Genomic DNA, 57,671 nt, shown 5'->3' on the forward strand with positions numbered 1-57,671 from the left:
ATCCTAACCCCTGACTGAAAAGTTGGGGGTTTTAGGTATGGCGATATTATGATAAAAGCAGAATCTGGATTTACGTTCATTCAATTAATCGTTGTCCTATTGATTGTTTCTGTGTTACTATTTTTTGCTTACCCTATGATTCCCGCTCTGTTTGAGCGTATGGAATCACATACAACAAGGAAACACCTTCATGAAGCAATTCGCTTGGCAAAGATAGAGAGTTATTCAAGAGGTAAGGATGTTATCATTTGTGCTATGAATAGCGAGAATGAATGCAGTAGGAGTGCTCAAGAAAGATTTGTTGTCTTCGTAGATAATGATAGAGACAATAGATTAGGCGCCAAAGATTATATAATTAGCAGCGAATCTTTGTATTTAAAACATGGTATAATTAAAATGAATGCCTCATTATCACGCAATTATATGAAATTCATGGGTGATACGGGTAAGCCGCGTGGGAATTATGGCAATATCAAATATTGTACCTTATCCAAGAATAACAACAATAATTTTCAAATTGTCATCAATACACATGGTGTTGTGACTGAGAGACAAGGTCACTTATATCGTATAGAATGTTAGAAAGGGGATGGTATGGCGGTAGATTTTTCTCAGACTTTAATTGTGGCGATTTCGGCGACAGCCTTATTTGATTTGTCCGAAGCGGAAGCCAAACTGATTGAATTAACAAAAAAGGACGAAGAGACGGCTGCCAAGAAATTCCGTGAATATATGCATTTGCGCGAGAATGAATCTTTAAATCAAGGAACAGGCTATCCGCTTATTAAGGCGCTTTTGAATTTAAATCGGTATCAGGACGATAAGGAATATCATGATGAATCACCCTTTGTTGAGGTGGTGATCGTTTCCAAATCTACGCCAGACATGGGTATACAGGTGCTTAATGCCATTCGCACACATGAGCTAGGCATCACTCGATCTGCTTTTATCTCTGGCGCTTCGGTGGCGGATTATATTAAGGATTTTGATGTTGACTTATTCTTAACGACCAATCGCGAAGACGCCCAGAAAGTGGCGGATGCGAACATTTGCGCTTGTGCGATTCTTGATGCGACTCCGATCGATACGTCAGAGCTTGACACTGAGCAGCTTCGCATCGCCTTTGATGGGGATGCTGTGTTATTTGATGAGGCGGGTGAGCTGGTATTTAAGCAGCAAGGATTGCAGGCATTTCACCATCATGAGGATGAGATGGCTGACTTGCCGATGGAGAAAGGCCCTTATGCGGATTTTCTTATTAAGCTCTCTAAGCTACAAAATAAATTACCCAATGAGACCGAAGATGCGGTGCATAATCCGATCCGTATTGCCTTGGTTACTGCCAGAAATGCACCTGCTGACATGCGAGCGATTAAGACGCTGCGTGAATGGGGTGTGAGTGTTGACGTGGCTTTTTTCTTGGGTGGTCTAAATAAGACGAAGGTACTGCAAACCTTTGCACCGCATATCTTCTTTGATGACTCAATTAAGCACATCGACGCTGCGCGTAATGTTGTGCCGTCCGCACTGGTGCCATATCATTCGACTTCATTGTTGAATGATATGCCGCAGCATTTGGATGAGCAGGTATTTAAGCCCATTAAAAAACGCAAGAAACCATGAAGAAATCAACATTGTTCAAACTGGCTCTCGCTGCAGCTTTATTGATACTGCCGAGACGCAGCAGCTCAAAAAAGCCGCAACATGACGATTAGACTTATTGATACGCATACGCATTTTGACGTGCCTGAGTATGATGAACATCGCAGGTTGATGACTGAACGTGCTCATGAACAGGGCATTAGGCATCTGGTGTTGATTGGTTTTTTGGCGAAATATTTTCATCAGATGGTAAAAGTCAAATCCCAAATGGCGGATTTTGCCAAGAGCAGCCATCAAGGCATTCAGGCTCATTTGGCGTTCGGACTTCATCCTTTGTACATCATGGAGCAGTCGGATTCTGACCTGATGTTGCTTGATGATTTTATTAGGAAGTACAGCAGTATCGCCATTGCTGAGATTGGTCTAGATACTTATCCAAAAACCTTGGCGCAGTCAGATATTTTTGAAAAGCAAAAGCGGTTTTTTATTGAGCAAATTCATCTTGCCAAACACCATGATTTGCCGATTTTATTACATATTCGCAAAGCGCACGCTCAAGTCCTGCAGATTTTAAAAGATCATAAATACCGCGCCAGCGTTCAGGGTGGTATCGCTCATAGTTTTAGTGGCGGCGAACAAGAGGCTTTAGCTTTTGTGAAGATGGGATTTAAGCTTGGTATTACGGGGCAAATCACCAACCCCAATGCTAAGAAATTACGCAATTCTGTGATGAATGTGTTTAAGCGATATGGCGCTGAGGCATTCGTGATTGAGACGGACTGCCCCGACATGATGCCGGTGCCTTGCCAGCACTTGGGCACGTTCAATGAACCTGCTAATTTGGTGTATGTGCTTGATGAGTTGGCGACGATGTTTGATATGGATAAAGAGAATTTGGCTAGGCAGCTATGGCAGAACAGCAATGAGGCGCTGCACCAAAATTGGGTATATGAATGATGAATGACATGTTAACCGCTCGACGATTCACTGGTACGCGAACGCTTTATGGCGATGGATTTGAGAAATTTATCAATGCTCACGTTTATGTGATTGGTGTTGGTGGCGTGGGCTCTTGGGCAGCAGAAGGTCTGGCAAGAACAGGGGTGGGGCAGATTACGTTGGTCGATCTGGATGTATTGGTTGAGAGTAACATCAACCGCCAGCTGCCTGCCTTAGATGGTACGCTTGGAGAGTCGAAGATTGAGGTAATGGCGGCACGACTTAGGCAAATCAATCCTAATCTTGAGCTGAATCTGGTTGATGATTTTTTGACCGTAGATAACGTTCAGCAGATTCTACCCAATAAAGAAGAGGCAGTAGCCCTGGCTGCTCAAGGTAAAAATGTAATCGTGTTAGACTGTGTCGATGACATGAATGCCAAGCTTGCTTTGGCGCTGCATTGCCGATTTAATAAAATTAAGCTCATCGTCTCTGGTGGGGCGGGTGGTAAAATTAACCCAACGCAAATCAAAGTTGACGATCTCACAGACGTAACCCAAGATCCATTATTGGCAAAATTAAGAAACAAACTCAAAGAAAAAAATATTAGCCAATCAAAAGGCAAATTCGGTATCAAATGCGTCTATTTAGCCGAACAATTAAAAATGGCAACAGCGTGTGAAAGCGGTCTGAATTGTGGTGGTTACGGCTCAGCAGTCGCAGTTACGTCTGTGGTGGGCATGGTGATGGTGTCAGAATGCCTAAGATTGATTGCTAAGCAATAGCACTAAGCAAAAAAAATCCCCAATGAAGTATTGGGGATTTTTTATGGGTGTGCATCATATATTACACGCGTGATAGGTATTCGCCAGTACGAGTATCGACTTTTACGATTTCGTCTTGTTGTACGAATAGTGGTACACGCACCACCGCGCCAGTCTCTAGACGTGCAGGTTTGCCGCCGCCACCAGAGGTGTCGCCACGCAGACCTGGATCGGTTTCTACGATTTGTAGCTCAACGAAGTTTGGTGGGGTAACGCTTAGCGGTGCGCCATTGAATAGAGTGATGGTGCAAAGTGCGTTTGAGTTCTCTTTTAGCCATTGTGCTGCATCGCCCATGGCGTTCTTGTCAGCTTGCATTTGCTCGAAAGTCTCAGGGTGCATGAAGTGCCAGAACTCACCATCGTTGTATAGATAGTTCATTTCGGTATCTAGTACGTCAGCACCTTCTAGGCTGTCGCCAGATTTGAAGGTCTGTTCTAAAACTTTACCTGTCTTTAGGTTGCGAAGTTTAACACGGTTAAAGGCCTGACCTTTACCAGGTTTAACGTATTCGTTCTCGATGATTGAGCATGGGTTGCCGTCAAGCATGACTTTTAGGCCAGCTTTAAAATCATTGGTAGAATAACTTGCCATGATGATTACCTTTAAAAAAGAAAAATAAATTTTGGCGAAAGTGCGATATAATACCCAGCATTTCGCAAATGTCGCTAAACAGCACATTATATATAGTTTTGTTGAATATTGTCAAAAGATAATGAATGATTTTTCAAAAATATTGACCATTGATGTTGATTCTGCTTACGGTGATTGGCAAAGTGAATTGGCTGACGGTGTTTCGGATGTGGCTGAATTGTGTGATTTGCTTGAGATAGAGTGTCCAGATGCGCCTTATCAGCCTAAGGGTTTTGGGCTAAGAGTGCCGCGAGCCTTTATTCAAAAGATGACAAAAGGTGATCCAAGTGATCCGCTGCTACTGCAGGTTCTGCCAGACATCAAAGAAACTGTGGTAAGCGCTGGCTATACTGCCGATCCCTTACAAGAGAATGAGCAAAATCCAATTAAGGGTCTGCTGCATAAATACAAAAACCGTGTGCTGATTACCACAACGGGGGCGTGTGCGGTGCATTGTCGTTATTGTTTCCGTCAGCATTTTGACTATCATGCGAACATGCCAAGCATTCAAGAGATCGCTCGTATTGCCGACTATGTGGCAAGCTGCCCAGATGTTGATGAGATGATCTTTAGTGGTGGCGATCCGCTGAATTTAAATCATAGACGCCTAACAGCTTGGTTCGATGCCATAAACGCCATCCCAAACGTCAAGACCATCCGCATTCATACACGTCTGCCTGTGGTGCTACCCAATCGTGTGGATGATGAACTGCTAAGCCTGCTAAAAGCTTCACCAAAAAGCATCGTCATGGTGTTGCATATTAATCATGCCAACGAGATTGATGGATCTCTTAAGCAAAAATGCCGCGCACTCAGAGAATCCGGCGTTGTCTTATTAAATCAGACGGTTCTGCTAAAGGGTGTGAATGATCACGCTCAGACGTTGATTGAGCTTAGTCATGCGTTATTTGATGCAGGGATTTTACCTTATTATTTGCACGTGTTGGATAAAGTTCAGGGGGCGGCGCATTTTGATTTGCTGATTGAGCGTGCGATTGAGATTTATTGGCAGATGCTCGAGAGTCTGTCGGGTTATCTGGTGCCCAAACTGGTGCAAGAGCTGCCCAATAGACCGTATAAGACACCGATTAATATACATGCTTTGGATTGAACTTAAAAAAATACTTGCAAAATTTCAAAACTTTGTTAAAATAGCAACACTTTAGGCGTATAGCTCAGTTGGTTAGAGCACCACCTTGACATGGTGGGGGTCGATGGTTCGAGTCCGTTTACGCCTACCAAACAACAATCCAGGGCTATCCACAATCGTGCGATAGCCCTTTATTTTTCAAGGTTTAAAGCCTTTTTGTTGTCTTTTGTAGTCTATGGCTATCTATTGAAATCTATGTTTTTTGTTGGTATATTTGTTGGTATAAAAATCCTTATACCAACAAACAAGGCAAATCATGCTAACAGATACCGCCATAAAACGGTTAAAGCCGTCCACTGATTGCACCCCAAATAAGCCTGATAAGTATTCAGACGGCAACGGCTTACAATTAATAGTAAGACCAACAGGGACAAAAGTTTGGTTGGTTGCCTATCGCTATCATGGCAGACAAACTAATATCACATTGGGGCGTTATCCTACAATTAGCCTACAACAAGCACGCCTACAAGCCTTGGAGATAAAACAGAAGCTAGCACAAGGTATAGACCCTAAGACCGCTAAGCCTAATACGGTGCTATTTGGCGATATAGCGAACGAATACCACACCCAAAGAGACCGTAACAACCCAATCAATAAGGGCAAATACACCGTATCAAAAGTTACGCACAAAAAGGATTTGAGCCAATATAATAATGACATTGCCCCACATATCGCCCATTTGGACATAAACGCTGTTACGCCTGTAATGATACTAGATATTGCCAAACGCATTGAAAAGCGTGGAGCATATGACATGGCAAAACGAGCCATTAGGCAAATAGGGGCAATATTCCGCCATGCTAGGGATAAGGGGCTATATGACCGCCTACCGCCAACAGACGGGCTGGAAAAACGCCTAACCAAACGAAAACAAGAACACTTTGCGCGCCTAGAATTTCACGAATTACCCCAATTCTTTTCCCATGTTCATCATTCCACTTGTGAACCGCTTACAAAACTTGCCTTTAAATTTATTTGCCTGACCTTTGTGCGCACCATAGAAATGCGCTTTATGCAATGGGCGGAAATTGATTGGGATAACTACCTTTGGCGAATACCGCCCGAGCGCATGAAAATGGATAAGCCCCATATCGTACCACTTGCCCCACAAGCCATAGAGATTTTACACCAAATTAAGGCAATGGGGCTAAGTGATGAATTTGTGTTTTATAACCCCAAAACCAAAAAGCCCGTTAGTGAAAATTTTCTAACACAGGCGTTAAAGCGTTTGGGCTATCAAGGACGAATGACAGGACACGGGTTTAGGGGCATTGCCAGCACCAAATTACATGAATTGCAATACAATCATGAGTGTATAGAATTACAATTAGCCCATGCCAAAGCGGATAAAGTCAGCATGGCATACAATGGGGCGGAACACTTGCCCTACCGCGTGCAGATGATGAAAGAATGGGCAAAGCTGATAGAACACGCTTGTCAATGAGCCACTAAAACAAAAAGCCCCAGTTTGGAGCTTTTTTTATATTTGAATTATTGCAATTTAGATGGTTTTAGATTGCTAAAAACTAATTAGTTTGCTATCATCTAAGACAATCTAAGACTACCTAAGCCCCCCCATGAAAGACATTTGGCATTACCCACGCACCGCCCTAGCCGAGCAGGTTTTAAGCCTTTTTAATAGCGGTTTATCCCATGCCCTAACCTTTTTTGCCCCAAGACGAAAGGGCAAGACCGAATTTTTGTTAAAAGACATTACGCCCCTTGCCAAAGAGTATGATTACAAGGTGTTTTATTTTAGCTTTTTGGATAATGGCGAGAATGTAGAAAAACGCTTTATTTATGAGCTTAACGCCTTTTGCCAAGGCAAGATAGCCAAAAGCCTAAGCCACCTATCAAGCGTGGAGATACAAGGCTTTAAAGCCGAATTACAGGCATTGGGCAATGATGACCTACTACACAGCCTAAACGCCCTAGCAGGGCAGGGCAAGCCCATATTACTGCTACTAGACGAGATACAGGCATTAGCAGGGGCGAGCCATTACCCCATCATAGCCAGTTTGCGCACCGCCTTAGACACCAATAAGGATAAAATTAAAGTCATCTTTACAGGTTCAAGCCGTGAGCAGTTACGGCTTATGTTTTCATCAAGCACCGCCCCATTTTTTTATTATGGGCAAAATTTAACTTTTCCTGATTTGGATAAGGCATTTACCGACCATTTGGCGGGCGTGTTTTATCACACCACTAAAAGGGATTTGGATAATAATGGGCTATGGAGTGCGTTTGTTGCTATGAACAAAAGCCCACAAATGGCTAGGGCATTGATTGAACGCATGGCACTAAATCCCATGCTAGACATTACAACCGCCAAAGATGAGCTGTTGGACGAGATACAGGCAAGCCAAGATTATTCGGTTATCTATCACGATTTGACCGCCATACAACAGCACCTATTAACCCACATTGCCACAGGGCAAGGCGAGCTATACAGCCAAACCACCAAAGACAAATTAACTGAGCATTTGGGCGTGGATATTGGCAATCAGCACATACAATCCGCCATACGTTCGCTATCCAAAAAAGGCTTGTTATTCAAGGTTAGTAATGGTGTGTATGAGATTGACGATATATTTTTTAAAGAGTGGTTATTAAATCACGGCTAATCAGTTTTGCAAGGCTAGGAGTAGCTACCGAAAGGCGGTTATTTTTCATACCTTAGACCGCCACGCCTTGCACTTTTATTTGTTAAGGTATGGTAAGGTGTGAAATGAAAATTTATGATTTTAAAGAGTTTTTAAATATTGATGATATAGCAGAGTATTTGACAGATAAGGGCGTAAGTAAGTTTTACCCCTTAATAACACATAGCGAGAAAAGACTTAACGGGTTATTATCCGAATGGATAAAATTAGGGAAATTACGCCCACTATATCCATTTAATAGGTTTGTTATGCAGTATAAAATGGATTATGGTTTTGAGATAAATGAAAGTAATGTGTTGGAATTTGCAGAAAATATTCTTGATGATTTTGAGAGAATGCAAAATGGCGAACCAAAAAAAAAACATAACCACAAAGCAAAGAGAATAGATATTGGTAAAAAATATATCAATGATTATTTAATTTTTAGTGATGAAATATGGAATAGCTTGTGCTTTTCTGATAATACGCCTTTAACTTCTTTAGATTGGTATAGATTTTATAATGATGAAAACAATAAATACCAATTTGATATAATATATTGTGATGATATTCCGCCAGAACACAGAGAATTTACCATTTTTAGAAATAAGGTTGTATTTTTAAAATCTGAATTAGACACTATTTTTAATCAGCCATCAAGAGCTGACCTAGAAAATAAAATTTCTATGCTTGAGCAACAGGCAAAGATGACAAACGATAATTATAAATCAATTGAATTTAGAACGGGTGGTGTAGATACTTGTATTTATATTGATGATTTGCATGACAAGATAACCGCCAAAGATGACATCATAGCAGAACAAACCAAACAGATTGCAGAGTTACAAAAACAGCTTGAACAAATGCCACAAGGTGCTAGTGTGGATAGTGACTTAAAAGGTATCGAAAAATATAACCACGACAAACAAAAAACCAAAGATTTTGCGCGTGCGATTGCTAATAGCGTCTGGCAAATGGACGTAAACCAACAAATCAGAACAAATGACATGGTGCAACATATCAAATCTATATTACTTGAAGCTAGACCTGGCGATTTACCAGAGCGTGATGAAAGTTTGGCGAATTGGTTGCAAGACATCAAGCCACCACACGCCACAAAGAGCGGGCGAACACCCAAAAACGCACCAACAGAAATACCCCTAACCTTTAAAAAATAAATACCCCCAAACGTATAAAATACCCGTTTATCCCCTTATCCTTAGTGGTTCGGGGATTTTTCTATTTTTATCCACCACCTACAATACGTCCTAAATCCACCACAGTTTAGGAGCGTATCACATGAACCAAAGCAATTCACAAACCAGCCTACCCAAAGACGGCATGAGCCGATTAGCCCAGCTATTGCCATTCTTGCCAATCGGTAAAAGCACTGTTTGGGCATGGGTAAAGGCTGGCAAATTCCCCCAGCCAATCAAACTAAGCCCGACCGTGACCGTATGGCGTAACAGCGATATTCATACATGGTTAAACAACCAACAGGGGGAAGCATGAGCCAGCGCAAAGCCATTTTTGATTATCTGATGACGGGGCAGACCCTAGACAATCAAAAAGCCTACAAGCTTTTTAATATGTTTTGCCTACCCCAGCGCGTTAGTGATTTACGGTTAATCTATGGAATACCCGTTCAAAGTTGCTTGATTAATCTACCAAATGGTAAGCGGTTTTCATCATATTGGCTAGAACGTGATTATATTGCCAAAGTTAAGGCGGGCGAGATTGAAAGCGTTTGGGGCGCAAACCTTGCCACGCCTTAAAATCCAAGCAAGGCATTTAACTGGCGCAATGAGAAACCACCCCATGACGGTAATTTTGCGAGCAGTATCGGGGGAGAGTTTACCAAGTGCTAAAAACAACCCAACCACCAATAAACAGGAGAATAAACCATGTTATCAGACTATCTAAATAAACTATCTGATGATTTAACCACCAGTCAAACCGTGCTTAAACAAATCAGCCAAGCCAGCAATAACAGCCGTGTATCAAATGCGCTGGATAAAATCGCCAGTAGGCTAGAAGTTCACGCCAGCCAAATTCAAAAGCTGGCAGACCACGCCAGCACCCAAAAAAAGTAGGCATAAAAAAACGCCCCTAACCATTCACTAGGAGCGATAAAAACCAACGTTTTTTAATTCGATATTGCAGGTAAATTATATCATGAAATTAAATAATGAAATACTGGCAAACCGTGAATTTATTTCACTTGCCAAAGTAGCGGGCGTGATTGATAATACCGCTACTACTAAACACATATCGGTACAGCCAAACCGCCATACATTGGCTATTTTTACGCCTAGACATTCCACAGGTGTAAATAAACCGTCATTACAAGATATTTGCACAGTATCATCAGTTTATGGCGGGTTGATAGGGGTAAATACAAAACCGAAAGGAAATAGCCCCAGCCGTATATGTGCGGTAGTTGAGACCCGCCACCCTATTAATGGGGTGGTATCACTAACTAAACACATAGGAGCGTCAATCATGACCGCACAAAACAGCACACAAGCCCCACAGAGCCACGCCAAAACTAACCTAACCCCTTTTGACCTGCTAAACACCAAAGACGTGCTACAAGGCATGATAACCGCCTTTGATGACGTTCAAGACCTAATGCACCTAATCCAGTATGGAAACCTTAGCCCGCGAATGATAAAAAGCATCGCCCGAGCCGCCCAAAGTCATGTTAATGCATGGGCTGAAGTTGGCAATGATGAACTAGAGACATTAAAAGGTATGACGGCAAGGGGTGTAAGATGATTAGCAATGTTATCTATTTGGTGCAATGCAAAGAACTAGGCATTTTTAAAGAATTTACAGACTTTGACACTGCCCACACGTTCGCTACCCAGCTTAAACAAGATTATCCAGAAGTTAGCATTGGGCGATTTAAATACACAATGTTTACTGATGAATGGGACACCAGCACAAGCCCAATAATGCACGGTTACGCTTTGGGCGTGATAGATGGGGGGCGAGAATGAGCAATCATAATCCATTAATTTATGAGACTTTGCCAGCACCCAAAGGCGATGAGAGCCTTACCCATGACGATTTACTTCATTTGCCATTTGAGCAGGTAAGGCGTTATGACCATGATGGCGGTTTTGATTTGGTATTCCCTATGATTAACCCAGCGGGGGAAATAGATAACCTTATTTGCTATCCAAGCACCGAACAACGCCCACACATGGCAAGAGACTACCAAAATCATGCTTGCTTAATGCCCGCTAATCAAAAATCGCTTGACGGGGGAAGTTGTCTTGGCGGTTATTGGGATAGATAACGCTTATAAATTATCATTGCAAATGCTTGGCGGTAAGTCGGTTAAAGTCTTAACCTTGCCCAGCTTTGCAGGTGGTTGTTTTGCCCAAATGGTAAAAGCCCACCGCCCACAATACGCCTTGACCACCCACGACCAATCAGACTTGATAGATAGATTGGCAAGCATTGTAGGCGTGGAAGTCATCAGCACCATTGCAGACGTTAGCACAGCACTAGAAAGCCAATCACTTGATGAACTGCTATCAGATGAAACCAACACCCAACGCCATACACAAGCATGGGGCGAAGTAAAACCGCTTAGCGTGGGTGTTGAGCGGTGCAACCCTTACCCAGTGCAAGCCTTTGGGAATTTACAAAGCGTAGTTGAGAAAATCGCTTGGTATAGCCAAACACCGCACAGCATGGCAGGGCAAAGCGTATTAGGGGCGTTATCCACCATTGGGCAAATTTTTGTTAATGCCCCTATGGGTTATGAGCATAAGCCCGCAAGCTTATTTTTGCTTACCCAAGCCCCATCAGGTGCAGGTAAAACACAAGTTAACCGCTTAGCCTACAAAGCCATTTATGAGCATAGCCAGCGCATTTATGAGCAGTTTATCCAAGACGTGCAAGAATGGCAAAATGCCAAAGAAAACCTAAAGGGCAGGGAAAAAGCGGATTATCTAAATTTTCATCATGAACCAGTTAATAATTCCCCTATCATCAAAGACGCTACAACAGAGATTATCTTGGATAGGTTTATTAGTGGTACGGTAAAGAATCAATCATGGGCAACCAGTGAAGCGGGGCAATTCTTTGGGGGTTATAGCCTAAAAGCTGATACAGTGGGTAACTCATTATCAAGTTTTACCACGCTTTGGAGTGAAGGGGAAGCCAGTCGCATGAGAAAGACCAACGCCAAGAACGGCAATTATAAAACCAGTGCGTATGATTGTCGTTTAACGCTTGATTTGAGCGGACAACAAATTATTATTGCCAGCGCAATGAATGACCCATTATTAAATGAGCAAGGCATTTTAGCACGCTGTTTATTGTCTTGTGAGCCGTCATTTATCGGTAGTCGTGATTGGTGTAGTGAACAGCGAATGAACGCCAATCCTTATAATGATGAAGCAATTACATGGGCGATAGATGACAAAATTGCGACTCAGTGGTACACTATTTGCAATATAATTTGTAACATTTGGAATAAACATGGTATATGAGCGCACCCTTGCGAACGAGATAACAGCAACCGGCATCGGACTGCACAGCGGTAAACAAGTCAGTTTGACGCTTGCGCCTGCTGACGTTGGCACGGGCATCGTCTTTGAGCGTACGGATTTGGGCGGCGCGCGCATTCCCATGAGTGCCAATTTGGTGCAGGATACGATGATGTCATCGAATCTGGTGCAAGGCGATGCACGTGTTGGCACGGTAGAGCATCTGCTATCAGCGTTGGCGGCCTGTGGTCTAGATAATCTAATCATCAAGGTCGATGCGCCTGAGATTCCCATCATGGATGGCTCGGCAGCGCCTTTTTTATATCTCATCCATGAAGCAGGCATCAAAGAGCAAAATAAAGCCAAGCAATTCATCAAAATCCTAAAACCTATACGCGTTGAAGATGGTGACAAATGGGCGCAGTTTACACCTTATGATGATGGGTTTTTGATGGATTTTGAAATTGACTTTAATCACGAAGCGATCAGATCCACCGACCAAAAAACCACACTTGACTTTAATACAGCGAATTTTGCTCGTGAAGTTGGGCAGGCGCGCACCTTTGGATTCCTAAAAGATCTTGAGTATCTACGTGAGCGTAATTTGGCATTGGGTGGCAGCCTTGATAATGCTGTGGTGCTCGATGACACGTCCGTGATGAACGAAGGCGGTCTAAGATACCCTAATGAATTTGTCCGTCACAAGATGCTTGATGCGGTGGGTGATTTATTTGTGATCGGACATCCGATTTTGGCGCACTTTTCGGCGTATAAATCAGGCCATGCGGTCAATAATATGCTCATTCGTGCGGTGTTGGCTGACGAAAGTAGCTATGAAATTGTAAATTTTTGTAACAGAAAGGACGCGCCAATCGAGTATTTAGAGCCGATTATTTCTGTTTGATTTAAGCAATAAATAGCTTCTAGTACTTCACCAAGTAAGGCGCTGGCAAATCTTAAGCAAGGTTTGGCGAAGTTTTCATAAATGAGTCACTAACAATTGTTAAAATCAAAAACCCATCTGATGTTCTGAACAGATGGGTTTTATTTTCGGTGGTCAATCTTTGAGATTATCAAGCGTTACGCAGGGGTGTTAATTTTTATCAGCCGATAGGGCGGGGCGGAAGACTTAACTTGCAAATAACATTTTTTCTTATTTAACTACAAAAAATCTGCCAAAAGTTTACAAAACTTTACAATGAAATAACTATTGCGGCAATATTTGACCTACATACTACAATGAACGTATGTTTACTCAATTATCTTTGGTTAGGCGCAGCAGGGCTTGTTTTAATTGATCATCATGGATGACAGTCGAAGCAGTTTGGGTTATAATACGCTTCGTGTTTTCGCTTAAGGTTTTTTTTGAACTGGTTTGGCGAGAGTCTGATTGGATGGGTTTTGGTGTGACAATCACCCGAAACTCCTCTAAATAACAAAATTGCTCATCATAGGCGCGTAAAGCCTGAACAAAATTTGCAGTAAGATAGCGCAGATGATTAGCAGCCGTAGATGATGACAGAGCCACCGTAAGGCGATGTCGATCAGCATGAGCAACGGTACAGTCTTGTAGCATTTCTTGGGGTAGCAGTGGTTTTAGCGCTTGCTGTACTAAAGCGGTGCAAGATTGTAAATGCTCTAAATGATTCACCAGATGGGCAGGAAGTTTCATTCCAGCCGCCGCTTGTTTCTCAAGTTGGCTTGCCAGATGGTTAGGTTGGTTGTTCTTTAAGAATAAATCATCTACATGATCGAAATTTTTTAAATCAGACATATCTCACCTTAACAACGAAAAAGCCATGGACATGGTGTCCAGCAGGGCAAGTGTATCATGCCTTATGATCAGATTACCAACCAAATCATATGATTTTTAGGCGATGTGAAAGCTTTTGTTGTTGTGTGTATTGTTCGTGTTGTGTGATTTCAAGGTAATTTACTGGCGCACTAGGATGTACGTTGCTGATCACAAGCTTTTAATCAAAACCCATACAGACGCAACCAAGATAAGACAAAGGGGCAATGCCAATTTACATCTTGGAAGCGCGAGGAAAGTTTATGAAAAGAGTATTTTGGCTGATGTCCGCTGTTGGGCTGACCTTTGGACAAACAAGTGCCGCTCAATCAAACGGCATTCAAATCGCCCAAGGCAACATTGTGAATGTTGGTAGCACGCCCAATACCACAACGAATATTGATGATGTAATCAATAAGCTAATCGCATTGAACCACGCTTCTGTATCACGCATTCAACAACCTGTAAATACTGTTTCTAATACTGTATCAACCTCAAGCCCGCTTTCTAACGCGACAAATTTTAGTTCATCCCATCAAGCACCTTCTATCACCGCCCAGCTTACCAGCAGTAGCGCACCAAGCGTCGCAGCACGAGCTGCCTCACGTGCGGCACACGGTAGAAGTGTCGGCCGCTGCGCTTTATACGTTCGTAAAGCGCTACAATCAGCAGGCTACGAATTCACACCAAAGCCATCCGCGTATCAGTACGCACACGGTACTCTGGCTAGTGCTGGCTTCACCAAGATTAACAGTGACAATTACGAGCCACAAGTTGGTGATGTGGTGGTATTTAACCGTACTTCTCGCAACCCTCACGGCCACATTCAGATTTATGATGGCAGCCAATGGGTGTCTGACTACCGCCAAACTAAGTTCAGCCCATACAGCCAGCACAACGGCTATACCGTATGGCGTGATACGCGTTACACTGACGCAAGTGCCAATACTGGTACTATGCTTGCCCTTAATGGTCAGTAATTGTGTGATATCAAAAAGCCGACAATCAGTCGGCTTTTACTTTTTGTGCATTATAAATGGCATTGACAAGGCTAAATATTCTGCCAAAAAGCCTTGTCATGAAAATCAGGCGGATTGGCATGCTGTACAGCATAAAAAATCGGCGTGTCATCACGATACAAGATGGCGGTAGGATTGATTTTGCCAATCGTCATGTTGGCGATATCGTCTAGTGTAACGCTCATATGATAATATTTGACCATCTCGGTGTCGTCTAAATCTGACTGTACCACCACAAGCTTGCCATCTGCCCATACGGGCGGTAGGTGACTGGGCGTGCGATAATCGTCAAACTGATAGAGATTATAAAACTCTCCCATCGAATAATTCAGCTCAAAATAGCGTTTATCATTACCTTGTAATTCAAAAAAACACTCCAGACAATGACCCTCCCACAAGAAATCTTTGCGAGTGGGGTTGGCGCATTCGCTATTAGGTGTATTAAACCAATCACAAGAATGCACTCGATAGCTAAGCTGTAGGGCATTGCCTTTTGTGTTTACCGCCACGCAGATATTCGGGACGTTGGCGGCCGTGGGGATAAGCTCAAACAGATGTATATTAGAAGGATTGGCATTTTCCCAAAATGTTTTTTGATGATTTAGGATGATCATGAACTATGCTCATAAAAAACAAAAACCGCTCATAAGCGAACGGTTTTGGTGTTAGGATGATTTTAGCATCCAAAACGTGCCAAATTCGACAGCTTGGGATTAGGCTCTGGGTTCTTGCGTAGTAGCAGTACCATTCGTCCGATGTGATGAATCACCTCGCTATCAGTGGCCTCAGCCAATGCGTTGGCGCATTCTTTGCGCTCATCGCTTGAACCTGCTGGGATTTTGATTTTGATTAATTCGTGATCATCAAGGGCGCGCGCCACTTCCTCGATGACGGTTGGTGTTAGACCGCTGCCGCCAACGATGACGACAGGATTTAGACGATGACCGATGCCGCGCAGCTCTTTTAGGTCTTGCATCTTGGATTTTTTTGAACTCATAAATATTTCCAAAATAAAAAATTTGCTAAATTAATGACATTATAGCAGAAATTATCCCAAATTATCGCATAAAAATGGTAAACTAGGCCGTTATCCGTTTAACTTTTCAAAATAGACCAGAATTAACATCAGTTATGGCAACTCGCATCACCAATAAGAAATTTTCCAAATCAAGCCGTGCTTGGATGAAAGAGCACATCGATGATTATTATGTGCAAAAAGCCCAAAAAGACGGCTACAGAGCTCGCGCTGCTTACAAGTTATTAGAAATTAACGAAAAAACAGGACTTATCAAAAAAGGCATGACCGTCGTGGACTTAGGTTCAGCGCCGGGCAGTTGGTCTCAGGTGGCAGGTCAGCTTGTCGGTGATGATGGGATTTTAATTGCGTCGGATATTTTGCCAATGGATACACTTGAGAATGTGACTTTCATTCAGGGTGATTTTCGCGAACAAGAGGTTTTTGATCAGATCATGGTGGAAGTGAATGGCCGACGTGTTGATGTGGTGCTGTCCGATATGGCGCCCAATACCTCTGGGATGTCTGCTGTGGACATGCCGCGCATGATGTATCTGTGTGAGCTTGCGGTGGATTTTGCGCTGAAGGTGCTGCCTGAGGGCGGTGCGCTGATCATGAAAGTATTCCAAGGCGAGGGCTCAGCTGAACTGCGTGCTGACATGCAAAAAAAATTCAGCAAAATCAAAAGCATCAAGCCTGCGGCAAGTCGCCCACGATCAAAAGAGATGTTCTGGGTGGCGATTAAATAGCTGCTGCTTGGCTTGAATTTAAAGCAAGCATCCACATATAAAACAGGTAAATTAAACAATAAGGCGTTGCCCAATAGGCTTGGCGCTTGAGATAGGAAAAATTAGTGAGCGATATGGTAAAAAGCACCTTATTATGGTTGGTGATTATCGGCGTGGTGGTTGCGATTTTTAGCAATCTTGACCGCACCAATGCCGATGCTGATCAACTGAATTATTCGTCATTCGTCACCGCGGTATCCAAAGGTGAGATCAAGGAAGTGAAGATCGATGGCGAAGAGATCTCGGGTACGAAAGTAAACGGCTCAGAGTTTGAGACTGTGCGTCCTGCCATCAGCGATGATGAGTTGATGCCGTTATTGCGTGAGCATAATGTAGAGGTGCAGGGCACCATGCCTGAACGTCAAGGCCTGGGTTCTCAGCTACTCATCGCGGCTTTCCCGATTTTGCTTATTATCGGTCTGTTCTGGCTAATCATGCGTGGCATGAGTGGTGGTAATTCTGGCGGTGGCATGGGCGGTCGTAACCCGATGAGCTTTGGCAAGTCTAAAGCCAAAATGCTCTCAGAAGATCAGATAAAGGTTACCTTCGAGGATGTGGCAGGCTGTGAAGAATCTAAGCAGGAAGTTGTCGAGATTGTTGATTTTCTAAGAGATCCTGCCAAATTTACCAATCTTGGTGCGACCATCCCGCGTGGCGTATTGATGGTTGGCCCTCCTGGTACTGGTAAGACATTGCTTGCTAAGGCGATTGCAGGCGAGGCGAAGGTGCCATTTTTCTCGATCTCAGGTTCTGACTTCGTTGAGATGTTCGTGGGTGTTGGTGCCAGCCGTGTTCGTGACATGTTCGAACAAGCCAAAAAGAACGCACCTTGCATCATCTTTATTGATGAGATTGATGCGGTCGGTCGTCATCGTGGGTCAGGCATGGGCGGTGGTCATGATGAGCGTGAACAGACATTAAACCAGCTGTTGGTCGAGATGGATGGCTTTGAAGGCAACGACGGTGTCATTGTCATCGCTGCGACGAACCGTGTGGATGTATTGGATAAGGCGCTACTTCGCCCTGGTCGCTTTGACCGTCAGGTGTCGGTAGGACTGCCCGACATCAAAGGTCGTGAACAGATCCTTAATGTACACCTTAAGAAGCTACCACAGACCATCGGCGTTGATGTGAATGCACTGGCTCGCGGTACACCTGGTTTTAGCGGTGCTCAGCTTGCCAACCTAGTGAATGAAGCAGCGCTATTCGCAGCACGTCGCAATAAGTCACATGTGGACATGAATGACTTTGAAGATGCCAAAGACAAGCTGTATATGGGTCCTGAACGCAAATCAATGGTGCTGCGTGAAGAGGAGCGCCGTGCGACTGCTTATCATGAAGCAGGCCATGCGCTCGTGGCTCAGCTGTTGCCGAACACCGACCCTGTACACAAGGTGACAATCATGCCACGTGGTTGGGCGCTGGGTGTGACATGGCAGCTGCCTGAACAGGATGCGGTAAGCAACTATAAGGATAAGATGCTAAATGAGCTGTCTATCCTATTCGGTGGGCGTATCGCTGAAGAGATCTTTGTGAATCGTCAATCAACCGGAGCATCGAACGACTTTGAGCGGGCAACCAAAATGGCGCGTGCCATGGTCGCGAAATACGGCATGAGCGATAATCTGGGCATCATGGTCTATGAGGCAGAAGAGCATGGCGGCTATATCGGTGGCTCTACTCGCACCATCTCAGAAGCTACCCAACAAAAAGTTGATGATGAGATTCGTCGCATCTTAGAGCAGCAATATGACGTGGCGTACAAGCTGATTGATGAGAATCATGACAAGATGCATGCGATGGTTGATGCATTGATGAAATGGGAAACCATCGACCGTGAGCAGTTCTTACAAATCATGAATGGCGAGGAGCCGCGTGAGCCCAAGGATTATCAGCATGGTGTATCATCCATTGCTGCTGCCGCACCAGTAGCGTCACCAGTGGATGAGCTCCCACCACCGTTACCAACTTCGTAATTATGATAAAACATCGTCTAAGGGCGGTGTTTTTTTATTTTTAATAATAATTTGTGAATATTTGTTTACTAAATACTTGCAATTTGGCTAAAAGTTTTATAGCATGGTCAGTTTTAGAATACCCTAAAAACGGTAGAACAGATTATGGCAGGTTTTATTAAGACTCAACTAAATCGCGGTAAAAAAATCATCGGCATGGGTGTAACTTTGGCAGGAGGCTATCGTACCGCCAAGCGCATTGGGGCGTTCGATGCGCCGCCTAGAGATATTTTGCCAAAATACATCCAAACCTTTTGCCGTAAGATGGTAAACTCATTCGGCGTTCAGGTCGTTCAGGTTGAGCCTGTGCCACAGACGCATGGTCTGTGGGTGTCTAACCATGTGTCGTGGCTAGACATTCCTGTCGTAGGCTCGGTCGCGCCGGTGTTCTTCTTGTCTAAGGCTGAGATTGGCGAATGGTTCATCTTTGGTAAGCTTGCCAAAGCGGGTGGGACGTTATTCATCAAGCGCGGCTCAGGCGATGTCGGCGGTGTAAGCGATCAGATTTCTGATTTCTTGCGTGGCGGGTCTTCGGTTGTGTTCTTCCCTGAGGCGACCACCACAGATGGTAAACAAATCAAAAAAATCTACGGCAAGCTGCTACAATCAGCATTAGATACGGGGCTGCCGATCTGTCCTGTTGTGGTTGCTTATGTCGATAAGGACGGTAGCCTTTCAGACGATGCAGCCTATTATGGTAAGCGGACGATGGCGGACAGTCTACGCCGCGTCGCCGATAGTAAGGGCATCACAGCCTATGTGCTGCCACTTAAACCCATTCATCCAAATGATAAGACGCGCAGTGAGCTGACCGCTGAGCTTCAAAAAGCAATGGAAGATGGCTTGGCAGATCTACACAAACGAGTGCTTAAGGCATAATAAAAATCGGACAGCGCTGCGTTGTCCGATTTTGTTTGTATTTATAATCGCCACCTAAACGAACTTTAGTCCGCTCTCGCCTTTTGGCGTGACTTTGAAGATTTTTACCTTAAACAAGACATCTTGTCCTGCCAATGGATGATTAAAATCCACTTTAACCTCGTCTTCGGTCACTTCACTGATGACGCCGGCTAGGGTGTTTTGTCCTTTGTCGGCAAATTCCATCATCATGCCCACCACGGGATTTGGCTCGGATAGGCTGAATTTGGCACGCGGAAAACTTTGTACGTTCTCACCATTCCATTCGCCAAAAGCCTGATCGGGTGGTAGATGAGCGGTGCGAGTGTCACCTGCTTTTAGGTTGATGAGTACCTGCTCGAATCCTGCCAATAGGCTTTCATCGCCAATGGTTAATGTCACAGGCTCATCTCGTCCAAAAGTGGAATCGATGATGGTGCCGTTGGGCAGACTAACCTCAAAATGCAGGCTGACGGTACTGCCATCTGTGATGCGAATCTCTTCATTGGGTAAAATGTTCATGTAATTTTCCAAATACAAATAAGCGCAAAGTTTACCACAGCTGGCGACTATAGTAAAATGCGTACCGGGTTTTGGTGAAAAATAGCGCTGTCAGACGGATGTATTTAAAAAACCAAACAAGGGCGGGTAAGTGCCCTTTGTCATGATGGCAGGCTAAAATTTACGATTGATTGATAAAAAAAGCTGTGTATTTTTTGTGTCGTGGGCAAAGTGATTGCTGTCAATGCGCTCAAATCGTAAATGCAGGCTTGGATAATAACCTTTATAAGCCAGTTTTTGATGCCAAATGCGGTGTTCGGTTTGGTAGCGCAAATCATCTCTTTTGATGCCAAAGAAATCTATGTCTTGATAACTGCGTCTACCCACGCTGATTTGATGACCTGTGCCAAGACTTCCCCATAATTTATCCAGACCTGCAAATATCGTGCCTTGTTGGTGGCTTTCGCTCATGTCATTGACATCGTCTTTGATGAAATGAATGCCAAGATAATAATAAGGACTGCTGCGGTGATTGAGGCTTAGAGTTGCCATGTGGCTTGTGCCGTCTAAAAATGTTCTTGTTTTGTGTTTTTTATTGGCGATGTCGATTTCAATACCGCCTCGATGGCTAGACCCAATGAGTTTATGGGCGGATAACCTTAGCCCTTGGGTTGTTGAATAAGGGTTGTTACCAAAGTGGCGCACCTGCTGATAAATGCCAAGACCAAATTGTTCGTCAAAACTTTGATAAGATAAGCTTGGTGAAATCTCGGCAGTGACATCGTTATATGCTTTATTATCCCAATAATATTTACCATGAACAGATGCGCCCACTTCTAAGGACAGATGGTCTTTTAGGTAATGATTCTTTGAGATATTGGCGCTATAGCCTATGCCGTGGGCGGATTCTGCTTTGGGCAGTTGCCAGTCTTGGTATTGGCTGGTGCTTGGGGCGTTATTGACATTGTCATCATCCAAATAACGCATGGCAAAACGCGTCTTGGTTTGGTTTAGCTCTTTGAATTGTTGAGTTAAGCTGTTCAATACATTGCTAGGTAGGTTGTCATCTTGTTTAGCAATGCTAAATTCATCTTGGGCAAGACGAATCTGGTGGTTGGCAAGGTATGCCAAAATAAGCCGTACCCGTATGGGGGTGAGCTCTGGGTTTTGGTGTAGAATCTGTTGATAATGATGAATTGCTTGCCTGATGTCTTGTTGTTCTTGTATGACCGCTTGGGCGTATAGATACAAAATTTCATCTTTGTCGCTCACGGTTGCATAAACAGGCAGCAGAATCTGTAAGCCATTCACATCATTTCTGTCGACGGCTTGGCTAATGACTTCATTAAATAGCGTGATGTCCGCCAAAAGCTCTTTTTCGGTCAGCTGTAGCATGTCAACGGTGGCAGGTTCGTTGGCGCTGGCGCTGTGTATCAATGAGCGATGGGTAAAGGACGGTTCATCTTTTGGTGTATTGGCAAGCACAAAGCTTGGTAATAAACATACTACCAAGCTTGTGATAAATAATGGGCGATTCATGCCTTATTCAGACTTATTTTTTTGCACCGTACGCACCTGCGATGCTGCCATCAGCATTACGATAGGTGCCACCAAGCTCAGCTGCATTCGCGCCATAGAATTGACCTTTGGTGCTGATGCCTTTATTTGTGCCTGAGAAGGTGTTACCAGTAATGGCACCAGTTAGGGCGGTATCGCCGACTGTGCCAGTCAGCTTCTTATTGCCGTAGTCAACATTGAAATTGGCTCTGACATTGTTGGCGTTGCCATTGGCAAAATGAACGCCGTTACCCTTATAGGTGGCGGTGCCTGTGTTTGGCATGTTGGTGGTTGGTGTGCCTTGTGCAAATAGGAAGACTTCACCCTTGGTGTTTTCACGGACATAGCCGTAGCGAGTATAAGCAAGGTTTGAGCTACCGCCAACGCGAGCCATGTTGTTTGCATTTATATTAAGTGTGCCCACCTGAAAGCCGCGTGGGATAAAGTCTACCGCCTGACCGTTAACCACCACCTGATTCACGCTGGGGCTATTGCTAAGAGCGGTGCTGGCACCCGCCTTGTTATTGGCGATGTTCATTTTTGTGCCTTGAATGCCTGATGTACTTGGCTGTGTGGGTTTGGTTGGGGTGCTTGGCTGAGTATTTGGGATGCCGCTGGGTGCAGCTGGGGTAGATGAGCCACCATTGCTGCTGCTACAAGCAGTTAAGCCAACGGCAATTAACCCGATTAGAGGTAATAGGGGGGTACGCACACAATGCTCCTTTTGGGTGGGAATCTCGTTTGATGAGATTGGTTGACTTGCTCGTTGTGGTGGAACATTGTCGTTTTATTGACAATTTTTCGCCATTTTATTGATAATCTTACTAAAGTTGACAGATTTGTTTCGATGCTTAGATGGATTATAGCCAAACAGCAAAGACAAAAGCAAGTAATTTTTAAAGCATTGATTGTGATTATTTAAGGATGTTAATGATTTTTTTGTCGTTTTTTCTCCAAAAACAGCATATCAATAACTACCAATGCCATACCGACACAGATACCGATATCAGCAATGTTAAAGATGGGATAATGCCACACATTGGCATAATGTACATGAATAAAATCAATCACATAACCATGTAAGAAGCGATCAATCACATTGCCAATCGCGCCACCAAGTACCAAAGCCAGGCCCCATGATAGGATTTTGGCAGTTTTTGGAATTTGGCGCAGATAGCTTATGATGAATATCGACACGGCCAAACCTAGAATGGCAAAGAAATATTTCTGCCAACCGCCGGCATTCGCCAAGAAGCTAAATGCTGCGCCATAATTATAAGCAAGCGTCCAATTGAGCACAGGCGGTATTACATCCACCGTCTCGTGTAACTCAAATGTGCTGTTGAAATAATATTTGGTCAGCTGGTCGAGAATGAGCATAGCAAGCGCAATCAAGTAAAATTTCATTGCGCCTTTGCCATTGGCTTGATTAGGCATATTGACGATTCTCCCCGGCGCCATCTACGTTAGTAATGCAGCGGCCGCACAGCTCTGGATGGTCGGCATGAGTACCTACATCGTTGCGGATGTGCCAGCATCGGGTGCATTTTTGACCATCGGCAGGCGCAATCACAACGCCAAAGCCTTCGTCTTGGGTAATGGCGGCATCACTGGTGATGAATACGAAACGAGCTTCATCGCCTAGCTTGGCAAGGGCATTATAGGTTGCATCATTTGCAGTGATTGCTGCTTTGGCCGTTAGGTTGGAGCTGATGATTTTGTCGCCGCGAGCTTCTTCGATGGCTTTATTCACCAAATCTTTGGCATCTAAAATCGCCTTCCAGTCATCGGCAGTGATGTCAGTCATGGCAGGTGTTGGTAGTTCATACCATTCATCAGCAAAGACGTATTTGTGCGTGTCATCGCTGCGGATAAAGCCCCATGCTTCTTGGGCGGTAAATGGCAGAATCGGAGCGATCCAACGCACCACCGCTTGAGCGATGTGGTATAGGGCGGTCTGAGCGGAGCGTCTTGGCTTTCCGTCTGCCTTGGTGGTGTAGGTTCTGTCTTTGATGATGTCAAGGTAGAATCCGCCAAGGCTCTGCGAGCAGAACATCGATACCGCTTGGACGACTTGGTGGAAATCCATGTCGTTATAAGACTTAACGATGGTGTCTTGGGTGTCCTTGGCTAGGTGTAAGATAAATTTATCAAGGCTGACCAATTCATCTAATGTAATGCTGTCAGTCGCAGGGTTAAAATCGCTGGTGTTGGCAAGTAAGAAGCGAAGTGTGTTACGAATACGGCGATAATTATCAACCGCGCCCGCGAATACCTTCTGACCTGCGCTCATCTCATAGCGATAGTCGGCAGAAGCGATCCATAGGCGAAGCATGTCCGCACCTGTCTTGTCGATCTGTTTTTGTGGTTCGATGATGTTACCAAGAGATTTACTCATCTTGTGACCTTTTTCGTCCACGACGAAACCGTGTGTCAGCACCTGCTTAAATGGTGCGCGACCGTAGATTGCTTCACTGGTCAGTAGCGATGTCTGGAACCAGCCACGATGCTGATCTGAGCCTTCTAGGTACATATCAGCAGGGTTGGTTAGGCTGCCGTCTTGGTCAAGCACCGCAAAATGTGTCGTCCCTGAGTCGAACCAGACATCAAGTGTGTCCGTGACTTTGTTATAATCTTTGGCATCATCGCCCAGAAAGTCGCTGGCATTTGCATCAAACCATGCTTCAATGCCGTCTTGCTCGATGACTTTGGCGACTTTCTCGATTAATTCTGACGTCTGTGGATGCAGTTCGTCGGTTTCTTTATGGGTGAAGAATGCAATCGGCACACCCCAAGTGCGTTGACGGCTGATACACCAGTCAGGACGACCTTCAACCATGGCTTCGATGCGGTTTTGGCCCCATGATGGTGTCCAAGTGACGTTCTTGATGTCGTCTAGGGCTTTTTGGCGCAGTCCGCCTTTTTCCATGCTGATGAACCATTGCGGGGTCGCACGGAAGATGATTGGCGTTTTGTGTCGCCAGCAATGTGGATAGCTGTGGCGGGTTTTGCTATGCTTGAGCAGATTGCCGGTGCTTTCTAGGGTTTCGATGATTTTTGGCTGAGCTTTATAAATATGCTCGCCAACGAATACTTTGGCGTTGTCCAGATATACGCCGGTATCGCCGACGGGATTTTCAACTGGTAAGTTGTATTTGCTACCGACGACATAGTCATCCACACCGTGGGCGGGGGCAGTATGCACAAGACCTGTACCGCTGTCGGTGGTGACGTGTTCGCCTAGGATGAGCGGCACTTGACGATTGCTGATGAGCGGGTGCTGAGCAAGGCTGTGCTCCAGCGCATCGCCTTGAACGGTGGCAATCTCGCCTAGGTTATCAAGCTCAAGTTCTGTTAGTACATTCTCCACAAGTTCACTGGCTAGTAGTAGAACGCCCTTAGCGGTCTTGATGAAGCTATAATTCTCGTGCGGACTGATGGAGATGGCTTGGTTGGCAGGCAGTGTCCAAGGCGTGGTGGTCCAGATAACAGCAAATGCCGGCTCATTAAGGGCAATACCTTTGATGTCGGTCAATTCAAAACCCACAAAAATCGCATCAGACGTCTTGTCTTGATATTCTACCTCGGCTTCAGCCAGTGCAGAACCACAGTCTAGGCACCAGTTTACAGGCTTCATGCCACGCACAATGTGACCGTTATCGTAGATCTTGCCCAAAGCTCGTACGATGTTGGCTTCTTGCTTGAAATTCATGGTGAGATAAGGTTTATCCCAGTCGCCAAGCACACCTAAGCGTTTAAAATCTGCTTTTTGAAGTTCGATTTGGCTGGTGGCATATTCTCGGCACAGCTTACGAAATTCAGTGGCGTTTACCTTTTGACCGACTTTACCGACTTGTTGTTCTACTTTTTGTTCGATTGGCAGACCGTGGCAATCCCAGCCAGGTACATACACGGCATCATAGCCAGATAGGTTTTTTGATTTGGTGATGATGTCTTTTAGGACCTTATTGACCGCATGCCCTAGGTGAATCTGACCGTTGGCGTATGGAGGGCCATCATGTAGGATGTATTTGGGCAGGCCTTGCTTAGCTTGGCGAACTTGTTTATATAGTTCGTCATTTTCCCATTCGTCCAGCCATTTCGGTTCGCGTTTGGCGAGATCGGCGCGCATGGGAAAAGGGGTGTCAGCAAGGTTTAGGGTGTTTTTGTAGTCTTTTTGGTCGGTCATGGCGGTGGCTCTTGTGTCAATAAATCAAATAACAAGGTATTATAAGACAAAAGGGCAGATTTGGCAAAAGTTCACTAAAAAATGCTGGTAATTTTAATCGCTGTGGATATAATACACAAAATTACAATTCGGAAAATTTAGAAAAGGTTTTAACATGAGCTGGTTTCCAAAATGGCAGCCTTATCAAGGCGATATCAACACACAGCCTGTGGCGACAAATGAGTATTTGCCCACTTCCCAGAGCATCATGCTGGGCATTCAGCATGTGCTGGCGATGTTCGGGGCAACGGTGTTGGCGCCTTTATTGATGGGCTTTGATGCCAATCTTGCCATCATGATGAGTGGTATTTGTACGATTTTATTCTTTGTCATGACAGGCGGGCGAGTGCCTAGCTATCTGGGTTCTTCTTTTGCCTTTATCGGCGTGGTAGCGGCTGCGACGGCGCACGCGACGGGCTCTGGGGCGAACCCAAATCTTGGCGTGGCATTAGGCGGTATCATCGCCTGTGGTGTGCTGTATGCTATGATCGGGTTCATCGTGATGGGTACGGGTACTAAGTGGATTGAGAAGCTCATGCCCCCTGTGGTGACGGGTGCGGTGGTGATGATCATCGGTCTAAACCTTGCGCCTGTGACGGTGTCAAATGTCGCAGGCAAGCCGTTCGAGCTGTGGATGACGTTGGTGACCTTGCTGTGCATGGGGATGATTGCGGTGTTTAGCCGTGGCTTTATGCAGCGCCTGTTGCTGCTGCTTGGCTTGGTGCTTGCTTATATTATCTATGCCATCGTGGCGAATGGTTTTGGGCTGGGTGCGCCGATTGATTTTGGTGTGATTGGTAATGCAGCGTGGTTTGGTGTGCCGAATTTCTCTGCGCCTGTGTTTGATGTTAATGCCATGCTCATCATTGCGCCTGTGGCGTTTATCCTGGTTGCTGAGAACTTGGGTCACATTAAGGCAGTTGGTGCGATGACTGGCGAGAATCTAACACCATATCTAGGACGTGCGTTCGTGGCGGATGGCGTGGCGACAGCATTATCAGCAGGTGTGGGCGGTACTGGCATGACGACCTATGGCGAGAACATCGGGGTGATGGCGGTGACTCGTGTTTACTCTACGATCATCTTTGTGATCGCGGGTGTGTTTGCGGTATTTTTGGGGCTGTCTCCTAAATTTGGTGCGCTCATTCAGACCATCCCAAGCCCCGTTTTGACGGGTGCATCCATTGTGGTGTTTGGCTTAATTACCATTGCCGGGGCGAAGATTTGGATTGATAGCCGTGTTAATTTTGCCAACAATAAAAACCTGATGGTAGCGGCAGTGACCATCATCTTGGGCACGGGCGATTTTGGCTTGATGATTGGCAGCTTTAATCTAGGCGGTATCGGTACGGCGACGTTCGCGGCGATCTTGTTGCATTGGTTCTTAAGCTTAAAGGAGCCAAAAGATACGGTCTAACTGTATTGCTGGCATATTAAAAAATTTGCAAGCCGATTACAAAGTGTTTATAATAAATTCATACCCATTGCTAATAGATCAAGCGATTTGATGGCGACAGGCGACAATCTTTTGGATTTGTCGCCTTTTTGATGGGACTGACGATACGCAATTAAGCGTTGGAGTTTATGGAGTGAAATTATGTATGACAATCCATTTTCGTGCACGGCGCAGCCAACCTTTGTGGATGGGCTGCATTGTGCGGTAAATGTGTTTAGCGCGCCTTTGTGGGATGTGCTTTTGTGGATGCTCATTGCGGCAGGTTTGTTCTTTACTGTGGTGTCGGGATTTGCGCAGTTTAGATTGTTCGGTAAGAGCGTCAAAACCATGCTCGGCAGCCGTAAAGGTCATGATGAAAATCAAGGCATCTCGGCATTTCAGGCGTTCGTTACAGGCTTGGCAAGTCGTGTGGGCGTGGGTAACATCGCAGGCGTGGCGCTTGCCATCGGCATCGGCGGTGCGGGCGCGGTATTTTGGATGTGGCTGATCGCTTTGATTGGTATGTGCTCGGCATTGGCGGAATCTAGCTTGGCTCAGTTATTCAAAATCAAAGATGAGACAACAGGGCGTTTCCGTGGCGGTCCTGCCTACTACATCGAGCAAGGTCTTGGACAAAAATGGCTTGGATTTGTGTTCGCTCTGGCGCTGATCGTCTGCTTTGGCTTTGTGTATCAATCCATCCAATCAAATACCATCACGCTGTCGATTCAGTCAGCAATGGGCTGTGTGGGCGAGACGGATGCTTGCCAAAGTGATTGGCAGCTTTATAAGCATGGCATTGGCGCGCTTCTTGTGGTGTTGGCAGCACCGATCATCTTTGGTGGTATTAAGCGTGTTTCGATGATCGCTGAGATTATTGTACCGATCATGGCGGCGATTTATCTGCTGGTTGCGCTTTATATCATTGTGATTAATATCACCGAGATTCCAGGCATTATCGGATTGATCTTCACCAAGGCGTTCACCTTTGAGGCAGCGGGCGGCGGTCTGTTCGGTTCGATGGTGTCTATCGCCATGATGCAAGGCATCAAGCGCGGTCTGTATTCTAATGAAGCAGGTCAAGGTTCTGCACCGAATGCAGCAGCAGCAGCGAGTGTTAAGCATCCTGTCGAGCAGGGCACAATCCAGATGTTTGGTGTGTTCGTAGATACACTCATCGTGTGTTCGTGCACAGCGTTCGTGATTTTGCTTGCGACCATGCCGCAGAATGTTGCCGACCTATCAGGTGTGCAGCTTACCCAAGCCGCGCTTGAGGCGCACGTGGGTAGTTGGGGTCAGTACTTCTTGGCGATTATTTTGTTCATGTTTGCATTCTCAACCATCATCGGTAACTATGCCTATGCAGAATCGAACATGCAGTTCCTTAAAAACAACACTGTGGTATTGACCCTATTCCGTATCATTGTGCTTGGCTTTGTGTACTTTGGTGCGGTGACGAAGGTCGCTGTTGTGTGGGACATGGGCGACTTGACGATGGGCGTCATGGCTTTCATTAACTTAATTGCCATCGTTCTGCTGTCAAAATATGTCTTTATCCTGGTCAAAGATTACACCAAACAAGTTAAGGCAGGTGTCGCTGAGCCTGAGTTTAAGCTTGATGATTATCCAGAATTGAAGGCGAAAATTAAGTCTGATATCTGGTAATGATTAAGAATGACAAGGACTGATTAATAAAACACCCCAAGAGCATTTGGCTTTTGGGGTGTTTTGTTTGGTGTGGTGGCGGCTTAGCTTAGCATGCCTTCTAAGCGACTAGAACCTGACGCAGGGTAGATGGCATGGTCAAAGTAGTCATCAGACGCAGGGCGAATCTTACTTACCTGCTCTGCTAAGCATTCTACCAACAGTCCTAGTTCAAGCTGTGCTAATGGCTTACCAGGGCAGACATGGATGCCATGTCCATAGACCAGATTATTAGCTTGGCTTCGGTGTAGCTCAAAAACTGTCCGCTTGATAAAAGGCTTCGGGGGTTACGGTTGGCAGACTGCCAGTTAATCGTGATTTTGGCATCTTTGGGAATGTATATGCCATGTAGCGTGACAGGGCAGGTGGTGCGTCGTCTGTTGGTGATGAGTAGGTCGTGTAAACGCAGTATTTCTAGGACGGCATTATCAATGTCTTGGGGATTGGCTTTTAGATGAATCAAGACATCAGGATAATATGTAAAACAAACTAGCGTTATTTACAGTATTATAAGATAATACTGCCATGAACATACATAAAAATACTCGATTATTGCCATTTCAAAGACAAGCCATTTGCGATGCTTATACCAAAGATAAGCGAACCATTGTTTCTTTGGCAGAAGAGTACAAAGTTTCAAGACCTATGATTTACAAAGTCTTAAAACTGGCTCGTCATCGTCTGCTAAAACCACAATCTAGCACCAACAATCGCTTTAAACAAGCCAGATTTGGTGTTAAAAGGCTTGCCAAAGTTGAAAGATCAATACAAGACAAGCTTAAAAAGCAAGCAAAGCGTTATAACAAATCTTACCCAGGCGAGATGATGTACTTTGATACCAAGCGATTGCCTTTACTTAAAGGACAAACTACAAATGGCCTAAGAGAATATTTATTTGTTGCCATTGATGATTATTCTCGTGAGCTGTATGCAGCCATCATGCCTGATAAGACAGCATTTAGTGCTGCTAAGTTCTTAACCGAGCATGTGGTCGGACCTTGTCCTTATGTGATTGATGTGGCGTATTCAGACAATGGCACAGAGTATAAAGGCACAAAGGGTCATGAATTTGTCAAAGCCTGTTACCAAAACAACATCAATCAAAAGTTCACCAAAGTTGGTAGACCACAAACCAACGGCAAAGCTGAGCGAGTGATTAGAACCTTAATGCAAATGTGGCATGATAAAACAGAATTTAACGACAGTAATCACACAAAAACAAGAACTTGACAGATTCTTAAACTTCTACAATACTATCAAACCACACAGTGCTTTAGTCAAAAAAGATGAACAAGGTAAAACACAAACCCTTACACCCTATGAATGGCTGAAGCTTTATTTTAATCAGAGTGTAAATAACGCTTGAGGTTTTTGCAGATTATCAAATGAATCATAAGAATTTATATCTTGCTCCTGCATGTCCTTAAAAGATAATATTAAGTTTCTATCTTTTGCATTAAATTTGTCAATTTTAGCAAGATATACTTTTGAGTCATTGCTTTCATAAGTATATATGCAAGGCAATTTATAATTTCTTTATAGTTGCCATTAAATAACTCTTTAATTTCATCGGTAGTATACTCCAAGAATCTTGATATCCATAATGATATTTCATTATTTTCAATCACAAAATTCTCATTAGAACCTATAACAATAAAATTGAAATACTCATTTTCTTCATTATTCATAAACTTATGTATCTCCGTAAAATCAATAGTGGATTATAAATATATTCGTATTTAATAAGATAAAAATCAACGCTCATTTGGCTTTAAAAAATAAAGCGCCACCACCGTAAGCAAAATAAACCCACTTGCCCCCAGATACAAATCATCTTTGCCAATGCCCATATCCAAGAGCTTGCCTGCCAAAATGGGCGAGACGATAGAGCCAATCCGTCCCACGCCGATTGCCGTGCCGACCCCTGTACTTCTAACTTCAGGGGCGTACAGCGTGGGGTTAATGGTATATAGCCCCGTGATACAGCCATTGACAAGGCTACCGACCAAAATGGCAAAGACAAGGGCGAGCATCAAAGTGGGACTAAACACAAAGCCGATAATGGCAAGGGACGATAGCACGACAAACGCCATGAGCGTGGATTTTGGGGCAAATTTACTCACCAAAAAGCCAAAGATGAGCGAGCCTATCGTACCGCCAATGCTGATTGTCATGCCGACCTTTTGGCTTTGTTCTTTGGCAAGTCCTGATGATTCTAAGAGGGCAGGCGTTCACGAGCTGATAAAATAAAATGCCAACAAAAAAGCCCGCAGAAGCGAGCTTGATTGTGAATATGATCAGAATTAGCGTTCTAGGTATTGAACCTTACCTGGCACACCGTCCCATTTTTCGTGTTCTGGCAATGGGTCTTTTTTCTCGGTAATGTTCGCCCATACTTGAGACAACTCTTCGTTGATGGCGAGGTATTCTTCTTGACCAGCGGGAATCTCATCTTCGGAGAAAATAGCGTTGGCAGGGCATTCTGGCTCACAAAGCGCGCAGTCGATGCACTCATCAGGATTGATGACTAGAAAATTTGGACCTTCGTAGAAGCAGTCAACAGGGCAGACTTCCACGCAGTCTGTGTATTTGCATAGGACGCAGTTATCGGTTACAACAAAAGTCATGGGATTACCTTGGCTAAAAATGGCTAGTAGGTGGGCAAGAATCATGCACTTGCAAATTAGTGGCATATATTTTAGCCTGTTTGGCTGATTTTCTCAAATAAAACATCATATTTTATTATGCCAACATCGAAAAACTACCATTAAAATCCGCAAAAGACACTTGCAGATGATAAGGGTTATTATTCATTACAATATAACCGAAAATCATTCTAAAAATTATAGAATTTCATGCTGATTTTAGCTTAAAGGAGTTGCACCATGCGCAAAAAGACCGTGCAGATGACGGTCTTTTTTCAGTGTGTTAACTTTTTTCAGTGTGTTAATTAGACTTGATGGCCTTTTAACTGAGCTTCTTTGGCCACTTGGTAGCATTGCTCGATATGATCGAAGGCGATTTTTTTGAAAATCATGTAACCGATGGTGGCAGCGACCATCTGACCGCCCAGTGGTATATATTTGGCCACTTGTTTACCGATGATGCGACCGCCGAAGCCTTGAATGGTCTTATTAACCACGCCACGAGTCGCCACCAGTCCGCCGATGGCTAGGATGCGATCTTGGATGGTCTGTCTGCGCGCTGCCTCACTGGCGGTGCTGTGCGGGTCGGTTGGCTCTTCTAGGCCGAATTTTTTGGTAATCTCTGGTAGTAGCTTTGATAGCATGCCCACATCAATCGCCACGTCTAAGAAAGGCAGAGGAATAATCGCCACGCCGGCTGAGATTTTGGCGCGAGATTTGGCAAGTTCTTGGCATTCAGCGCGAACCTTTTCTAGGTTGATGGTTGGGTCGAAGTCTTTGGCGGTAGGCTGACTGATAGGTTTGGTTAGGCTCATAATAGTATCCTTGTTGTTGGGTTTTACTAGATTTAAAAATGTCTTTTAAATCTAGTATGACTTTAATTATAACAAGTTATCTGCCAAGGTATGTAACGAAGTTGTAAACAATTTAGACATTTTGTACAAAAATCAATCAGTATCTAGCCGTGTTTTAGCTGTCTTGGGCGAAATCCTGTACCAAGCAGTACCGCGCCATAGACTGCCGCGCCAAGTGCGCAGATGCCAAGTAATACCAGCACACGCAGCCACTGCGCACCGTCGGATGGATAGTAGGGCAGGATGAGATATAGAGCGATCGCCATGACAAGGCTAGATATGCCAAACTGTGCACCCATCTTGCGCCAATGACTGCCAAAGCGCCAGATGCCGCGCTTATGCAAAAAGTAATACAAAAGTCCAGCGTTAACGAAGCTCGCTGCTGTTGTGGCAAGTGCAAGACCGCCGTGTAAGGGCAATTTGAATAGATAAAACAGCCCGATGAATATCACGCTAAAGATCATGTTGGCAAAGACAGCTACGATACCGATCTTGACCGGAGTCTTGGTATCTTGACCAGCAAAGAAAGCAGGCGCAAAGATCTTGATTAGCATGAATCCTAAGATACCCCCTGCCATGCTTTTTAGGGCGATGCCACTCATCAAGGCGTCGTGCTGGCTAAATTCACCGCGTACGAACAGCGCATTCATCAGCACATCAGACAACATGAACATCGCTACGGATGCGGGCAGTCCGACCAGGATGATAAGACGCGCCGCCCAGTCGAGGGTTTTTTTGAAGGTGGCGTCATCCGCCTTGGCACGGCTTGATGAGAGACTTGGCAGAATCACGGTTCCAATCGCCACACCGATCAATCCAAGAGGTAGCTCACTCAATCGCTCAGCGGCATACAGCCAAGAGACCGAACCGCCAATCATCAGCGAGGCGAACACGGTGTTCAGCAGTAGGTTAATCTGAGTGACGGACACACCAAAGATGGCAGGTAACATGAGATTTAAGATGCGTTTTACGCCTTCGTGCTTAAAATCAACTTTGGGCGCAGGCAGTAGTTTTTGACGATAAAGCTCGGGCAGTTGAATGACAAGCTGCAAGATGCCACTGATGGCAACCGCATAGCCTAATGCCATGATGGGCTTATCGAACATCGGTGCGAATAATAATGCCCCTATAATCATGCTTACATTCAACAGCACAGGCGCAAAAGCAGGTGCGGCGAATCGTCCGTAGCTTTGTAAGATGCTACCAAAAAACGCCGTCATTGAGATGAACAGCAGATAAGGAAAGGTTAAGCGAAGTAAGTCAGTCGCCGCATCAAACTTGGTGGGATCATTCATAAAACCAGGGGCAAAAATCTGCACCACAAAAGGCGCAAGCGCAATCACCGCTACCGTCAGAACCAATAAGATTAAGCTTAATACGCCAGAGACCCGGCTGATGAGAATCTGTACTTCATTTAGAGTGCGTTTTTCTTTGTATTCAGATAAGACGGGAACAAAGGCCTGAGAGAATGCACCTTCGGCGAACAGACGACGTAAGAAATTAGGAATCTTGAACGCTACCAAGAACGCATCCATTAATCCGCCTGCGCCAAACACCCCCATCAATACCATGTCGCGCACCAATCCTAAGATGCGCGACAGCATGGTCATGGAGCTGACGATAAAAGTAGAGCGGAACAGACGAGATTTTGCCATGATGATTCACAGAATAAAAAATGCGTATTATAAAGAATTTAAGTGTGCTTAGTGTGGAAAATCTGTGAAGATATTGGCTATTCATCAATCATCTTTCTAAGCCGTGACCATTCAAAAAACTCACCTGGGTCGGTCTTACGAACGGGTGCAATATCACTGTGTCCCATGAGGTGTCTGCAAGTAGCAGGGTAAGCTACATGAATCGCTGCGATGATCTTGGCAAGCACTTCGTATTGAATATCGGTAAAAGGTGAAAAATCATCGCCTTCTAATTCGATGCCGATGGTAAAGTCGTTACAGTTGTCTCGTCCAAGGTAGCTTGATTGCCCTGCATGCCATGCCCGATCATTGAAATTCACGAATTGCGTCACCGCACCATCGCGCTCGATGAACAGATGTGCTGAGACTTGTAGAGTGTGAATACTCTTAAAATAGTCGTGATCATCGGGGTTTAGCTGATTTTGAAAAAAAGCTTTGACAAAATGCATGCCATTCTTGTCAGTTTTGCCAAATTCACTAGGTGGTAGGCTGATGTTATGAATGACGATGCCGCTAACTTCAGGCTGGTCGTTCTTAATGGGGCGTGCGTTAAAATTGGGCGAGCTGATAAATTCTGCACCGCTTAATATGCCGTTTTTTATGGTGAAATTATTCATGATGATGATATACTAAAACAAATTGGTTTATTCTAACAAAATTATCATGAATGCAAAACGATTTACTCATCATTTATTAACCATCGCTGTGGCAACGCTTGGCGCGACCGCCGTGCATGCCAAAGCTGATCCTATCGCTGAGACGATGGAAGTCAATAAACACGCCTTGCCCTATGGATTGAGTGATGAGCAAGTAGTGCAGTTATCAGAGCATGTGCTGTGGCGCAGACTGCTCATGTTCTCCGATGCACCAAAAAACCCCAAAAAAGACAGCAGTCTCATCACGGACGATGAGTTTTTCTTATCCAAGTCAGGAAAATCAAGCCCAAAAGATGAACTCGTCGCGATGCTGTCTGCCATGGCACGCGGTGATGATGAGGCGATGTGCCACTTCCCTGCGCGCACGCGCTGGCTGGGCGATGAGCTTGATGCGCTTGGTGCTAATGTGTCGGTGTCAGATGTTAAATGTGCTGATTTTCACGCGTGGGTGGATGACATTAATGCGATGGCGTTATCTTTAGTGTTCGCCGAAGAGCATGGCAATAATATCGCTTCGGCATTTGCTCATGCTTTCATGCGCATCGATGGTCGCGCTGATGATGAGGCGGGCGTGCACGCCACAGCAATGAATTACACGGTGGCAAGTGACAGTTCAGATGGTGTATTAGCAGCAGCGATCAAGCCAATCATCGGTAAATATCAAGGCGTGATGGAGATCCTTCCGTATCAAGTCAAAGCCTATGATTATCTGGTTAAAGACGAACGCGACCTGTGGGAATACCGCCTGAATTTAAGCGATCTTGAAGTTGATCAAATCATGCGCCACATCTGGGAGGTGAGAGATTTAAAGCGTCCGTATTATCTGATGCATGATAACTGTGCTACCGAAATCGCGCGCCTTATTGATGTGGTACGCGCTGATGAGGCGCTGTTTGGTAAGCTTGGCGTGGTGACGACGCCTGCTAAGGTGGCGCAGCTACTCAGCGAGGAGGGTTTGGTTGGGCGTGTGCGTTACCAAGCATCAAATTCCACCAAGCGACAAGCCATCATCAATAATGGCGATGATTTTGATCTGGGCAATATACAGCCTAACAACAACAATCCCACCAAGGCAAGCCCAAGTCATCGCATTGGTGCAGCAGTCTCTTATGATGAATTTCGAGATGATGAAATGGCTTATCACATTAGCTTGCGCACCGCCTACCAAGATGCGCTGGACAATCCGGCTGGCGTGCGTAAATTCCATCAGCTGACATTACCGTCTATCGATGTGAGTTATCAAGACGATAAAATCAAACTGCATGAGCTTACCATCTTTGAGATGACAAGTCTTAATCCTGCCAATACCGCTAAAGCTTATCCCGATGGTAACACCGACAAGAAAGCCCTGGCAAGTCAAATATATCTAGGACTGCACCGTATCACAGATGCTTCTAGTGCGAATAGCAGCACTCATCTGGTGCTAGATGCGCACACCCAAAAAGGCAAGGCATGGACGATCGGTCGCGGGGCAGTTGGCACGGGCGACATGGCGGATACGGTGTGCTATCTTCTGGGCGGTGGTGGCGCGCAGCTTGGTCATATCAATCAAGGCTATCGCGTTGGCGTACGTGCAACAGCAGGTTGTATCCATCACGCGGCGGATAATCTTAGGGTGATGGGCGAGCTGAGTGTGCCATATTGGTATCATAAAGACAGCGCAGCAAGATCGGGATATGTGCAGCCCGAGATTAGCCTAGGCGCGCAATATGACTTTGATCGTCATCATGCATTAAGACTAAAAGCAGCCGCCCAAAAAAATCACAGCCAAACCGATCATTCGGCTTACCTTGAGTTTTTCCGCTATTTTTAGGATGAAGGTATGGCGAATCAATTCCTAATCATCGGTCAGGGCGCCATTGGTTATGCGCTAGCGAACCAGCTTGCCAGACAGGGTGAGTCAGTCATCACCATGTCGCGTACTGCCAAGTCTTATCCGTGTGATAATGTCAGGCATCTACAGATGGATGCGCGTAGGATTGATCGGGTGATTGATGACCTTAATCAGGTGACGCACGTTGCCATTATCATCGCACCTGATCGAGAGATATCCGACAGGCTAAAGGCGTATCGTGAGAGTTATCTTCAGATTTGTCAGGCGCTTGCTAATATCGCCGATAGACTGCCCAGCATTCAACAGGTGCTATTCGTGTCATCCACGTCTGTCTATGGTGAGAACGCAGGAGAGTGGATCGATGAGTACTCACCAGCCAAGCCGGCTTCGTCCACCGCGCAGGTGTTATATGATGCTGAGCGAGTAATAAAGAACGCCTATGTTGATAAATCAGTCATCGTACGCCCCAGTGGCATCTATGGCAAATCAAGGCGGCGCATGATTGAGCTTGCCAAAAAGGCTCACGTTAATGGTGCGCCAAGCGAGCATTACACAAATCGAATCATGGATATCGATCTGATGGCGATACTGGCGCGCATCATGACATGTGACGCACCGAAGAGCATGTATCTTGTGACAGACCTTTTGCCTGTGAGTAGCTTGTGTGTGATGACGTTTATTTGCCAAGCGCTTGATATTGCTCCGCCAGCCGTCATCGACGCTCCAACAACGGGCAAACGCATCTTATCCAATGTGCCTAGAGATTGGCTGACGTTTCCTGATTACAAAGCAGGCTATGCTTGGATACTAGAAGATTAGTATATTAAAAACAAAAAGAGATGAAGTGATTCATCTCTTTTTTATTGGGTTAATTAGCGGCAGGTTTTTGGGTTTGGTTGTCATCGGTGATGCTGATGACTTACCGCTTTAATTTGACAGCTTTGGAGCGGTCTTCATCAGATACCCATCTTACAGGTGTGTCACGCAGCTGATGACGGCTGAAATCCACCCAAATCGGCAACGCAGCCACGCCACCGTATTCTTTGGCACCCAGCGGTGCAGGGTTATCAAAGCCCACCCAAACAATGGTCGCACTGGTAGGATGCACGCCTGCAAACCAAGCATCTTTGGCTTGGTTGGTCGTACCCGTCTTACCGCCTACATCCGAACGATCAAGTGCCAATGCCTTACGAGCTGTACCGCTTGTGATGACTTCACGTAGCATGCCTGCCATCGCATGAGAGGTCTTTTGGCTGATGACACGCGGTGCCTGTGCGGCGCTGACATAGCTGGCAGGCGCAGCAGGTTTTAGGCGGTCATGCTCTGCGGTCGCATTTAGAGTGCTGTCAGCTGGAGTGTCTTGCTCAGCGTTTGATTTTGATCCATCAGTTTTGGTGTCTGTTTGTTCAGCGTATGATTTGGCAAGATTTTCGTTTAATTTGCTCAGATCTTCATTAAAACAAGGCGCGCACGCCTGTACAGGATTGGCTTGGAAAATTGCCTGATTATTAAAGTCATAAATACGTTCAATAAAATAAGGCTGAACGCGGTGGCCGCCGTTAATCAAGGCAGCAAAGCCTATCGCCATCTGTAGTGGTGTGGCATCAGCAGCGCCCAGAGCGAGTGCAAGTGTTGCAGGTAGGCGTTCTTTCTCTAGTCCAAACATATCTAGAGTTTGGCGCGCATTGTCAATGCCTGTTGAGCGTAGTAGGCGAATTGAAGGTGTGTTACGTGACAGTGCCAGAGCACGGCGGACAGTCATGTCGCCTGTGTATCTGCCGTCAGCGTTCTTCGGCTGCCATTCTCCCACACGAATCGCGGCATCAGAGACGAGGCTGTTCGGGGTGTATTTGCCCGACTCCAGTGCAGCCGCATAGATGAGTGGCTTGATGATGGAGCCTGGCTGACGATAGCCTTGAGTGGCGCGGTTGAATTTACTTTGGTTAAAGTTAAAACCACCCACAAGCGCGCGAATCGCACCATTGTCAGGATGAACCGACACCAACGCACCTTGAACAGAGGGTACTTGCACCATGCGCCAAGCGGTTTTTTGTTCGTTGAGTGGTGAGACGCGAACGATGTTGCCAACTTTTACTATCTGATGAGCGTTACTAAACCCGCCACCCACGCGGTCTTCGCTGTAATAGCGACGCGCCCAGCTCATGCCTGACCAAGGAATGGTGATGGTGTCGCCTGATTGTAATTTTGCTTCAAAGCTACTGGTATTAACCTTGGTAACTTCGGCAGGATACATGTTATCGTAGTTCTTGAGGTTGCTTAGGTCGCCAGATTCGGCTTCCACGCCGCGCCAGCCGTGGCGCGCGGTATAGCTTTTTAGACCTGATATTAGGGCATTCTCAGCAGCGATCTGCTCTCTACTATGGACGGTTAATTGTACGCGCCAACCGCTGTCAATGACTTGCTCGCCGTATTTATCAACCAAGGTGCTTCGTACCATCTCTGCCAGATATGGCATGTTCATGTCGAGTTTTTCTTGATAGATATTAAGCCCGATCGGTGCATTGATCGCTTCGTCATGCTCAGCTTGACTGATGTGACCTTCTTTTAGTAGGCGACCGATGATCCAGTTACGTCGGGTTAGGGCGCGCTCAGGATTTACGACAGGGTTGTAGGCAGAAGGGGCTTTTGGTAGACCTGCGATCATCGCCATCTCAGCCACGGTGAGCTTATCTAGCGTCTTACTAAAATAACGACGTGCCGCCGCCGCGATACCATACGCACCTTCGCCCAGATAAATCTTGTTCACGTACAGTGTTAAGATTTCATCCTTGGTCATTTCGTTTTCGATTTTGCGGGCGACGAACAGCTCGGTAAGCTTACGATCAAGTGTTCGCTCAGAGCTCAAAAAGTAGTTCTTGGCGACCTGCATGGTAATGGTTGAACCACCAGTTTGGGTGTCGTCATTGGTTACGACCTCGGTCATGGCGCGACCGATGCCTTTAACGCTGATGCCACTATGCTCAAAAAAACTAGAATCTTCTGCTGATAAGAATGCGCCGATCATTTTTTTGGGAATCTGATCATAAGTTACGGGAATGGCAAGGCGGTTGCCGTACTGACCGATGAGCTTATTGTCTGCGGTATAAATCTGCAGCGGCATCTCAAATTTGTTATTATCGATGTTCTTGACGTCAGGTAGGGTCGGCTCAAGATACATCGCCATGCCATAAAATCCAATCGGAAAGGCGAGCACCAAAATCAATAATAAGGCAATAATGGCAACCAAACAGCGCAGGATCACAGATAGTATCGAGGCGCTTACGGTCTTGTTTTGGGTGGTTTGGGTCATAGCATTCTTTATATGGTTTGGGTGCGACAGCTTGTCCTAACTGATAGGCACGCTTTTTATGTAACTTACCATTTTACCACGTTATCACAAAAATGCCAGTATTGTGTTCGTATGTTACCAAAATTATACTAAGTAAAGTTTAATATAAATAACTGATTTTTATATAATTATTTAAAATATCTTGGGCGAACCATGAATCTAAAATGCCACTAGGAAGGTAAATAAATCAGCTGGCTGTATCGGGATTCTTCATAATAATTAAAATCTTATCTTTAATCAATTTCACCGTGAGCAGAATCGCAAGAACAATCAGTGGCGTTTGTCTGCGATGAATGCAATACAAAGGACTGAGCCTTTACAATTGATTTTGATAATAGTTATTATTTGATATATAATCTTAACCAATTGTCACATCCGTGACTTAATCTAACCATGTACCATGACAGGGCGTTATAGAACCAGCACTCGACATAAGGACGAATCCATGGAAAACTCTATGAAGTTAGCTGGTTTGGCGGCAGCGATGACTGAATCATTAGTGATGACAGGCTGTAATAATGTAAAAGCAGCAGACATCACAGCCATCAAGCCTGTTACCGCCGTTCACAGCGGCATTGACAGCACACATTCAAAGTATGCCAACGAGCGCGAGATGCAGATTGACGATGTCATCTATCCGATCCGCGAGACATCAGCGCGCCCGCTTGTGAATGCGAAGGGTGATGCACCTGAATTGGTGGCGGATTTTTTTGATGGTAAGGCAGATAAGGCAGTTGCTGGTTATAAGATCATGGTTATGAATCGCACTACATCCATCGCCGCCGAAGCGCGCACCCTACAAGATGGCAGAATCATCGATAACAACATGGTGCATCGCGGCAGCAAGGCTTTGATTGGCATTCCTGTTGTAAATGGCAAAGCGGCGTTAGATGCTGCTGTATTGTTGGGTCTGGATATTATTTATGATGATTTTAATGCGCCATTGACAGAAGGTAAGACTTTCAAAGATCGTGGTCAGAAGCTTACCAAGCCAGACGTGACAGTCAATGATAAAAAAGTCACCATTCGCTCTCTGACGCTACCAAACTTCGCATCAGGAGAGAATGCTGGTGGTGGTATTGACTTTGTGGCGACAGCGACCATCGACGGCAAAAAAGTCACAACAGGTGCGAACAGCGCGTTCCAGATTTTCTACACCGCAACACCTGATAAAGCGCGCGGATTTTAATTAAGCATAAACAAACCCCTGTATCATGCAGGGGTTTGTTTATGATATGAAAGAGTAGGGCGTTAAAAACTATCCTCAGGCACAAACACTTGCCCCACCATTAGTCGTCTTGCACTGCGACTCATGGATGCTTTACGGGCGACCCATTTGCCACCCGCACATTCAGACTGTCCACCCACCGTGAGCGTGCCTGACGGGTGTCCAAAACACACTTCGGTAAGCTCTTGACCGCCTGCCACCTCATTGACAATCGTGCCGACTATCGTGCCTGCCGTGCCAATCGCCACGCTTGCCGTTCCCATCATAGCGTGGTGTAGTTGTCCCATACTCATCGCCCGCACAAGTAGGTCAGTGTCATCGGCTTTGACCGTTTTGCTGCTAGATGCGACATAATCGGTAGGCGGTGCAACCCAAGCGATTTTGGGCGTGTGCTGACGGCTTTGGGCTTGCTCCACATCGTCAATCAAACCCATTTTGACCGCACCGTAAGCACGGATTTTTTCTAATTTGGCTAGGATTTCACTGTTTGAATTGATGTCCGCTTGCTTTTCTGTGCCTGTAAAGCCCAAATCGCTTGCGTGCAAAAATATCGTGGGAATGCCTGCGTTAATCATTGTAACTTCAAATTCGCCCACGTAAGGGACGACTAGCCTGTCCTTTAAATTGCCCGTAGGGAACATCTCGCCCGTGTCGTCCACAGGGTCTATAAATTCAATTTTAATTTCGCTCGCTGGAAAAGCGACGCCGTCCAATTCAAAATCGCCTGTTTCCACCACTTGTCCGTCTTTGATTGGCACATAGGCGATGATGGTTTTGCCGATATTTTGTTGGTAAATTTTGACGGTGCAAATGCCGTTTTCGGGAATTTTATCCTTAGAAATCAAGCCATTAAAAATCGCAAAACTGCCTACCGCCCCTGTCAGATTGCCACAGTTGCCCGACCATTCAATCATCGCCTTGTCAATCGCCACCTGCCCAAACAGATAATTGACATCGTGCGTGCCGTCCGTTGCTGGCGAGATGATGACGACTTTGGAAGTGCTTGATGAACCATTGCCCAGTCCGTCAATCTGCTTACCGTAAGGGTCTGGACTGCCCACAACACGGAGCAAAAATGCGTCTCGTGTAGCTCCCGCCACCTGGCAAGGCTTTGGCAAATCCGCCAAATTAAAAAATATGCCTTTTGATGTGCCACCACGCATATAAGTGGCTGGGATTGGGGTTTGCATTTTAAGTTCCTTTTTGCTTTTGGTGTGGGGCGTAAGGTGTGTATCACGCACCGTTTATGGTAGGGATTTTAAAATTACTATCATTTCATCAATAGATTGCTTTAATTCATCATAGGTGTAGAAATCATTTTGCATTGTCCTATTTTCTGGGTGATGAATATGATTTCTGATAAAAGTTTGCAATGTAACAGAGTAAGGGGATTGGGGTTGTCCATTATTTTCCCTAGTCCAGTTTTTTGACATAGATAGGTTGCCAAAACTTGGATTTACAAGCCATTGTTCAAATTGTTTTTCTTGAAATTTACCAGACTTCTCTTGTAAAGTTCCATATAATTCATTGTGTAATTCTATCGTTGGGATATTGTATGCTCTATAATTAATTTCTCCCCAGCTTGGGCTATAAGGAAATAGATAGTTACTATTACTCATTCTTTCAGCTGAATTTGAATGATTGGTATTTTTGAAAACAAATAACCCTGCATTTTTTAAATGTGGTGAAATTAAAAAATATGGAGAATGGGTGGTAATAAAAACTTGCTTATCTTTTGATATTTCTAATAAAGCTTCTAGTAATTTTTTTTGCCCTATTGGATGCAAACATATTTCTGGTTCATCAATAAATATAAAAAATGGCTTGGTAGCATTCTTTTCTTTATCGTGTGCGATGGTTTCAGCATAGACTTGTAGCAAGGCTAACGCAATCGCTCTTTGCATTCCCTGTCCTTTTTCGGTCATTGCTGTTTCAATACCATCATTTATCATTAATTCGGCATTTTTAAAGTAAGAAGTAATATCTAAGTTGTCAAAATGAAATCTAATATCTGCATTACCAAATTGGTTAGAAAACACAGTTTTAATTTTATTTTCTACTTCTTGAATGGTTTGTCTAAGTGTAGATAAAGGATTGTTAAAAATATTATTAAACTGTTGGGTAAAATTTTGATATTCAGTAGTTGTGGTGTGAGATAGAGCAATTTCTTTAAGCAAAGTGCCACACATAGTGCTAGCCCCAAAACTAGCTTCTGTACTCGGATTGGTATCAGCCCATATAAAATTATTATCAAATAATTTTTTAAAAGGTGCACCAATCCCGCTAGGATTATCATATTTATTTTCTGATTCATTCCAAAATCTGATAATGGTTGGATTTTCCGTATTCCTAACAGACTTTAACTTATCTGTTTCAAAAATAAATTTTTTGAAAGATGACTTTTTATTGTCAGGTGCAAAGTTTTCAATAACTTGTTCAATATCTCCACAAAAAACAACTTCAACGGAACTATGGTTTGGTTGAGTCCCATCTAATAATTTATTTTTGATGGCATTGGTATCTTTTGTTTCATCTCTTAAAAAATGAAGTGCTTCAAATATCGTTGATTTTCCTGTATTATTTTCCCCAAGAAAAATATTTAATCCACTACCTTTGGTTACTCCATCAGGAATATTGAATTCCAAGATGTTATTTGGTGTAGAAAAGCCTTTGAAATAAGAAATAGATAAAGATTTAATAAACATAAAATTCTCCAATTTTTGTTGAGAAACAAGACAATCCTACCACAAAACTGCCTTGTCCTTGCACGATTTACAAATTTTTAGTTACCTAAAAACTTACTCGCAAACTCCCTAAGCACACCCCCCGCCTTATAAGTTCTAACATCACTGTCACTATCAAGGCGGCATAACACAGGCACGGTTTGGGTTTCGCCATTTTTGCGTTCAATGACAAGCTCCAATTCGCAGCGAGCCGAGATTTCCCCTTGTACTGCATAAATTTCCGTACCGTCCAATTTAAGCGTATGGCGATTTTGACCGTTTATAAATTGCAGTGGCAACACGCCCATTCCCACAAGGTTGGTGCGATGAATGCGTTCAAAGCTTTCTGCGACAATCACTTCCACGCCAGCCAGTCGCACGCCTTTTGCCGCCCAGTCCCTACTTGACCCTTGCCCATAATCCGCCCCTGCGATGATGATAAGTGGCTGACCACGCTCCATATAAGTCTCAATCGCCTCCCACATTCGCACAACCGTGCCGTCTGGTTCAATCCTAGCGAGCGAGCCTTGACGGATTGTGCCGTCAGCGTTTTTGACCATTTCATTAAAGAGTTTCGGATTTGCCAAAGTCGCCCGTTGTGCGGTCAAATGGTCGCCTCGGTGGGTGGCATAGCTATTAAAATCTTCTTCTGGCACGCCCATTTTGGCAAGATATTCACCCGCCGCCGAATCTTTGACAATGGCGTTGGACGGCGACAAATGGTCGGTCGTGATATTATCAGGCAATATCGCCAAAGGTCGCAAGCCTGTCAGCGTCCGCTCCCCTGCTAATGCTCCTTCCCAATAGGGCGGACGGCGGATATAAGTGGATTTTTCACGCCAATCATAAAGCGGACTGTTTGCTTTTTGCGATTTATCCAAATCAAACATTGGGATATAAATTTCACGAAACTGCTCGGGTTTGACGCATTTTGCCACGATGTCATCAATTTCATCATCACTTGGATAAATGTCTTTTAGATAAATCGGCTCGCCATTATAGAAGCCCAATGGGTCATTTTCAATGTCAAGACGTATCGTCCCTGCTATGGCATACGCCACCACTAACGGCGGACTTGCCAAAAAGGCTTGCTTGGCATAAGGGTGAATGCGTCCGTCAAAGTTGCGATTGCCAGACAGGACGGCTGTGACATATAGGTCTCGTTCAATGATTTCTTGCTGAATCTCAGGTCGCAATGCTCCGCTCATGCCATTACAAGTGGTGCAGGCAAAGCCAACAATGCCAAAGCCCAATTTTTCAAGTTCGGGTAATAATCCTGCCTCGATTAAATAAAGGCGAGCAACCTTAGACCCCGGGGCAAAGGACGACTTCACCCACGGTTTACGAGTTAGCCCCAGTGCGTTGGCTTTTTTGGCAAGCAGTCCTGCCGCCACGGTGTTTCTTGGGTTTGACGTGTTGGTACAGCTTGTAATCGCTGCGATAATCACCGCCCCGTCAGGCATTAGTCCATCGTTAAGATTTTCTACCACCCCTGCAATGCCTTTTATCTTTAAATCCGCCGTTGCCACCCTTGCGTGTGGGTTAGATGGACCTGCGATGTTACGAGTTACGCTTGATAAATCAAATTCTAACACTTGTGGATATTGGGCATTCGTCATTTTATCCGCCCATAGCCCAACGGTTTTGGCATAATTTTCCACCAATTTTACCTGCTCGCTCTCTCGCCCTGTCAAGGTCAGATAGTCCAGCGTGTTTTGGTCAATATAAAACAGCCCTGCGGTTGCCCCATATTCTGGGGTCATGTTGGCAATGGTCGCTCTGTCGCCCACCGACAAACTGCTCGCCCCTTCCCCAAAAAACTCCAAATACGCCCCCACCACCCGCTTGCCTCGCAAAAACTCGGTCAAAGCAAGCACAATGTCAGTCGCACTAATCCCTGCCTGTCTTTTGCCTGTCAAATGCACGCCCACAATGTCAGGCGTACGCATCATTGACGGCTGTCCAAGCATCACGCATTCGGCTTCAAGTCCCCCCACGCCCACCGAAATCACGCCCAACGCATCGGTATGCGGTGTGTGGCTGTCCGTGCCAACGCAGGTGTCGGGGAATGCCACACTGTCTTTAACTTGCACCACAGGCGACATTTTCTCTAAGTTGATTTGGTGCATAATGCCGTTGCCAGCAGGGATAACATCGACATTAAGAAAGGCGGTTTTTGTCCAATTGATAAAGTCAAAGCGGTCATCGTTTCGGCGGTCTTCAATGGCACGGTTTTTGGCAAAAGCGTCAGGGTCATCGCCTCCGTGTTCCACCGCAAGCGAATGGTCTACGATGAGTTGCGTTTGTACCACAGGATTGACTTTGGACGGGTCGCCCCCTTGCATAGCGATGGCATCACGAAGTCCCGCCAAATCCACAAGGGCGGTCTGTCCCAAAATGTCGTGGCACACCACCCGTGCAGGATACCACGCAAAGTCTAATTCTTGTTTGTTATCAATAAGCTGTGCTAAATACTCGGAGAGTTTTGGGTCATCATTGCAATTTCGCACCAGCTGTTCGGCAAGCACTTTGGCGGTGTAGGGGAGTGTTTTGTAGCTGTCCGCCTTGACATCGTTAATCGCCTGTTCTACATCAAAATAATGTAGCTCGGTGTTTGGTAGGGGTTTACGGTAGTTTTTCATTGCTAAGTTTCCTTTTCTTTGGCTGTGAAAAATTAAGTAATAAACGCTATTTTGGGTTTTGGGTGGGGGCGAATTGCAATTCGCCCTAAAAAATTAAATGACGGATTTTAAATGTTGGGTTACGCTATTGCTAACTCAACCTACGACGATTTGCCATAATTGCAAACAAAATTAAAGCGTGCATTGATGGCGGGTTCTTTGCCAATGTCTTGCCATACTGCTTTTTTGGTTTGATGTCGGTAAATGACTAAATTATTTTTATCGTAGAAGTTTACTTGCAAAACGGCAATTTTTTTAGTTTTGCAATTTACTTTAATGGTTAAAATTTGAGAATGGTATTGCTGATGTTCGTCAAATTGTTGTGGGCTATTGTATTTCCTTTTTAAATTATAAATTACTTGATTTGGATTGCTCTTTTTAATATTGTCTGTATCAATATAAATTGCTTTTTCATCTGGATATTCTGCTGGTAATTGCATCCAATTTTGAGAAAAGGCAAAATTAGGGAATAAGAATAAAATTACAACAATTGCTTTATGAAAGTTCATAAAAATACCCTATTAAAAAATTTTTAAAAAACAAGGGCACATTTTACCTATAAAATATGCCCTTGTCTTATTTTAATTACCGCTCATTCATCGGCACAAATTTTAAATTTTCAGGGCCAGTATAATTGGCACTTGGGCGGATAATTTTACCGTCCGCTCTCTGTTCCAAAATATGAGCCGCCCAACCTGCACATCGAGCCATTACAAAAAGCGGGGTAAACATTGCCGTTGGCACACCCATTTTTTGATAAGACACGGCAGAGAACCAATCCAAATTCGGGAACATTTTTTTCTCGTCCCACATTACCGTCTCTAATCGCTCGGCAATATCAAAGAGTCGCATATCGCCTGTTTCTTCACTTAAATCTTTGGCGACTTGTTTAATCACCACATTACGGGGGTCAGAGATGGTATAAACAGGGTGTCCAAAGCCGATGATAATCTCTTTTTTGGCGATACGCTCACGAATATCCGCTTCGGCATCATCAGCATTGCGATAGCGTTTTTGGATGTCATAAGCTACTTCGTTAGCACCGCCGTGCTTAGGACCTTTTAATGCTCCGATAGAGCCTGTGATGCACGAATAGATGTCCGAGCCCGTACCAGCAATGACACGGCTGGTAAAGGTGGATGCATTAAACTCATGCTCGGCATACAGGATTAGGCTGATGTGCATCGCTTTGATGTGGCTGTCGGAGGGACGCTTGCCGTGCAGTAGGTGCAAGAAATGCCCACCGATGGAGCCTTCTTCGCTCTCTACTAAGATGCGTTTACCGTTGTGGCTGTATTGATACCAATAGAGCAGGATAGAGCCCAAGCTTGCGATGAGCTTATCAGCGATGTCACGCGCTTCTGATGCAGGCTGGCTTTCTCGTTCTGGATGCACACAGCCAAGCATTGATACGCCTGTACGCATCACATCCATTGGGTGCGTGTGGGCGGGCAGACTTTCTAGGACTTCAATCACACGAATTGGCAAACCACGCATTGATTTTAATTTTTGCTTATAGGCAATTAACTCATAGCGGTTTGGCAAATGTCCGTGAATTAAAAGATGAGCGATTTCTTCATATTCGCAGTTATTCGCCAAATCCAAAATATCATAACCACGATAATGCAAATCATTGCCCGATTTACCAACCGTACAAAGGGCGGTATTGCCTGCAATTTGTCCGCTTAGGGCGACTGATTTTTTGGGCTTAAAGTTGGGGGTTTGTGGTAGGGTTTGAGCGTCTGTCATGATAAACTCCTTTTGTTTGACAGTGGTTTTTTGATTGTGCTGGCATTGGCAAATTAGGCTGATGCTGGCGTGTGATTCTTTGGACTGAGCCGATGATTATTTGCCTTTTTTAAACAATTCATCTAGCTTTTGTTCAAAAGCGTGATAATTGAGAAAATCGTACAATTCCATACGCGTTTGCATCGTATCCAATACAGCTGTTTGTACGCCATCATCTTTTAGCGTTTGATACACATTGAGTGCAGCTTTATTCATTGCACGGAATGCCGAGAGCGGATAAAGCACCATATCGACACCGACATTAAATAACTGCTCGGTGGTGTATAAGTCAGTTTGTCCAAACTCTGTCATATTTGCCAAAACAGGAATGTCTAATACATCGGTAAATTTACGATACTGCTCAATATCGGTAAGCGCTTCGGCAAAAATCATATCAGCACCTGCTTCGGCAAAGGCGACCGCCCGCTCGACAGCAGCGTCTAAGCCCTCTACCGCTAAGGCATCAGTGCGAGCCATCACCACAAAATCAGGGTCAGTCTTGGCATCTAGGGCGGCTTTGATTCTATCCACCATTTCAGCAGTGCTAACAATTTCCTTATTTGGTCTATGCCCACAACGCTTTTGAGCGACTTGATCTTCAATATGCACGGCAGCAACCCCTGCTTTTTGCATTTGTTTAATGGTTTGAGCGATGTTGAATGCACCTCCCCAACCTGTGTCAATATCCACCAAAAGTGGCGTGTCCACAGCATTGGTAATGCGTGTAGCGTCAGTCAAAACATCATTTAGACTGGTCATACCTAAATCAGGCAAACCAAAAGACGCATTGGCAACACCGCCACCAGATAAATAAATGGCTTTGTGTCCTACCTCTGTTGCCATCATGGCAGTATAGGCATTGATTGTGCCGACGATTTGAAGGGGGCGACCGTTTGCTTTTTCGCTATTGATGGCATCACGAAAACGGCGACCTGCTGAAATACTCATTGCTATTATCCTTAAGTTGGCTGTGAGTGAATGAAGGTAAACTGATTGATTAATTTTTAGTATAACGGCAATTTTAACTAAACGCCATAGTCAAATCTTTGTATAAAATCGTCAAACCATTGCCAAAAAGATAAGTATTCAAAAAGTGAATACTTATCGTCAATTTTTGGATAATTTCGCCAAAATATATGCAAAATATCAATGATGGGCGATATTTTTGAAATATTTAGTTACAAATTGGCGGAGTATGGCTGATGTTCAATGTTTTTGGCTTGATACACCGCATAAGTGGCATCAAGCAAGGCGTGAATGTTGGGGTTGAGCTGTTCTGTATTGTTAAGCGTATTTAGATAAATCGGAAAAGTCGCATCAGGCGATTCTAGCGGCACATAGGCGATCTGCTCACGACGCACGCCTTTTAGGCTCATCGGCACAAGCGTAATGCCCTCGCCTGCTGATACTAAGCCTAAGGCAATCTGAATGTCGCTGGCTTTTTGGGTGTGTGTCGGATAAAGATGGCGTTCGTGAAATAGACGAAGTAGGGGATCTAGCGTCTTTCCTTCGCCAAGAATCAAGGGTGTGCGATGATACAAAATCAGCATTTCATCAGCCAATACCGAAAAAGACAACGACTTTTTGGTCGCAAGTTTATGCTGGCAAGGCAAAGCGACCATCAGCTTTTCGTGCCTTAAAAAAGTCTGGCGAATGAATGCATCAGACGACATAAGTCGCCCAAAGCCCACATCAATCTGTCCTGCTTTAAGAGCGGTGGGCTGTTCATTTGAGCCAACTTCCAAAAGTTTGATGGTAAGATTTGGCAATTTGCTTTTTAATTCGCCAATCACATCAGGCAAAAGCCCATACAAGATAGATGCCACAAACCCAATCGTGAGCGTATCTGTGGGCGATTTGCCAAAGTTTTGGGTAAGGGTGATGAGTTCGTTTAATTCATTGACGCTTTTTTGGGCGTGCTGATAAAAGAAAGTCCCTGCTGGCGTGAGCGTCATTGGACGGTGCGTGCGATGAATGAGCGTCTGCCCCAATGCCTGCTCAAGCTGGGCAATGTGCCGAGAAAGGGTCGGCTGCGACATATTTAGGGCTTTGGCAGATTGGCTAAAATTGCCCGTCTGGGCAATGTGCATAAAGGCGCTTAGCTGATGCAAATCCATTTAAAAACTCCATGATGAGTGTGTAGAGTAGCATAAAAGCGGTGGAGTGGAAAGGTCTTTTGACAAGTGGTTTAAGTTTGCAATTTAGGTTGCTATATTGTTGCAAATAAGTTAAAAAAAATTCTAAAATTTTTGCAAAAGTACTTGAAAAGCTAAAAAATTATGCTATTATGCGATTCACTGGCTGATTTGTATGAGTAAATCTCTTGCGTATCGGCTGGATGTTATGGAATTTTAATAACTAGGTCTGCTTTCTTAATAAGATTTTGAGTGGTAGATTTTTAGGACATTAAAGTCTTAAAAGGATTTTATTAGGGAAGTGTATTTTAAATTGCTTATGCAATTTACAAGGAGGTCGCCATGTCACATGGTACAGATAAAGACGTCTCTGGCTACTGGAAAGCCAACGTTCGTATTATTATTGGTTGTTTGATTGTGTGGGCAGTCTGCTCGCTGGGTTTCGCCGTTCTTCTTCGCCCTGCATTAATGGGCATCACTTTCATGGGTACAGACCTTGGACTATTTTTTGGTCAGCAAGGCGCTATTCTTACCTTTGTCGCACTCATTTTCTTCTATGCTTGGCGCATGAATCGCCTTGATAAAGAATACGGCGTAGAGGAGGAGTAAGCCATGAGTCAATTTGCAATTAACCTAATTTTCGTTGGCGCATCGTTCCTGCTGTACTTCGGTATCGCGATTTGGGCGCGTGCAGGCTCGACCAAAGAATTCTACGTTGCAGGCGGCGGTGTTCACCCTGTCGTCAACGGCATGGCTACAGGCGCTGACTGGATGAGCGCGGCGTCATTCATCTCGATGGCGGGTATGATCGCCATGGGTGGCTATGCTGCTTCTGCTTATCTAATGGGCTGGACAGGTGGTTTCGTACTACTGGCGTTATTGCTAGCTCCTTATCTGCGTAAGTTCGGTAAGTTCACCGTGCCTGACTTCATCGGCGATCGCTTCTACTCTAAGAGTGCACGTCTGATCGCTGTTGTGTGCTTGATTTTGGCATGTACCACTTATGTTATCGGACAGATGACAGGGGCAGGCGTGGCTTTCTCTCGCTTTTTGGAAGTTGATAAGAATACAGGTCTGATCATCGCAGCAGTCGTAGTACTGTTCTATGCGGTACTAGGCGGCATGAAGGGCATTACCTATACTCAGGTAGCTCAGTATGTGGTATTGATGATTGCGTATATCATTCCTGCAATCTTCATCTCAATGAACATCACTGGCAACCCAATCCCGCAGTTAGGCCTGTTCGGTACTGATCTAGAAAGTGGCGCAACCATGCTATCTAAGCTTGATAGCTTGATTACTGATTTGGGGTTTGCAGCTTATACTGCTGATGTTCCTGATAAGCTAAACATGTTCTTATTAACCTTGTCGCTAATGATTGGTACTGCAGGTCTGCCTCACGTTATCATCCGCTTCTTCACGGTTAATAAGGTATCTGATGCGCGTTCATCAGCAGGTTGGACACTGGTATTCATCGCATTGCTATACACTGCAGCACCTGCAGTAGGTACGATGTCTCGCATGAACCTGGTTGATACTGTGTATCCAAATGGCACAACTTCTGCACCGATTGATTATGAAGCACGTCCAGAATGGATGAAGAACTGGGAACAAACTGGCCTTCTAAAATTCGAAGACAAAAACGGTGATGGTAAGATCAACTACTACAATGACAAGTCAAAAGACGAAGCGTTCAACGCTGCCGCCGCTCAGCAAGGTTTACAAGGCAACGAACTGGATGTAAACAATGACATCATGGTCTTAGCTAACCCTGAGATTGCCAACCTGCCACCTTGGGTTATTGGTCTGATCGCTGCAGGCGGTATCGCGGCAGCACTATCTACCGCTGCAGGCTTGCTACTGGCCATCTCATCAGCCATCTCGCATGACTTGATCAAGAAAATCTTGAAACCTGAGATTTCTGATAAAGGTGAATTGACAGCGGCTCGTGTTTCGATGATTGTTGCGATCGCCATTGCAACTTGGCTTGGCATGAACCCTCCTGGTTTCGCTGCACAGACAGTCGCCTTGGCATTCGGTATCGCAGGTTCGTCTCTGTTCCCTGCCTTGATGATGGGTATCTTCTCAAAACGCATCAACAACAAAGGCGCGGTAGCTGGTATGCTTGCAGGCTTGATCGTAACTTGTGTGTACATCTTCTTGTTCAAAGGCTGGTTCTTCATCCCAGGTACGAATATGCTTGTTGATGACTCATCAGGCTGGATCATGGGTATTAGCCCACTAGGCTTCGGTCCGATCGGTGCTCTGATCAACTTCGTGGTAGCATTTGCAGTATCCTACATGACTGCGCCACCACCACAAGAGATCCAAGATCTGGTTGAAAGCGTACGCTATCCAAAGGGCGCAGGCGCAGCAATCGATCACTAATCGTCAATCTAACAAAAATGCAGACCTAGTGTCTGCATTTTTTATTTTTAAGTAATTGATAATAAAAGAAATTTATATGAATAAAATGCGAAATTTAACTATAAAATGCGATGCCTTTATGATATAGTTAGCCTGATTTTGTTTAATGATTATAACAAAAGGATTGTTGAATGTTTTGGGAATTGATTGCGACCATTTTGGCAGGATTTATGGCGGCAGGGATTGCGCTGTCTTTTAGGCTGCTATTTAAAAAGCTACCACGTTGGATTGTACCTGCTGCGGCTGGACTTGGAATGCTTGGTTTTCAGATTTATAGCGAATATACTTGGTTCGATCATACCAGGAGCCGTCTGCCTGATGGTGTGAGTGTGGTGGCAACCCATGCCGATCCTGCATTTTACAAGCCGTGGTCATATTTTCGCGCGCCAATCTTGCACTTCGTTGCAGTCGAGCCTAGCGAGAACGCCGAAGCTGGCAATGTTAAGCGTGCGAACCTGTATTTTTTTGAACGGCGAATGGCGGCACATCATGCACCGATCTTGGTAGATTGTCAAAGTAAATTACAATCGGATTTTAGTCAATCACCGAATTGGGGTCAGACGCCGATGACAGAAGACATCGTTCGCGCTGTTTGCCAATAGTTATTTCTTGATAAATAAGCCGCCTTTTGGGTGGTTTTGTTTATTTCGCTGTTATCAAAAATCATCCAGAAAAATGCTATAATAATCAAAATTGTAAAACAAAGAGACTTATGAAAGTATTAGGCTTAGAGACTTCCTGTGATGAGACAGGGCTTGCCATCTATGACAGTCAGATGAATGACGGTCGTGGCGGGGTGCTTGCACAGGTGCTATACAGTCAAATCGAGCTGCACGCCACTTATGGTGGGGTTGTGCCCGAGCTTGCCAGCCGCGATCATATCCGTAAGCTGGTTCCGTTGTTGAATGAGTTGCTTCATGAGGCAGGCGTTGAGAAATCTGACATCGATGCGGTGGCTTATACCAAAGGGCCGGGGCTGATCGGTGCGCTGATGACGGGCGCGCTGTTTGGTCGTACTTTGGCTTATGGGCTTGGCGTGCCTGCCATCGGTGTGCATCACATGGAAGGGCATCTGCTTGCGCCTTTATTGGGCGAGGATGTGGCATTTCCTTTCGTGTGTTTGCTTGTGTCGGGCGGGCATACGATGCTGGTGCGTGCCGATGCTGTTGGACAATACGAAATATTAGGCGAATCCATCGATGATGCGGCGGGTGAGTGCTTTGATAAAGCGGCCAAGATGCTAAATCTGCCTTATCCGGGCGGGCCGAACGTTGCACGTTTGGCTGAGGGTGGCGATAAGAACGCCTATCAACTGCCGCGCCCAATGCTGCACAAAGGGCTTGATTTTTCTTTTAGTGGCATGAAGACGGCCGTGCATAATCTTATCAAAGATACGCCGAACTCTGATTTAGATCCTGTGGTGCGTGCCAACATCGCAGCGAGTTTCCAGCATGCGGTTGTGGATACTTTGGTCAAAAAATGCGTTCGCGCGCTCAAGCAAACAGGCCTAAAGCGACTCGTCATTGCCGGCGGTGTCTCTGCCAATACTGAACTTAAAGAGAGTTTGGGACGTGAACTTGCCAAGCTAAACGCCAAAGTACACTACGCCCCAAAAGAGCTGTGCACGGATAATGGTGCGATGATCGCTTATGCGGGATTTTGTCGATTGCAGGCGGGTCAGAGCGATGATTTGTCTGTAACGTGTGTACCAAGATGGGACATGCAGACCTTAAACTTCACCAGTGCGTGACGGCTAATATAATTCCATCTATATCATCGTAATCGACATATTGAGCTTATGCACCCAATATGTCGATTAAATGCTTTACTTCCCCATCACAGATTTTATATTGATATTGATGAGTGCCGATGTGAATTAAAGGCTGATAAATTTATCTTGCGCGATGGGTGCTATTTTGAGAAAATAACTGTTCACAACATAACAACAAAAAGAGCTCACTTTGCCATTATCATCCCTAAAGATCGAATCCTTACCCAGATTCTCTGCCAATTTCATTGCAAACATCAAAGCTGCCCTACAAATGCTGGGCGGTAATGCTCGCGCTTTTACATCCGTTAAGCCGACCTTTGGGCAGTTTGCGGTTTTTTTATTAGCGGCGCTTGGTGCGAATATTTTGTTTGCTTATTTGTCAGCGCAGGGCGGCAGCTATTTTAATGAGCAGGGGCTGATCAGTTATTTGATATGGCCGGTGATTATTTTGGTGGCGGGCATCATCTTGGCGAAGCGTACGATGAATTATTCGCTGCTCTTTGTGCCGGTGATTTTATGGCTTGCTGCTGATACCATGTTGGTGCTTATCCAAAGCGGCATTCAGTATCTGGACATTAAGGGGTGGCTACCGTCGTTTTTGTATGGCATCTTGCCCGGTCTTTTCACGTTTTTATTTGTGTGGCAGACGGCATCTTTGTTGTGGATTTTCGCCAAGAAGCTGCATTGGCCGTGGTGGGAGCGTCTTTTGATGATTGGCGGTGCGGTGTTGCTGCTTGTCGTGTGGCAAAGAAACGTCGCTGACCAGCCGATTTTTAAGGTAAATAATGTCGCGCCAACGCTATCTGAGCGTCAGTTTTATAAACAATCAGCGTTACTGGGACAAAGCTTGGATGGTGTTGCTAAGAGCGTCAAAGGCAAACATGAATGGTATTTTGTCGGTGTGGCAGGCTATGCTGAGCAAAATGTATTCGCCAGTGAAATCGAGCAAGCGGCGCAGCTGTTCGATGCCAGATTCGGTGCAAAAGATCGCTCCGTATCACTCATTAATAACGCACATACTTGGGATGAATATCCGATCGCCAGTCGTACGAGTCTGGCTGAGACGCTAAAGGCGGTTGGCAATCGCATGGATGTGGACGAAGATGCGCTGTTCTTAACGCTCAGCTCTCACGGCGCGGTGGATGAGTCGGGCAGTATCTTGGGCGATCTGGTCATGACCAATCCGCCATTGACGCTCGATCCGATCGACCCCGTGTGGCTGCGCGGGGCGTTGGATGCATCAGGCATTCGTTGGCGAGTCATTGTGGTATCGTCTTGCTATTCAGGCGCATTCATTCAGGCTTTATCAAGTCCGACCACAGCCATCATCACCGCAAGCCGTGCCGATAGAGCGTCTTTTGGCTGTAGTAATGATGCTGACATGACTTATTTTGGGCGTGCGTTCTTTTCTGAGAGCATGCGCGAACAGACCACGCTAACAGGCGCGTTTAACCAAGCGCGCCGCCGTGTTGGTGAGCGTGAGGCATTGATGGGGTTTGAGCCATCAGAGCCGCAGATGGTGGTGGGTGCGATGATGCAAAGCGCCTTACCCGAGTTAGAGAAGGCTCTATTCCATCACGCAACCAATCCCATAATTGATATGCCGACATTTAGCCATGTTGAAAGTGCATCTCCGTGATAGAGTATTTATTGAATATTTATGTAAACACCCCTGACGATCAGGGGTGTTTTTTTGTGTGAAGGTTGTCATCTGATTGAAATCATAAAAGGATATATTTGTTAAAACTGATTGATAGGGTGTTATATATCATAATTTATAATATATGAATAAAAAATATTGAATAATGTTTGCAATTTTGACCATTTTTTATTATATTGTATTTGCTTATGAATATATCACCTGATATGATTAATTTCATCGATTGATACCATTCGCTTTTAACCCACCTAACTTAAGGAATCTGCCATGACCATCCAGTCTGCCATCGAAAAAGTAGAAAAAAACTACGCTCACCAACCAGAATTCATTCAAGCGGTAAAAGAAGTTGCGCTGACCATTGATAAGGTGTATGCCAACAATCCTAAGTTTGAAGAGTATCGCGTGTTTGAGCGTCTGTGCGAGCCTGATCGCATCATCGGTTTCCGTGTAAACTGGGAAAATGACAAAGGTGAAGTAGAGGTTAACCGCGGCTGGCGTGTTCAATTCAGCAACGCCATCGGCCCATACAAAGGCGGCATCCGCTTCCACCCAACTGTCACTGAAGGCACCCTAAAATTCCTAGGTTTCGAACAAATTTTCAAAAACGCACTAACTGGCCTACCTATGGGCGGTGCTAAAGGTGGTTCGGACTTCGATCCTAAAGGCAAATCAGAAGCTGAAATCCGCCGTTTCTGCTACGCATTCATGCGCGAGCTACACAAAAACATCGGCAAAGACATGGATGTACCAGCAGGTGACATCGGTGTTGGCGGTCGTGAAGTGAATTACATGTTCGCCATGTACAAGAACTTAACTCGTGAGTTTGAAGGTGTATTGACTGGTAAAGGCGTTGGTCACGGTGGTTCATTGATCCGTACCGAAGCGACTGGCTATGGCTTGGTTTACTTCCTTGACAACATGCTAAAAGTGAACAACGACAACCTAGTTGGCAAGACTGTTCTAGTATCAGGTGCAGGTAACG

Annotated in this window: 55 protein-coding genes, 1 tRNA gene and 1 pseudogene (1 of these 57 running past the window's edge); 33 read left to right on the top strand and 24 right to left on the bottom strand. The window is 45.0% G+C overall.

The features are described from left to right. The first annotated feature begins 48 nt into the window (after positions 1 to 48). From MBO_RS05605 to MBO_RS05620, 4 genes are all read left to right on the top strand, one after another. Positions 49 to 582, top strand: coding sequence for a GspH/FimT family pseudopilin (locus tag MBO_RS05605; RefSeq protein WP_046700276.1), 534 nt, complete (start codon positions 49 to 51; stop codon positions 580 to 582). Between the two features lie 12 nt (positions 583 to 594). After that, entirely contained in the window at positions 595 to 1,623 is a 1,029-nt protein-coding gene (locus MBO_RS05610) for a 5'-nucleotidase (RefSeq protein WP_036365353.1), read from the top strand. Positions 1,624 to 1,704: 81 nt separating this feature from the next. After that, a complete protein-coding gene (locus tag MBO_RS05615) occupies positions 1,705 to 2,559 on the top strand; it encodes a TatD family hydrolase (protein ID WP_036365356.1) in 855 nt (284 codons plus the stop codon). Continuing rightward, entirely contained in the window at positions 2,559 to 3,326 is a 768-nt protein-coding gene (locus MBO_RS05620; protein WP_036365569.1) for a tRNA threonylcarbamoyladenosine dehydratase, read from the top strand. The genes MBO_RS05615 and MBO_RS05620 overlap by 1 nt, the downstream gene beginning before the upstream one ends. A 61-nt stretch (positions 3,327 to 3,387) precedes the next feature. Here the strand turns inward: MBO_RS05620 and efp are convergent, their stop codons facing one another. Further along, the gene (efp, locus tag MBO_RS05625; protein ID WP_036365360.1) at positions 3,388 to 3,957 is read right to left on the bottom strand and encodes an elongation factor P; all 570 of its coding nucleotides are present in this window, start codon (positions 3,955 to 3,957) and stop codon (positions 3,388 to 3,390) included. 121 nt (positions 3,958 to 4,078) lie between these two features. Here efp and epmB point away from each other — a divergent pair, with 121 nt between their 5' ends. The 13 genes from epmB to lpxC all read left to right on the top strand — a co-directional run bounded on the left by epmB (position 4,079) and on the right by lpxC (position 13,197). Beyond that, positions 4,079 to 5,107, top strand: coding sequence for an EF-P beta-lysylation protein EpmB (gene epmB, locus MBO_RS05630; protein ID WP_052585329.1), 1,029 nt, complete (start codon positions 4,079 to 4,081; stop codon positions 5,105 to 5,107). 53 nt (positions 5,108 to 5,160) lie between these two features. Beyond that, a tRNA-Val gene (locus MBO_RS05635) sits at positions 5,161 to 5,237 on the top strand. A 165-nt stretch (positions 5,238 to 5,402) separates the two neighbouring features. After that, positions 5,403 to 6,590, top strand: a complete 1,188-nt coding sequence (locus MBO_RS05640) for a tyrosine-type recombinase/integrase (protein WP_036365362.1) — start codon at positions 5,403 to 5,405, stop codon at positions 6,588 to 6,590. 133 nt (positions 6,591 to 6,723) lie between these two features. Next, positions 6,724 to 7,770, top strand: a complete 1,047-nt coding sequence (locus tag MBO_RS05645; protein WP_036365365.1) for an ATP-binding protein — start codon at positions 6,724 to 6,726, stop codon at positions 7,768 to 7,770. A 104-nt stretch (positions 7,771 to 7,874) separates the two neighbouring features. Continuing rightward, positions 7,875 to 8,966 (top strand): hypothetical protein, encoded by a 1,092-nt coding sequence (locus tag MBO_RS05650; RefSeq protein ID WP_152545111.1) that lies wholly within the window; start codon positions 7,875 to 7,877, stop codon positions 8,964 to 8,966. Between the two features lie 121 nt (positions 8,967 to 9,087). Further along, positions 9,088 to 9,300 (top strand): helix-turn-helix transcriptional regulator, encoded by a 213-nt coding sequence (locus MBO_RS05655; protein WP_036365369.1) that lies wholly within the window; start codon positions 9,088 to 9,090, stop codon positions 9,298 to 9,300. Beyond that, positions 9,297 to 9,563 (top strand): hypothetical protein, encoded by a 267-nt coding sequence (locus MBO_RS05660; RefSeq protein WP_046698526.1) that lies wholly within the window; start codon positions 9,297 to 9,299, stop codon positions 9,561 to 9,563. Before MBO_RS05655 ends, MBO_RS05660 begins: the two co-directional genes overlap by 4 nt. Positions 9,564 to 9,692: 129 nt before the next feature. After that, complete coding sequence (locus MBO_RS05665) at positions 9,693 to 9,881, top strand: hypothetical protein (protein ID WP_036365371.1); 189 nt, start codon at positions 9,693 to 9,695, stop codon at positions 9,879 to 9,881. Positions 9,882 to 9,963: 82 nt separating this feature from the next. Then, positions 9,964 to 10,566: a hypothetical protein gene (locus MBO_RS05670; RefSeq protein WP_152545112.1), complete on the top strand. Its 603-nt coding sequence runs from the start codon at positions 9,964 to 9,966 to the stop codon at positions 10,564 to 10,566. Beyond that, positions 10,563 to 10,790, top strand: coding sequence for a hypothetical protein (locus MBO_RS05675; RefSeq protein ID WP_036365377.1), 228 nt, complete (start codon positions 10,563 to 10,565; stop codon positions 10,788 to 10,790). The genes MBO_RS05670 and MBO_RS05675 overlap by 4 nt, the downstream gene beginning before the upstream one ends. Then, entirely contained in the window at positions 10,787 to 11,092 is a 306-nt protein-coding gene (locus MBO_RS05680) for a hypothetical protein (RefSeq protein WP_036365380.1), read from the top strand. Before MBO_RS05675 ends, MBO_RS05680 begins: the two co-directional genes overlap by 4 nt. Continuing rightward, positions 11,052 to 12,296 (top strand): DUF3987 domain-containing protein, encoded by a 1,245-nt coding sequence (locus tag MBO_RS05685; RefSeq protein ID WP_152545113.1) that lies wholly within the window; start codon positions 11,052 to 11,054, stop codon positions 12,294 to 12,296. The genes MBO_RS05680 and MBO_RS05685 overlap by 41 nt, the downstream gene beginning before the upstream one ends. Then, complete coding sequence (gene lpxC / locus MBO_RS05690; protein ID WP_036365383.1) at positions 12,286 to 13,197, top strand: UDP-3-O-acyl-N-acetylglucosamine deacetylase; 912 nt, start codon at positions 12,286 to 12,288, stop codon at positions 13,195 to 13,197. Before MBO_RS05685 ends, lpxC begins: the two co-directional genes overlap by 11 nt. A 351-nt stretch (positions 13,198 to 13,548) precedes the next feature. On the opposite strand, the gene MBO_RS05695 is transcribed toward lpxC, so the two are convergent. Beyond that, positions 13,549 to 14,067, bottom strand: coding sequence for a DciA family protein (locus MBO_RS05695; protein ID WP_036365386.1), 519 nt, complete (start codon positions 14,065 to 14,067; stop codon positions 13,549 to 13,551). Between the two features lie 281 nt (positions 14,068 to 14,348). On the opposite strand from MBO_RS05695, the gene MBO_RS05700 reads away from it, so the two are divergent. Next, positions 14,349 to 15,065, top strand: coding sequence for a CHAP domain-containing protein (locus MBO_RS05700; protein ID WP_036365388.1), 717 nt, complete (start codon positions 14,349 to 14,351; stop codon positions 15,063 to 15,065). A 71-nt stretch (positions 15,066 to 15,136) separates the two neighbouring features. On the opposite strand, the gene MBO_RS05705 is transcribed toward MBO_RS05700, so the two are convergent. Then, a complete protein-coding gene (locus tag MBO_RS05705; RefSeq protein WP_036365390.1) occupies positions 15,137 to 15,718 on the bottom strand; it encodes a DOMON domain-containing protein in 582 nt (193 codons plus the stop codon). A 62-nt stretch (positions 15,719 to 15,780) separates the two neighbouring features. Continuing rightward, positions 15,781 to 16,101, bottom strand: a complete 321-nt coding sequence (locus tag MBO_RS05710) for a YhbY family RNA-binding protein (RefSeq protein ID WP_036365392.1) — start codon at positions 16,099 to 16,101, stop codon at positions 15,781 to 15,783. A 134-nt stretch (positions 16,102 to 16,235) separates the two neighbouring features. Between MBO_RS05710 and MBO_RS05715 the strand changes: the two genes are divergently transcribed. The 3 genes from MBO_RS05715 to MBO_RS05725 all read left to right on the top strand — a co-directional run bounded on the left by MBO_RS05715 (position 16,236) and on the right by MBO_RS05725 (position 19,801). Then, positions 16,236 to 16,868, top strand: coding sequence for an RlmE family RNA methyltransferase (locus tag MBO_RS05715; protein WP_036365395.1), 633 nt, complete (start codon positions 16,236 to 16,238; stop codon positions 16,866 to 16,868). Between the two features lie 113 nt (positions 16,869 to 16,981). Next, positions 16,982 to 18,883 carry an ATP-dependent zinc metalloprotease FtsH gene (gene ftsH, locus MBO_RS05720; protein ID WP_036365580.1) on the top strand — a complete coding sequence of 634 codons (1,902 nt, stop codon included), beginning with the start codon at positions 16,982 to 16,984 and terminating at the stop codon, positions 18,881 to 18,883. A 144-nt stretch (positions 18,884 to 19,027) separates the two neighbouring features. Continuing rightward, complete coding sequence (locus MBO_RS05725; RefSeq protein ID WP_036365398.1) at positions 19,028 to 19,801, top strand: lysophospholipid acyltransferase family protein; 774 nt, start codon at positions 19,028 to 19,030, stop codon at positions 19,799 to 19,801. 54 nt (positions 19,802 to 19,855) lie between these two features. Here MBO_RS05725 and MBO_RS05730 read toward each other — a convergent pair whose 3' ends face one another. From MBO_RS05730 to ileS, 5 genes are all read right to left on the bottom strand, one after another. After that, positions 19,856 to 20,341: an FKBP-type peptidyl-prolyl cis-trans isomerase gene (locus MBO_RS05730; RefSeq protein ID WP_036365401.1), complete on the bottom strand. Its 486-nt coding sequence runs from the start codon at positions 20,339 to 20,341 to the stop codon at positions 19,856 to 19,858. 153 nt (positions 20,342 to 20,494) lie between these two features. Next, positions 20,495 to 21,859 (bottom strand): surface lipoprotein assembly modifier, encoded by a 1,365-nt coding sequence (locus MBO_RS05735; protein WP_036365404.1) that lies wholly within the window; start codon positions 21,857 to 21,859, stop codon positions 20,495 to 20,497. Positions 21,860 to 21,872: 13 nt separating this feature from the next. After that, the gene (locus MBO_RS05740; RefSeq protein ID WP_052585331.1) at positions 21,873 to 22,589 is read right to left on the bottom strand and encodes a transferrin-binding protein-like solute binding protein; all 717 of its coding nucleotides are present in this window, start codon (positions 22,587 to 22,589) and stop codon (positions 21,873 to 21,875) included. Between the two features lie 215 nt (positions 22,590 to 22,804). Beyond that, positions 22,805 to 23,314: a signal peptidase II gene (gene lspA, locus MBO_RS05745; protein ID WP_036365407.1), complete on the bottom strand. Its 510-nt coding sequence runs from the start codon at positions 23,312 to 23,314 to the stop codon at positions 22,805 to 22,807. Further along, the gene (ileS, locus tag MBO_RS05750; RefSeq protein WP_036365410.1) at positions 23,307 to 26,066 is read right to left on the bottom strand and encodes an isoleucine--tRNA ligase; all 2,760 of its coding nucleotides are present in this window, start codon (positions 26,064 to 26,066) and stop codon (positions 23,307 to 23,309) included. The genes lspA and ileS overlap by 8 nt, the downstream gene beginning before the upstream one ends. 154 nt (positions 26,067 to 26,220) lie before the next feature. On the opposite strand from ileS, the gene MBO_RS05755 reads away from it, so the two are divergent. Continuing rightward, on the top strand, positions 26,221 to 27,522 hold the full coding sequence (locus MBO_RS05755; RefSeq protein WP_036365413.1) for a solute carrier family 23 protein: 1,302 nt from the start codon (positions 26,221 to 26,223) through the stop codon (positions 27,520 to 27,522). A 180-nt stretch (positions 27,523 to 27,702) separates the two neighbouring features. Next, positions 27,703 to 29,205, top strand: a complete 1,503-nt coding sequence (locus MBO_RS05760) for an alanine/glycine:cation symporter family protein (protein WP_036365416.1) — start codon at positions 27,703 to 27,705, stop codon at positions 29,203 to 29,205. Positions 29,206 to 29,425: 220 nt separating this feature from the next. On the opposite strand, the gene MBO_RS05765 is transcribed toward MBO_RS05760, so the two are convergent. Continuing rightward, positions 29,426 to 29,707: a cytochrome P450 gene (locus MBO_RS05765; RefSeq protein WP_036365419.1), complete on the bottom strand. Its 282-nt coding sequence runs from the start codon at positions 29,705 to 29,707 to the stop codon at positions 29,426 to 29,428. A 62-nt stretch (positions 29,708 to 29,769) separates the two neighbouring features. Between MBO_RS05765 and MBO_RS05770 the strand changes: the two genes are divergently transcribed. Next, positions 29,770 to 30,474, top strand: coding sequence for a DDE-type integrase/transposase/recombinase (locus MBO_RS05770; protein WP_197971993.1), 705 nt, complete (start codon positions 29,770 to 29,772; stop codon positions 30,472 to 30,474). A gap of 206 nt (positions 30,475 to 30,680) precedes the next feature. On the opposite strand, the gene MBO_RS05775 is transcribed toward MBO_RS05770, so the two are convergent. The 6 genes and pseudogenes from MBO_RS05775 to ampD all read right to left on the bottom strand — a co-directional run bounded on the left by MBO_RS05775 (position 30,681) and on the right by ampD (position 35,057). Then, on the bottom strand, positions 30,681 to 30,932 hold the full coding sequence (locus MBO_RS05775; protein WP_036365422.1) for a hypothetical protein: 252 nt from the start codon (positions 30,930 to 30,932) through the stop codon (positions 30,681 to 30,683). A gap of 66 nt (positions 30,933 to 30,998) precedes the next feature. Further along, positions 30,999 to 31,454 (bottom strand): annotated as a pseudogene (locus tag MBO_RS05780) (MFS transporter); the annotation flags it as partial. Between the two features lie 93 nt (positions 31,455 to 31,547). Further along, entirely contained in the window at positions 31,548 to 31,871 is a 324-nt protein-coding gene (gene fdxA, locus MBO_RS05785; RefSeq protein WP_036365585.1) for a ferredoxin FdxA, read from the bottom strand. Positions 31,872 to 32,194: 323 nt separating this feature from the next. Then, positions 32,195 to 32,704: a hypothetical protein gene (locus tag MBO_RS05790; RefSeq protein WP_036365424.1), complete on the bottom strand. Its 510-nt coding sequence runs from the start codon at positions 32,702 to 32,704 to the stop codon at positions 32,195 to 32,197. Positions 32,705 to 32,847: 143 nt separating this feature from the next. Next, entirely contained in the window at positions 32,848 to 34,398 is a 1,551-nt protein-coding gene (murJ, locus tag MBO_RS05795; protein WP_036365427.1) for a murein biosynthesis integral membrane protein MurJ, read from the bottom strand. 77 nt (positions 34,399 to 34,475) lie between these two features. After that, entirely contained in the window at positions 34,476 to 35,057 is a 582-nt protein-coding gene (gene ampD / locus MBO_RS05800) for a 1,6-anhydro-N-acetylmuramyl-L-alanine amidase AmpD (RefSeq protein WP_036365430.1), read from the bottom strand. A 43-nt stretch (positions 35,058 to 35,100) separates the two neighbouring features. Between ampD and MBO_RS05805 the strand changes: the two genes are divergently transcribed. Together MBO_RS05805 and MBO_RS05810 are read left to right on the top strand one after the other, a co-directional pair. Then, positions 35,101 to 36,906 (top strand): Lnb N-terminal periplasmic domain-containing protein, encoded by a 1,806-nt coding sequence (locus MBO_RS05805; RefSeq protein ID WP_046701281.1) that lies wholly within the window; start codon positions 35,101 to 35,103, stop codon positions 36,904 to 36,906. A gap of 9 nt (positions 36,907 to 36,915) precedes the next feature. Beyond that, positions 36,916 to 37,746 (top strand): NAD-dependent epimerase/dehydratase family protein, encoded by an 831-nt coding sequence (locus MBO_RS05810; protein WP_036365432.1) that lies wholly within the window; start codon positions 36,916 to 36,918, stop codon positions 37,744 to 37,746. A 100-nt stretch (positions 37,747 to 37,846) separates the two neighbouring features. Here the strand turns inward: MBO_RS05810 and MBO_RS05815 are convergent, their stop codons facing one another. Next, positions 37,847 to 40,237, bottom strand: a complete 2,391-nt coding sequence (locus MBO_RS05815) for a penicillin-binding protein 1A (protein ID WP_036365435.1) — start codon at positions 40,235 to 40,237, stop codon at positions 37,847 to 37,849. 496 nt (positions 40,238 to 40,733) lie between these two features. On the opposite strand from MBO_RS05815, the gene MBO_RS05820 reads away from it, so the two are divergent. Then, positions 40,734 to 41,465 (top strand): hypothetical protein, encoded by a 732-nt coding sequence (locus tag MBO_RS05820; protein WP_052585333.1) that lies wholly within the window; start codon positions 40,734 to 40,736, stop codon positions 41,463 to 41,465. A gap of 62 nt (positions 41,466 to 41,527) precedes the next feature. Here MBO_RS05820 and prpF read toward each other — a convergent pair whose 3' ends face one another. The 7 genes from prpF to MBO_RS05855 all read right to left on the bottom strand — a co-directional run bounded on the left by prpF (position 41,528) and on the right by MBO_RS05855 (position 50,813). Next, the gene (gene prpF, locus MBO_RS05825; protein WP_036365438.1) at positions 41,528 to 42,694 is read right to left on the bottom strand and encodes a 2-methylaconitate cis-trans isomerase PrpF; all 1,167 of its coding nucleotides are present in this window, start codon (positions 42,692 to 42,694) and stop codon (positions 41,528 to 41,530) included. A 54-nt stretch (positions 42,695 to 42,748) separates the two neighbouring features. Then, positions 42,749 to 44,209: an ATP-dependent nuclease gene (locus tag MBO_RS05830; protein ID WP_036365441.1), complete on the bottom strand. Its 1,461-nt coding sequence runs from the start codon at positions 44,207 to 44,209 to the stop codon at positions 42,749 to 42,751. A gap of 77 nt (positions 44,210 to 44,286) precedes the next feature. Continuing rightward, a complete protein-coding gene (gene acnD, locus MBO_RS05835; protein ID WP_036365444.1) occupies positions 44,287 to 46,869 on the bottom strand; it encodes a Fe/S-dependent 2-methylisocitrate dehydratase AcnD in 2,583 nt (860 codons plus the stop codon). Between the two features lie 140 nt (positions 46,870 to 47,009). Then, positions 47,010 to 47,417, bottom strand: a complete 408-nt coding sequence (locus MBO_RS05840; RefSeq protein WP_036365448.1) for a surface-adhesin E family protein — start codon at positions 47,415 to 47,417, stop codon at positions 47,010 to 47,012. Between the two features lie 76 nt (positions 47,418 to 47,493). After that, positions 47,494 to 48,657 (bottom strand): bifunctional 2-methylcitrate synthase/citrate synthase, encoded by a 1,164-nt coding sequence (gene prpC / locus MBO_RS05845; protein ID WP_036365451.1) that lies wholly within the window; start codon positions 48,655 to 48,657, stop codon positions 47,494 to 47,496. A 96-nt stretch (positions 48,658 to 48,753) separates the two neighbouring features. Further along, complete coding sequence (gene prpB, locus MBO_RS05850; protein WP_036365454.1) at positions 48,754 to 49,644, bottom strand: methylisocitrate lyase; 891 nt, start codon at positions 49,642 to 49,644, stop codon at positions 48,754 to 48,756. Between the two features lie 230 nt (positions 49,645 to 49,874). Further along, a complete protein-coding gene (locus tag MBO_RS05855) occupies positions 49,875 to 50,813 on the bottom strand; it encodes a LysR family transcriptional regulator (RefSeq protein WP_036365456.1) in 939 nt (312 codons plus the stop codon). 360 nt (positions 50,814 to 51,173) lie between these two features. On the opposite strand from MBO_RS05855, the gene MBO_RS05860 reads away from it, so the two are divergent. From MBO_RS05860 to gdhA, 6 genes are all read left to right on the top strand, one after another. After that, on the top strand, positions 51,174 to 51,440 hold the full coding sequence (locus MBO_RS05860) for a DUF4212 domain-containing protein (protein WP_036365458.1): 267 nt from the start codon (positions 51,174 to 51,176) through the stop codon (positions 51,438 to 51,440). A gap of 3 nt (positions 51,441 to 51,443) precedes the next feature. Beyond that, positions 51,444 to 53,219, top strand: coding sequence for a sodium:solute symporter family protein (locus MBO_RS05865; RefSeq protein ID WP_036365461.1), 1,776 nt, complete (start codon positions 51,444 to 51,446; stop codon positions 53,217 to 53,219). Positions 53,220 to 53,389: 170 nt separating this feature from the next. Further along, on the top strand, positions 53,390 to 53,860 hold the full coding sequence (locus MBO_RS05870; protein ID WP_036365464.1) for a hypothetical protein: 471 nt from the start codon (positions 53,390 to 53,392) through the stop codon (positions 53,858 to 53,860). A gap of 110 nt (positions 53,861 to 53,970) precedes the next feature. Further along, complete coding sequence (gene tsaD, locus MBO_RS05875; RefSeq protein ID WP_036365468.1) at positions 53,971 to 55,008, top strand: tRNA (adenosine(37)-N6)-threonylcarbamoyltransferase complex transferase subunit TsaD; 1,038 nt, start codon at positions 53,971 to 53,973, stop codon at positions 55,006 to 55,008. A 211-nt stretch (positions 55,009 to 55,219) separates the two neighbouring features. Then, positions 55,220 to 56,668, top strand: a complete 1,449-nt coding sequence (locus MBO_RS05880) for a peptidase C13 family protein (protein WP_046700243.1) — start codon at positions 55,220 to 55,222, stop codon at positions 56,666 to 56,668. Between the two features lie 288 nt (positions 56,669 to 56,956). After that, positions 56,957 to 57,671, top strand: partial view of an NADP-specific glutamate dehydrogenase gene (gene gdhA, locus MBO_RS05885; protein WP_036365470.1) — the 5' portion only. It continues 626 nt past the right edge of the window; 715 of the gene's 1,341 nt are visible here — the first part of the coding sequence; its start codon is at positions 56,957 to 56,959; its stop codon lies off the right edge, out of view.

Origin of the sequence: Moraxella bovoculi 237, assembly GCF_000696305.2 — a bacterium.
GTDB classification, from domain to species: Bacteria; Pseudomonadota; Gammaproteobacteria; order Pseudomonadales; family Moraxellaceae; genus Moraxella; species Moraxella bovoculi.

Bases quoted from the DNA above. Each gene is read 5' to 3' on its own strand.
- MBO_RS05650 (WP_152545111.1), top strand. From the start codon at position 7,875: ATGAAAATTTATGATTTTAAAGAGTTTTTAAATATTGATGATATAGCA.
- MBO_RS05870 (WP_036365464.1), top strand. From the start codon at position 53,390: ATGTTTTGGGAATTGATTGCGACCATTTTGGCAGGATTTATGGCGGCA.
- MBO_RS05615 (WP_036365356.1), top strand. From the start codon at position 1,705: ATGACGATTAGACTTATTGATACGCATACGCATTTTGACGTGCCTGAG.
- MBO_RS05660 (WP_046698526.1), top strand. From the start codon at position 9,297: ATGAGCCAGCGCAAAGCCATTTTTGATTATCTGATGACGGGGCAGACC.
- MBO_RS05730 (WP_036365401.1), bottom strand. From the start codon at position 20,341: ATGAACATTTTACCCAATGAAGAGATTCGCATCACAGATGGCAGTACC.
- MBO_RS05735 (WP_036365404.1), bottom strand. From the start codon at position 21,859: ATGAATCGCCCATTATTTATCACAAGCTTGGTAGTATGTTTATTACCA.
- prpC (WP_036365451.1), bottom strand. From the start codon at position 48,657: ATGACAGACGCTCAAACCCTACCACAAACCCCCAACTTTAAGCCCAAA.
- MBO_RS05670 (WP_152545112.1), top strand. From the start codon at position 9,964: ATGAAATTAAATAATGAAATACTGGCAAACCGTGAATTTATTTCACTT.
- prpB (WP_036365454.1), bottom strand. From the start codon at position 49,644: ATGAGTATTTCAGCAGGTCGCCGTTTTCGTGATGCCATCAATAGCGAA.
- fdxA (WP_036365585.1), bottom strand. From the start codon at position 31,871: ATGACTTTTGTTGTAACCGATAACTGCGTCCTATGCAAATACACAGAC.
- MBO_RS05775 (WP_036365422.1), bottom strand. From the start codon at position 30,932: ATGAATAATGAAGAAAATGAGTATTTCAATTTTATTGTTATAGGTTCT.
- MBO_RS05675 (WP_036365377.1), top strand. From the start codon at position 10,563: ATGATTAGCAATGTTATCTATTTGGTGCAATGCAAAGAACTAGGCATT.
- efp (WP_036365360.1), bottom strand. From the start codon at position 3,957: ATGGCAAGTTATTCTACCAATGATTTTAAAGCTGGCCTAAAAGTCATG.
- MBO_RS05855 (WP_036365456.1), bottom strand. From the start codon at position 50,813: ATGGATTTGCATCAGCTAAGCGCCTTTATGCACATTGCCCAGACGGGC.
- murJ (WP_036365427.1), bottom strand. From the start codon at position 34,398: ATGGCAAAATCTCGTCTGTTCCGCTCTACTTTTATCGTCAGCTCCATG.
- MBO_RS05725 (WP_036365398.1), top strand. From the start codon at position 19,028: ATGGCAGGTTTTATTAAGACTCAACTAAATCGCGGTAAAAAAATCATC.
- MBO_RS05610 (WP_036365353.1), top strand. From the start codon at position 595: ATGGCGGTAGATTTTTCTCAGACTTTAATTGTGGCGATTTCGGCGACA.
- prpF (WP_036365438.1), bottom strand. From the start codon at position 42,694: ATGCAAACCCCAATCCCAGCCACTTATATGCGTGGTGGCACATCAAAA.
- MBO_RS05860 (WP_036365458.1), top strand. From the start codon at position 51,174: ATGTCACATGGTACAGATAAAGACGTCTCTGGCTACTGGAAAGCCAAC.
- ileS (WP_036365410.1), bottom strand. From the start codon at position 26,066: ATGACCGACCAAAAAGACTACAAAAACACCCTAAACCTTGCTGACACC.
- lpxC (WP_036365383.1), top strand. From the start codon at position 12,286: ATGGTATATGAGCGCACCCTTGCGAACGAGATAACAGCAACCGGCATC.
- MBO_RS05640 (WP_036365362.1), top strand. From the start codon at position 5,403: ATGCTAACAGATACCGCCATAAAACGGTTAAAGCCGTCCACTGATTGC.
- MBO_RS05805 (WP_046701281.1), top strand. From the start codon at position 35,101: ATGAATGCAAAACGATTTACTCATCATTTATTAACCATCGCTGTGGCA.
- MBO_RS05830 (WP_036365441.1), bottom strand. From the start codon at position 44,209: ATGTTTATTAAATCTTTATCTATTTCTTATTTCAAAGGCTTTTCTACA.
- MBO_RS05820 (WP_052585333.1), top strand. From the start codon at position 40,734: ATGAAGTTAGCTGGTTTGGCGGCAGCGATGACTGAATCATTAGTGATG.
- MBO_RS05790 (WP_036365424.1), bottom strand. From the start codon at position 32,704: ATGAGCCTAACCAAACCTATCAGTCAGCCTACCGCCAAAGACTTCGAC.
- MBO_RS05605 (WP_046700276.1), top strand. From the start codon at position 49: ATGATAAAAGCAGAATCTGGATTTACGTTCATTCAATTAATCGTTGTC.
- MBO_RS05655 (WP_036365369.1), top strand. From the start codon at position 9,088: ATGAACCAAAGCAATTCACAAACCAGCCTACCCAAAGACGGCATGAGC.
- MBO_RS05695 (WP_036365386.1), bottom strand. From the start codon at position 14,067: ATGTCTGATTTAAAAAATTTCGATCATGTAGATGATTTATTCTTAAAG.
- acnD (WP_036365444.1), bottom strand. From the start codon at position 46,869: ATGAAAAACTACCGTAAACCCCTACCAAACACCGAGCTACATTATTTT.
- MBO_RS05770 (WP_197971993.1), top strand. From the start codon at position 29,770: ATGAACATACATAAAAATACTCGATTATTGCCATTTCAAAGACAAGCC.
- ftsH (WP_036365580.1), top strand. From the start codon at position 16,982: ATGGTAAAAAGCACCTTATTATGGTTGGTGATTATCGGCGTGGTGGTT.
- MBO_RS05715 (WP_036365395.1), top strand. From the start codon at position 16,236: ATGGCAACTCGCATCACCAATAAGAAATTTTCCAAATCAAGCCGTGCT.
- MBO_RS05755 (WP_036365413.1), top strand. From the start codon at position 26,221: ATGAGCTGGTTTCCAAAATGGCAGCCTTATCAAGGCGATATCAACACA.
- MBO_RS05840 (WP_036365448.1), bottom strand. From the start codon at position 47,417: ATGAACTTTCATAAAGCAATTGTTGTAATTTTATTCTTATTCCCTAAT.
- lspA (WP_036365407.1), bottom strand. From the start codon at position 23,314: ATGCCTAATCAAGCCAATGGCAAAGGCGCAATGAAATTTTACTTGATT.
- MBO_RS05865 (WP_036365461.1), top strand. From the start codon at position 51,444: ATGAGTCAATTTGCAATTAACCTAATTTTCGTTGGCGCATCGTTCCTG.
- MBO_RS05815 (WP_036365435.1), bottom strand. From the start codon at position 40,237: ATGACCCAAACCACCCAAAACAAGACCGTAAGCGCCTCGATACTATCT.
- MBO_RS05810 (WP_036365432.1), top strand. From the start codon at position 36,916: ATGGCGAATCAATTCCTAATCATCGGTCAGGGCGCCATTGGTTATGCG.
- MBO_RS05710 (WP_036365392.1), bottom strand. From the start codon at position 16,101: ATGAGTTCAAAAAAATCCAAGATGCAAGACCTAAAAGAGCTGCGCGGC.
- MBO_RS05700 (WP_036365388.1), top strand. From the start codon at position 14,349: ATGAAAAGAGTATTTTGGCTGATGTCCGCTGTTGGGCTGACCTTTGGA.
- epmB (WP_052585329.1), top strand. From the start codon at position 4,079: ATGAATGATTTTTCAAAAATATTGACCATTGATGTTGATTCTGCTTAC.
- MBO_RS05620 (WP_036365569.1), top strand. From the start codon at position 2,559: ATGAATGACATGTTAACCGCTCGACGATTCACTGGTACGCGAACGCTT.
- MBO_RS05665 (WP_036365371.1), top strand. From the start codon at position 9,693: ATGTTATCAGACTATCTAAATAAACTATCTGATGATTTAACCACCAGT.
- MBO_RS05645 (WP_036365365.1), top strand. From the start codon at position 6,724: ATGAAAGACATTTGGCATTACCCACGCACCGCCCTAGCCGAGCAGGTT.
- MBO_RS05680 (WP_036365380.1), top strand. From the start codon at position 10,787: ATGAGCAATCATAATCCATTAATTTATGAGACTTTGCCAGCACCCAAA.
- MBO_RS05705 (WP_036365390.1), bottom strand. From the start codon at position 15,718: ATGATCATCCTAAATCATCAAAAAACATTTTGGGAAAATGCCAATCCT.
- tsaD (WP_036365468.1), top strand. From the start codon at position 53,971: ATGAAAGTATTAGGCTTAGAGACTTCCTGTGATGAGACAGGGCTTGCC.
- MBO_RS05760 (WP_036365416.1), top strand. From the start codon at position 27,703: ATGTATGACAATCCATTTTCGTGCACGGCGCAGCCAACCTTTGTGGAT.